Here is a 57,671-nt window from a genome sequence, read left to right as displayed (position 1 = left end):
GATGCCCGACCAGATACGCGACAGCCTCACCGACGACAACCACGCCTGGCTGGACGCCCGCATCGACCGCGTCGCCAACGCCGGCACGGTGCAAGCCGCCGCCCACGCCCAGGACGACGTCGCCGCGTTCGCCGCCACCTTCGACAGGGCACTCACCACCATGCTCGGCGACCCCAACGAACCTAACCTGTCCGTAGCGATCTTCCTTCGATGCGACGACCCCGACTGGCGCGCGAGCCTGTTCAATGCCGCACGCCAAGCCGTCCACAACACGGTCCGAGCCACCCCGGACCCCACAGCCGGGACGGCCACGGCCAGCCCCCGCCCCGACCGATCCGGCCCGAGCGAAGCACCCCGGGTCCTGCTCACCGACGACGAGATCCGCACCCGGGTACCAGCGCTCGCGGCGGCGCTCACCCGCGACGAACGGATCTGGCTCAACCAGGCCACCACCCGCCTCTGCACGAAACCCGACCTCAGCGCCGCCGCTCAAGCCGGACACGGATCGCTTTACACAGACCTTCAGCCCGGCCATCACCGCACAGCTGGCCGACGCCCCCGCCCGGCTGGCCGAGCTGGCCGCCGCCGGTGACCACCTGGTCGACGACCTGCGCGCCGTCATCCAGCACTACGTCTACACCAGAGCTCGGGCCGAACCTGAGCTGGCCGACTCCACGCCAACCCGCGATGCGGCGACCGCCGCGACAGTGACGGCCATCGCGTTCCCGTCCACCACCGCCGCGTCGACGTCGGGTGCAGCGCGGCCCACAGCGCCAGCAGCCCGCCGAACCTCACCGGCAGTTGAGCCTGAGTCCGCCCGGTAGGCATGTCCGAAGTTTCAAGACCAAAACAACGCTAAGCACCGGGTCGCCGTGGCGTGACCTTGCCCGACCGGTATACGGGTCATGGGAAGACCGTGCAACGGAGGGCTCGGGTTGGACTGCTGCCCGGCGCACAAGCCGGGCAACTTCGCCACGTGAGGTGGCCCCGGATGGACACCAGGCGGAACCTTGGCTCGGGGTCTGCCCGGCGTTGACGTCTCTCCAGCGACCCTACCCTTGATCTGCCGTCGACAAAGCTGCCCTGATCTGGGGCGACGGCCTGCAACTGGTACGGCATGAGCAAGGCGACTGAGAGTTGGCTGTGTGGTCCTACCCCCAGGCGACCATGCCATCATCCTATCGAACAATTGTTCTATAGATCTTTCACGCGGCTGCGTCAACGGCCCATCACCTTGGGGGTGGGTGGCTCCGGGGCAAGGGCCTCTTGGCTGAGAAGACGCAGGTCCGGCCGCTAGCGAGACATCCTCGACAAGGACGATGACGGGTTTCCCGGACACCCCACCGGCCAGGTCAGGCGGGGCTTTGACTGTCTCCTGAGCCTGTCTCCCGAACTAAGAGACACGCGGCGTCGTCAATCCGTCCTGTTCGGCCGATACAGTCTCTGCACGGAGCGACTCAGACAGGTTTTCCAGGTCAAGGCGGCGGGTCCCCCGGGCTGCAATCCCGGGGGCCGCCTTGAACGGTCGCGTCCACCACATGTCCGAGGCAAGGACCAACTACAGGAGGAACGACAACACGTGACCACGGTAACGAGAGGAGCCGGGCGGCACCAGCCCGGCGAGAGCGGCGGCACGGAAAACGCCCTGATCGGGGCGCTTGTGCTGGTCGTGGTGCTGTCCATCGGGGCGCTCGCCTACATCGTCAAGCTCAGCGGCGACGACGTGGGGAGTGTGGCACCCGTGGCGATACCGACCATTGGCGCGGTCGGGGGCGCAGCGATCAGCGGCATCGTCGTGGCGCTGCGGAGGAGGCCCGCCAGGAGACGCAGCTAGCACGGTGCCGGGGCCGGAGATAACCTCCGGCCCCAGCAACTTCGCCAACGCCATCATCAACAACCCGCCGTTCGGCCTCTTCTGGCCGCGGAGCCGGGGAGCCAGGCGAAGATGCCCGCTGGCCTGGGGACTACGCGCGGAGGCGTTGCGGACGCCACCCCCACCTCTCCCATGACTTCGTCTCGCGTCCTGGTCGCGATAGAGCACGTCATGACGGGACCAGGTCAGATGTGCCCTTCGCCGCCCGGCGCCTCAAGGATCGAGAACGCCACCTCCGTCTGGGCGGTCGACCTCACCGGCTCCAGCTGCGGCCTGTAGCCTCCCACCTTCGCGGCCCACGCATCTCCGTCAGGTGTACGTTGCGGATTGTGATCGATGATCATCGGCCAGCCGGCCCTCGCCGCCACTTCCATCGCTTGGCGGTACATGCCTTCTGCGATTCCCCTGCCCCTCCAGTCCTCCGCTGTCCAAACCGTTCTGATCTCGCCAACGGCGATCTGCTCACCAGAGTCGGCGTCGCGCCGTCCATCCGGCTTGTTTATGGTCCACGTCAGGTGTCCGGCGGTGCAGAGCGTGAAGGCGTGCAGAGCGATCACGGTGGCAATGTCCAAGCGATGCACCACGGCGTAGAGGACGACCGTGCTTCTCTTCCTCCCGCTGGTGCTGCTGGGCTTCGCGCTCAGCGCGACGACGGGCGTCGCATCGTCGTCAGCCATCAATCCGCGTCCCTGCGACGTCGCCGCGACGGCTTCTCGTCCTTCTCCGGCTCTTCGAGCTTGTCGACCCGCAGGCCGGCGTCACGGCCCCGCATCCTCATCTTCACGTCGTAGGTGACCAGCCGGATCGGCCGACCAGCGAGGGTTTGGATGTCGACGGCGCGGGCGACGATCTCGTCATCGTTGTTCGGCAGCCGGGCGTGCCCAGGTGGGTCGAGCACAACCTCGACGGTGACCTTTCCCCGAGGGTGCCCCTCGCTGGACAAGTGCCCGCGACGGATCCTGCCGCCAGCTTGCGCGATCTTGTCGATATACGAAACGGCGTACGCGGCGCGGTACCCCCTGTCTCCGCCGGCCCGCTTACCCTTGTCGAGTTCGTCGATCACAACCAAAGGGACGAGGATGTGGATGTCGGCATTGCTGAGGTGCAGCTCGCCCGCGAGGTCGATGTCCTCAAGCTTCTGCGGGTGGTGCATGTAGATGTTGGTGTCGAGCACGACGAGTTCAGCATCTCGCTGCTGCTGCTGAAAGCGTTGGATCTGCTTCTCCAGGTCGCTGAGCGCGGCGTCGAACGCTTCGCCCCGCTCCTCCAGCTGCATCGCGACCAAGCCGTTGAGTACCCCTTCGCTGGCGGGGTAAGTGGAGGCGGCGCGCGCGGCGATTGCCGCTAGCACGACTTCGTAATACTGGCTCGGGAGTAGATACTCCAGTTCAGCGGGCCGGATCTGCCTACGGAGGAGCCGGCGGGCTTCGTGGACCCATTCCAGGTAGCGGCACGCCCGCTCGGCTGCCGCCTCTGGACCGGAGGGCTGCACCTTCGTAAGGATATTACGGACATGCGTCAGGGTTGACCTGAGTGTTTCGGCCTTGACGCCGGGGACGGGGGTGATCAGCACCTGGCGATCCTCCCCCATGGCCAGTTCAACAACAACAGGACTGCACTATTCGATCGTGAGTCCGGCGCTTATCATGATTCCCTTGGCATAGCCGGCAAAGGCGTCTGAGGGCACCGTTGGCGGTACCGCCGATAACGTCGAGCGTCCGGCGCATCAGGCTCTTGATGGTGTGTAGGTCGGGTTCGGATTCTCGCGCCGGCCAGTCGCCTGTCCTCCGGCACAGCGTGGCCAGCGGAGGCAGCAGACCCTACCGGCTGCCGGGCGAGTCGAGCCCCGCCACCCCGGCCGTCACCGCTGGGGCCTGCCCAGCTACGCCACTGCTGGCCTGCGGGGCAGCCACCGCGTCGCGGGTAGAGGCGGGAAACGCCCGAGCGGCCGTCACCACCGGGTCACTTCAGTTAGCGGGTTCTCGGCGAGTTGACAGGCTTCCCGATGAGTGTGCGTGTACTTGGTCTCGACCGATAGTCAGCTGTGTGCCGATCGGGCACTACGGCGCGGCGGCTGTTGCGGCAATGGCCGCGTACTTGCGGTCCGGGCGGTCCGGGGACTGCTGCTGCAAGCGCTGAAGTTCGGTGAAACCAGCCTTTGCCAGGCGGGCAGAGAATGTGTCTACGGGCCAGCGGTATGCCGTGTGGACCTTGTGGTCGAACGCGGCCACATCGTCGTCGCTGTCGAAGAAGCCGATCACCAGGTTCCCGGAAGGAGGCAGCATCCGGCGGAACTCGGCGAGTACCGCATCCAGCTCCGATGGCGGTAGGTGGATGGTCGAGTACCAGGAGAGGATGCCGGCCACAGAGTGGTCGGGAAGGTCCAGGTCCGTCATTGATCCGAGCTGGAACGTCGGCCCGGGAAAGTGGGTCCGGGCGTAGCCGATGAACTCAGGTACCAAGTCGACGCCGGTCACGTTGGCGCCGAGCGAATGCAGGTAGGCGCTCCAATGCCCGGGGCCGCAACCGAGATCGAGCACGGCGCCGTCCAAGCCGACGAGGTGGTCTCGGACAAGGGCCGTGTCATCCACGTGGGCCTGCCAGTCACCATCGAACAGGGCGATGTACTGCTCGGACATGTGCGAGTAGGCGTCGCGGACCGGCTGGTTGCTCACGGCGCCACTCTAAAGTCTGCCCGCGTTCCGCCCCGAACCCAGTACGCGTCCGGGTTGAGGTGGCACGTCCGGTACGGTTGCCGGGTCTGCGCGTGAGGTCCGGCATATTGCCCTGACGAGGTCGAGGCGTAAATCGGCCGCTACTGACGCGAACCCGAAGCGAATGTCCAGTTAGGGGGTTTTTCGCGATTTGGTACGCGTGGCTGCGCTGGTCGCGTGTGGGGTTCAGTCCGTTCCCCCTCCGCCTCCGCCTCCGGTGTCGAAGTTCGCAGCGTCTCCATACGCGGTGTTCTCCGCGATGGCGGCGGAGTGCCGGTCGGGGACGCCCCGGCCTCGGTGGAAGGTGTCACGATCAGGGCGCGGCGAGTCGCGGCGTATCGATCGCATGGCGGCCCGCGCGGCCGCCGCCTTCTCCGCTGGGCTCGGCGGCCGACGACGTCGGCGCTTGAAGGTCAGGACCGCGATTCCCGCCGCAAGCGCAATGCCAGCGGGTAATAGATACCAGCACATGTCACCACGGTAGAAGCAGCTCGCACCTGGTCGCAGAACGCTCCCACCTTGTCGCGTCCGCGTTCGACTTGGCCGGCAACCCGCGCGTCGTCGGCACTTCGTGGAGGTCGGTCGGCACCAAGCCAAACCGCGTCGCTGGCCGCGTGGCCCGCAGCCGCTGGTCGATCGGGAACGAGTGTCCCCCGGTTCCGCGACGGCACCTGCGACGAAGATCGATCCCGGGCCGGCACCGGCACCGGCACCGGAGCATGAGTCAGGGCTGCCCTGCGTGACGCCGCCCTGCCCTTCACCAGCGTCAGCGGCATCGCCGCCGCCAAACCGACATCACCCCCGCGGCAGCACCCTCCCACTCGCCCTGCTCGGCATCAGCTATGACTTTGCCGGGGCACTGAGGCCCACCCCCTCACCTACTGGTCGTGGCGAGCCTTGATCGCAGCCGTACGCAGCGTATCGATCGCGCCCATGTTCAGCTCGGCCCAGCGTTTGAGCTCGCGTAGCGGACCGACGAGCGTGTCGCCGAGCGCTGTCAACGAGTAGTGCACGGCGGGCGGACTCGTGGGTTCCACCCGGCGGTGGGCGAGGCCGTCGTCTTCGAGTTGACGCAGGGTGTGGGTGAGCATCTTCTGGGACACACCCGGCATGCGGCGGCGCAGCGCACCGAACCGCAGCTCCTCTCCGTCGGCGAGCAGCAACACGATCATGACGGTCCACTTCGATCCCACCCGGTCGAGCAGCAGCCGCGTCGGGCAGTTGGCGTCGAAGAGGTCACCGTGCCGTTCGGTGGTTACCTCAGGGTGACCAAGCGTGCCTGACGTGCCTTCTTTCGTGCTCACCCAAGCTCTCCTATCGTTCTCAGGTAACCAATGGTAACTAGGAGTCGTGATGAGTCGTGCCGCCCGGGTCCACCGTTCGACGATCGAAATGATCCAGCTCGACGATCTCCGAGTGAGCGTGCGCCGAGCCGGTGCCGGAAGCCCCGTCCTGTTGCTCCATGGGTTTCCACACACCAAGGAGATCTGGCGGGAGGTGGAGCCGCTGCTGGTCGCCGCAGGCCATGAAGTGCTCATGCCCGACCTACGTGGCACCGGCGACACCGAGCGGACGGCAAGCGGCTACGACGCCGCGAGCCTCGCGACGGACCAGGTCCGCCTCCTCGACGCGCTCTCCCTACAATCGGCGCACATCGTCGGCTTCGACGTCGGCGCCGCGCCCGCATTCGCGCTCGCCGCCGCCCACCCGGATCGGGTACTCAGCCTCACCATCGTCGAGGCGGTCATCAGCGGACTCACCGGCGCGGAGGCGTTCCTCGGCTCCGGCGGACCATGGTGGTTCGGGTTCCACCAGACACCGGGCGGCCTCGCCGAGAACGTCCTGAGCGGCGACGAGGACCGCTACGTCCGCTTCTTCCTCACCATCGGGTCCCGCAGCGGGGTCCCGGAGGACCTCGCACGGCACTTCGTCCGCGCCTACACGGGACGAGACAGCCTGCACGCGGCCTTCGCGCACTACCGCGCGATGCCCACCAACGCCCAGTGGAACCGTTCCTGGGCCGAGCACGGCCGACTGACCATGCCCGTGACAGCCGTCGGCGCCTCAACGGTGGGAGACGCCACCGCGCGCCAACTCACGCTGATCGCAGACCACCTCGACCAGCACCTGCTCCCGCACAGCGGACACATCGTCCCCGTCGACGCCCCCGACGACCTCGCCTCGATCGTGGCGGCGACCGCGGCCCGGGCGACATCGGCTCGCACCTGACCGCGGCCGAGGCGAGCAACCCCGCCCAGAGATGGTTGCCGGACTGAAACAAGGCCGGTGTGGGGCAACGACTGCACGAGGTGCTGCCGGTTGCCGATCAGCTGGACACGTGCCGGGTGATGGTCGACGGCTCGCATATTCGGGCGCTCAGGGGCAACCCGGAACCGTTACGAGCCCGGTTGACCGCCACCAGCCAGGCTCACAACACCGCCTCATCACCGACGCGCCGGATCAGAGGCACTCGTGGTCGACTCCGGCAACGGGCCGAACGCCTCTACGCCGGCACCGGACGGTCGGCGTCGTCGGGTCCCCCTTCGGCGAGCATCGGCAGTCGGCAGCAGGTGGCCGGGGCGCGCAGGGACCTCGGCGTCGGTGGGCCGTGTGTCGTGCCGAGCAGCGAACCTGTCATGGGCTCACAGGTCCTGTCGCGGTCTGACAAACCGCGTCCGGTGTCAGGTCCTGCTGACCCAATCGGTGGTCTCGGTCCCCGCAGTCAGCGAGGGGCCACCTGTCGAGGGGCATCTGCATGACTGCGACCGTCCGTTCCCGTGGCGCCGTGACGGCGCTGACCACCGCCGAGTCGGCGTTCGCGTTGTTGACCTGTGAGCCCGCACCGTTGGTGTTCGATGCCCGTCCGGTGCCGGGCCTGCCGGATGTGCTGCTGCCGCTGACCGAGTTGCGGGTGTTGCTACGGTGCGAGCGTTTCGACAGCGACACCACCGACGGGTTGTGGCGGCAACTGGCGCAGCATGCCCGCGAGTGGGGTCCGGCGTGGGTGGTGGGAGCGATCGGTGTCGCATTGCCTGCGTTGACGCATCTCGCGGCGAAGATCAGTCGTGGTCGGGCCCGGCATGCCGACGATGTGGACTCCGAGGTCCTGGCCGGTTTCCTGCAGGCGCTGCGTACGGCGGACCTTGCCGCGCCCCGGTTGTGGCTACGGCTGTGCTGGGCGGCGTGGCGGGCGGGTGCCGCAGTCGTCAGGGCCGATGACGGTGAGGAGTTGCCGGCGGATGTGCCTACCGGGTCGCGGTTGCCGCGGATGCCGTACGGGCATCCGGATCTGCTGCTCGGTCGGGCAGCCGCCGCCGGTCTGATCAGCGGGGAGGCCGCCGAGTTGATCAGCGTGACCCGGTTCGGTGACGCGTTGATCGAGGAGTTGGCGGTGGAGCGGGGTGTGACAGCGGCGGCGCTGCGTATGCGTAGGCGGCGAGCGGAACGGGTGGTGGCCGCTGCCGTCATCCGAGGCGACCTGTCCAGCGGGGTCTGCATGTCCGGTCGTCGTGCAGCCGTCGCGGTCTGACCGCAGCGCGTGGTCGGTGCCCCGGCAAATGTGCTGGGCAGCGGCCGCAATGCTGCAGTGATGACCAGATCATCTGGCGTGGCGGAGAGAAGGACGGCGATGGGCGTCGAGTTCCGGCTGGTCCTGGCTGGTGATCCTGCCGTCGGCGAGGTCGCCGCCCTCACCGCCGCGACCCGCGACGAGACCCCGCAGCCGACGTCGAACCCGCGCCTGTTCACCGCCCGCCTGTACGACCAACGGGGCTACGCCGTCACCGTCCGCCCCGGCACCCACGGCTACTACGAAGCCGAAGCCGACGACGACGCGCGTTGGGAGTGGGAACCCGCCATCTACGTCAACGTCACCTTCTCGATGCGCGCCGACGACCTGGCCGACAAGGGCATCCCGAACATGCTGTCAGCGGTGGCCAGGGTACTGGCCGCTCGGTTCGAGGACGCCGCCCTGATCCAGGACGGCACCTATCTGCTGCTGACCCGCGCCGACGGAGTCGTCGGCCTCCACCGCAGCACCTGGTGGGACCACTACCATCTCCGTCACCTCTTCACCGCCTGAACCGGGCTTCCCGGCCACCGCCGCCCCTGCGCACCGGTCTCATCCGCATGCGGCGAAGTAGGTCCGCAGGTGAGTGGAGACATCACCGAATAGGCATCGACAACCCTCGGGTCTGTTCGGTGTGCCGGGCCCGGGCCCCTGTTGATCGGTTCGGTCAGGGCGTGACAGGTCTGCGGTGGGTTCGATCGGCCTGACAGTCGAGATCTGGGTGGTGCATGTCATCCACGGCATGCCCGCCCGGTGGGGACCACCTTCGGGGCGGCGAGGTCCACGGTCCGGCACGGTCGGCGCGGCGTACTGACACCGCTGTCCCCCCTTTCACTGGTATGGGAGGAGCGCCCCCACCGGAGCACCGGCCTCGTCTTCCGGTCCCCACCTGGCGGCCCCGCAGACCCGTTGTGGAGCGCCGCCATGCACCTCACGTTCTTCGTGTTGTCCGACCTCGCTGCGTCGCCGCCGTTGGCGGTGAACAGCATCAACCAGGTCATCGCGAACATCACCGGTTGGATCATGGGCATCATCGCGATGGTCGCGACGATGTTCCTGGTCATTGGTGGCCTGCGCTACATGTCCGCCGGTGGCGATCCGGCGCAGATCGAACAGGCCAAGGCCAACTTCAAGTCTGCTCTGGTCGGCTACGCCCTGGCGGTGTTGTCGCCGGTGATCCTGCAGGTGCTGCAGGGCATCCTCGGCGGCTGAGGCCCGCGGTCATGGCCACGTGGCTGATGGACGACATGGTCGGTTGGCTCGCCGGGAAGGTCGTCGACCTTCTCGGTGCTCTGCTGGCGTTCCTGACGTCGTCGTTGTTCGTCTCGCCGGACGTCACCGTCCTGCCGCAGGTCCAGTCGATCGCCGACCGCAGCGCACTGGTCGTGAGCGCCTGTTTCGTCCTGGCGATCATCGCCGCGGGCGTCACGGTGATGGTCGGTGACGCGGTGGAGACCCGCTACCAGGTGAAGCAGCTGTTGCCGCGGCTGGTGGTCGGGTTCGTTCTGTCGGCGTTCGCGGTCCCGGCGACGGGGGCGCTCATCGATGTGGCGAATGCGCTGACGGTGTCGATGGTCGGGGTGTCCGCACCGACCACCGAGGCGGTGACGTTCGTGCGGGCGCGGCTCACGTCGGCGATGACCGATCAGAGTGCCGCCCTGCTGACGGTGGTGATCGGGCTGCTGATCGTCGGGTTGCTGTTCACACTGGTGGTCAGCTGGCTGGTGCGGATCGGGGTGCTGGTCATCCTGGTCGGGATCGCCCCGGTGGCGTTGGCCTGCTACGCCACCCCCTGGACGCAGGGTGCAGCCGAGTTGTGGTGGCGCAGTTTCCTGGGCTGCCTGGCCACGCCCACCCTGCAGGCGGTCGCGTTCTCCACCGGCATCCACCTGTTGACCGATCCGGAGTCGAACCTACCGATGCTGCTCGGCCTGCCCGGCTCCGACGCCCTCAACCTGCTGCTCGTGATCGTCGTGCTCTGGACCACGGTGAAGATCCCCGGGCTGATGGGGCGTTTCGTCACCCGACCCGGTCGCAGCCCGAACATCGTCGGGCTGGTCCTGCGCACCGTCACCCTCCAGGGGATGACCCGTGGCCTGGGTCGCCTCGCCCCGGTCCGCCGCCCGAGATAACCCACCGCCCCGCCCGCCTGGTCGGGCCGTATGCCTGGGAGAGGCACATGAACAACTCTGATGAAGGCAGCCCGCACGCTGTGGTTCCGGCGAACATCAACGAACCCGACCGGATCGCGTTCGGGTTGACGTTTCGGCAGCTCGGCATCATCGGCGGCACCGGCCTGGCCGGATTCGCCGCCTACCGCACCTACGGTCCGCTGCTACCGCCGGTGGTGTGGATCATCGCCGGGATCGTCGGGTTCGCCGCCGCGACCGTGGTGGCGTTGGGTCGCCGCGACGGCCTACCCCTGGACGTGTGGCTACGCCACGGCGTGATGCTGCGCCGCAGCCCGCGCATCCTGACCCCGGGGGCGGCCCGGGCCAGCACGGTCGCGGTGGTGGCCGGCACACCGCCGGTGCCGGCCCCACTGCGGTCCCCGGTCACCGCGGTCAGCCCGAGCGGTGTCCTCACCTGTGAGGGCAGCGACAAGGTGCTGATCGCCTGCGGCACCACGAACATTCACCTACGTACCGGCGGTGAGCAGAGCGCACTGCTGGACGGGTTCGGTCGGTTCCTCAACGGGCTGACCGGGCCGGCGCAGATCGTGGTCGCCGCACAACGGCACGACCTGACCGACTACGCGCAGGCGACCGTCGAGCATGCGCCGCGGCTGCCGCATCCGTCGTTGCGGGCGGCCGCCGCCGACTACGCCGATTTCCTGGTCGACCTGGACAACACGCGGGATCCGCTGCGCCGGCAGGTCCTCGCCGTCGTCACCGGCGCACACGCCGACACGGCTGTGCGCGCGTTGTCCGGGCTCGGTGTTGACGCCACCGCCCTGGACGGGCCGGCCGTCGCTGCCGCGCTCGCGGGCGCGGTGGATCCGTTCGCTGCCCCACCGTCGGGCCCCCGCGCGGTGCCCGGCGTCCCGATCACCCTACGGAGCACACCATGAAACGACCCACGATCACGATGAGGAACACCGCGGGTGGGGACCCGATGCCCTCCCCCGCCGCCATATCGGTCAGCCCGGGACATGTGCAGGTCGGTGACGGTTATGCCGCCACCTATGTGCTCTGCGGCTACCCCGCCGAGGTTGGTCCGGCGTGGTTGGATCCGCTGCTGTCCTATCCCGGGCGGGTCGACGTCGCGGTGCACCTGGACCCGGTGGTGCCGCAGCTGGCCGCGCCGATGCTCAAGCGGCAACGCGCCCGCCTGGAGTCGTCCCGTCGTCTCGACGCCGACCGTGGACGTCTCGACGACCCGATGGTCGAGGCGGCAGCCGCTGATGCGGCCGGTCTCGCCGACCGGGTCGCCCGCGGCGCGGCGAAGCTGTTCGACGTCGGTATCTACGTCACCCTCCACGCCCGTACCCTCGACGAACTCGCCACCGTCACCGCCGGTGTGAAGGCCGCTGCCGCGGGGGTGCTGCTGGAACTGCAACCGGCGACGTTCCGCCACCGGCAGGGCTGGATCGCCACCCTTCCGGTCGGGGTGGACCCGCTGCGGATGCGCCGCATCCTGGACACCACCGCCCTCGCCGCCGCGTTCCCCCTCGCCTCACCGGACCTCGCCGCCCCGGCCCCCGGCACCGTCACCCCACCCGACGGGGTGCTGTACGGGGTGAACACCACCAGCAACGGGGTGCTGATCTGGAACCGGTGGGCGCAGGACAACCACAACTCCGTCGTCCTGGCCCGCTCCGGAGCCGGCAAAAGCTACTTCGTCAAACTGGATGTCCTGCGCAACCTGTACCGGGGCACAACCGTCAGCGTCATCGACCCCGAAGACGAGTACGCGGCCCTGGCCGACCACGTCGGCGGCACCGTCATCGCCCTGGGCCGGCCCGGCGTCCGCCTCAACCCCCTCGACCTGCCCGCCGACACCCGCCCCGACACCCTGACCCGCCGCGGCCTCTACCTGCACACCGTCATCGCCGTCCTCCTCGGCACGCCACCACCACCGGCCGAACGCGCCGCCCTCGACCGGGCCATCACCGCCACCTACCACCGCGCCGGCATCACCGGCGACCCGACCACCTGGACCCGACCCGCGCCGCTGCTACGCGACCTGGCCGACACCCTGACCGCCGACGACGACCCGGCCGCCCGGCAGCTCGCCACCCGGCTGGCCCCGTGGACGGTGGGGAACTTCGCCGGCCTGTTCGACGGGCCGACCACCACCACACCGGGCGGGCACCTCGTCGTGTGGTCGCTGCGGCGCCTACCCGACGAACTGCGCACCGTGGGGACCCTGCTGGCGTTGGATGCGATCTGGTCGGGCATCGACACCCCGGCGCCCGGGCCGCGCCGGCGGCGGCACCTTGTGGTGGTCGACGAGGCGTGGCTGCTGATGCGCGACGGGGAGGGCAGCCGGTTCCTGTTCCGGATGGCCAAAGCCGCCCGGAAACGCTCCGCCGGGCTCGCCGTCATCACCCAGGACGCCGCCGACGTGCTGTCCACCGACCTCGGACTCGCCGTGGTGTCCAACGCCGCCACCCAGGTGCTGATGCGCCAGTCCACCCAGTCGATCGACGCGGTCAGCGAGGCGTTCGGTCTGACCGCGGGGGAGTCGCGGCTGCTGCTGTCCGCGTCGCGGGGTGAGGGCCTGCTCATTGCCGGCGGCAGCCGCATCCCGTTCCGCAGCGTCGGATCGGCCGCCGAACACACCCTCGCCGTCACCGGTATCGGGGAGGCCGCATGACGACCACATCGTGGCCGGCGGACCTTGCACAGTGGGTCCTTGCCCGGCCGTGGCTCGGTGTCGTCGCCGCTACCGCGATAGTCGCTGCGGTGCTCAGCTACGACCAGGTGCTCGCCTGGCGGCATCGCCGGTTGACCTCCGGGGCACGCTGGTTGACCATCGCCGCGCCCCCGGAGGTCACCGCAGAGTCCGCTGCCGTGTTCTGGACCCTGATGGTCGGTGCCCTGACCCCACCGGCGTGGCGGCGACGGGTGTTCGGCTACCCGCACGTCGGCTGGGAGTACACCTGGACCGGCCGGTCTCTGACCATCCGGGTGTGGGTGCCGGCAACGGTGCCGCTGGGGGCGGTCGAGGCCGCCGTCCGCGCCGCGTGGCCCGCCGCCACCCTGACCGTCAGCGACACTGCCGCGCCGATTCCCACCGACGTCGGCGTGGAGGTGGGCGGGGCGTACTGGCCGCAGCGTGGCGACGGGGTGCCGCTGCGGACCGTGCACGACACCGACCCGCTGCGGGCGTTGCTCGCCGCCGGGGCCGAGGTCCGCCACCGGGAACACGCCTGCGTGCAGATCCTCGCCCGCCCGGCGTCGACGCGCCGGGTCCGCGCCGCCCGCCGCGCGGCGGCGACCGCCGCCACCCACCCCCACGGTCGACCGGACCCGGCCGCCCGGGCGGTGTCGCAGGTAGCCGGAATGGCGGTCGCCCCGGTCCTGTGGTTCCTCGACGTGTTCACCCCCGGGCCGTCCCGACCGCGCACCCCTGCATCGGGGGTGCGGGTGGCGGAGCGGGACCCGGTGGCCACAGCCGACGCCCGGACGGTCGTGGAGAAGGCGGTGCGGGTGCCGCACGTCGAGATCGCCGTACGGTTCGCCGTCGCCGCCGACGACAGCCCCACCGACACCGACCGCGCGGCGCAGCTACGGGCGCGTCTGATCGGGCTCGGGCACACGATCGCGACGGCCGCCGCCGCGTACACCGGCCCGAACCGGCTACGGCGGATGAAGATGCCGCAGCCGGTCGCGACACTCGCCGGCCGCCGGCTACGCCGCGGGTTCCTGGCGACCGTCCCGGAACTCGCGGCCCTCGCCGCGCTGCCGCAGGACCTCGCGGTGCCGGGCCTGGACCGGGCACGCGCCAAGGCCGTGCCGGCGCCGGTGCAGGTGCCCTCCGGTGGACGGGCAGTGAAGGTGCTGGGCCGCTCCCAGCTCGGCGGTCACAGCGTCGGGTTGACGGTGGCCGACGCCCGGCAGCACGTGCACGTGGTCGGCAAAACCGGCGTCGGTAAGTCCACGCTGCTGCTGAACATGATCCTCGCCGACATCAGAGCCGGCCGGGGAACGGTCGTGGTCGACCCGCGTGGGGACCTGGTCACCGACATCCTCGACCGGCTACCCGCCTCCCACGCCGACAAGATCGTCATCATCGACCCCGACCAGGAGAACCCGGGCTGCTTCAACCCCCTCGACGACCAGGGTGACCCGCACCTGGCAGTGGACAACCTCGTCGGGATCTTCGCCAAGATCTTCGCCGGGCAGTGGGGGCCACGCATGGACGACACGATGCGGGTCGCGTGCCTGACGCTGATGCGGCACGCGAAACCCACCCTGAGTCTCGTGCCGTCGCTGCTGCAGGACCGCCAGTTCCGGGGCCGGTTCACCCACGGCCTGGACGACCCGGACGGCCTCGGCGGATTCTGGCTCTGGTACGACGGCATCAACGACCAGTTCCGCGGACAGGTCATCGCCCCCGTCCTCGCCCGACTCCGGGCGTTCCTGCTGCGGGACTTCGTCAAAAGCGTCATCGGCAACGCCCACTCCTCATTCGACATGGGCCGGGTCCTCAACGGCGGTGTGCTGCTGTGCCGCCTCCCCAAAGGTGTTCTCGGTGAGGAAACCAGCCGCATCCTCGGATCGCTGATCGTGGCCCGGGTATGGCAGGCCGCCATCGCCCGCGCCAGCATCGCCGAGGACCGCCGCCGCGACGCCGTCCTCTACATCGACGAATGCCAGAACTTCCTGACGCTGCCCGGCAGCATCGGCGACATGCTCGCCGAAGCACGTGGCTTCCGCCTCGGCCTGGTCCTGGCACACCAGGACCTCGCCCAACTCCCCCGGGACGTGGCGGCGGCGGTGTCGGCCAACGCCCGGTCGAAGCTGTTCTTCACCGTCGACCCGGCCGATGCCCGGGAACTGTCCCGCCACACGAAGCCCGAACTCGACGAACACGACCTCGCCCACCTCGACGTGTACACCGCTGCCGCCCGGCTGCTCGTCAACAACCGGGAGCTACCCGCGTTCACCTTCACCACCCACCCGCCGACGCCGGTGATCGGTGCGGCGACCGCGATCCGGCAGGCCTGTGCCACCGCCCACACCCGCGCCGACGGCGAACCGCCGATGCAGCAGCTCGCCCGCACCGCGATGAAGCGACGGATGACCTCCCGCGACCGCTGACCGCCCGAGGGCCTGCGCGTTCGGGGGCTCGACCGGGTACGGCATCGGGGGCTCGTTTGGGGGTGTCCACGACACGAGCCCCCAACCGAGCCCTCACCACCGGACCTGTCAGGTGCCCCACCTGCGCACACCGTGGCGTCAGCCCACACGACAGCACGATCAACTCATCCAGACTCCCTACGGGATTCTCTCTCCACGGGGTGACCCCTTCATGCCCACACCACGTTCTCCCGGCCTGCTGTCCCTCTACCCGCACATCACCGCCCGCGACCGGACCCTGCTGCACCTCCTCGACGACCACCAGGTCCTCACCACCGACCAGATCCACCGCCTGCTATTCCGAGCCCGCCGCACCTGCCAGATCCGCCTCGGTGAACTCGCCAACCTCGGACTGCTGGACCGGTTCCGGTTCGCCCGCACCGGCGGCGGCAGCCAACCCTGGCACTGGACCCTCGGCCACCAGGGACACCGCTTCCAGGCCGCCGCCCACCGACGCCCGGAACCCACCCTGCGGGCAACCCGCCAGGCCGTACACCGCCTGTCGGCCAACCCGCACCTGACCCACCTGCTCACCGTCAACGAGTTCTTCGTCCGGCTCACCACCCACACCCACCACCATCCGGAAACCCACCTGGACCGGTGGTGGTCCGAGGCACTGACCACCCGCCAGTTCCGCACCATTACCGCCGACGGGCACGGACTGTGGCGCGTCAACGACACCACCGTCGGGTTCTTCCTGGAAGCCGACACCGGCACCGAACCCCTCACCCGGGTCATCACCAAACTCGACCGATACGCGCAGCTGACCCGCCGCGGCGGCCCCCGCTACCCGGTGCTGTTCTGGCTCGGCAGCGAACGCCGCGAGGAGCATCTGCACCGGCACCTGACCGACGAGGTGCCATGCGCGACCGCCACCCACACCACCGACCCCGCCGCGGCGGTGTGGCTTCCTCCCGGCGCAACCGCCCGGATCCCTCTCACCATGCTGCCGAGCGACCATGGGCATCCGGTGGCGGACAACCCGAACTTCGACGACGACGGACTCTTCGTCGTCTGACAACCCCTGACAGCCACCCCACGTTGCTGTCGGCGCAGCTCAACGCATGATCGTGCTTCCTGACAAGGCTGGTGCTGTCAGGTCACCGCGCTACGGTGCAGCTTCTTCTTTCTGCTCGCACCACCGCCCGTCTGTCCCCTTTCCGGACCTGCCCCGCGCCACGGGATCACCCCAGCCCACCCTCCCGGTCGGCCCGTGATCCCCACCCGCACCCCCAGGCAGCACCCCGCCGCAGACGCCGCACCCCGGTGACCCCACCCCGCACACCACCTCACCCTGCCCTGTCGCGAAGGGAGCACTCCGCCATGCCCACCCCCACTGCCCCCACCGGCCACGTGATCACCGTCTGCTTCACCCCCGGCGTAGACGCCGACTGGTTCGCCGCCTCGGAGAAGGTCCACGACCTGCTCCACATCAACGGCACCCCCACCCGCCGCTACCAGGTCCGCCACCGCCCACTGATCGGCTGGCTGACCCGATTCTTCGGCTACTGGCTGCTCGACGCCGCCCGACGGTGCGGCGCGGTCACCCTCGCCGCCGGAGGCCGCAAAAGCCGCCTCGACCTGACCGGCACCGCCGCCCGCGCCGCCCACGACGCCGCCCTGCGTTGGCGGGCCTGGAACACCCACATCGGCGCCACCACCACACCGGCCCGCCCCTTCGAGGACTTCCTCGCCCAACACCACATCGCTCCGAGCACCGTCACCCTCTACGAGGCCCGCCGACGCTTCGAGCTGCAACCCCGCGTCCTGGCGATGCTCGCCCACACCTTCGACCCCTACGAACTGTCCCTCTACCAAGCAGGGGAAGCGACCTACGCCGGACTGCACTGGCGCACCGCACTCATCGGCGACGCCCTGATCACCACCGACGGCCGCCTGCTCACCCCCGCCACCGACTCCGTCGCCGACCAGTTCCGCTTCCTCAACGAAGCCTGCGCCTACCTACGCGCCCTACGCCCCGACGCCCGGCTGTGCGCCATCGCCACCGCCTGAACCCCCACACGCCCCCGAAGGCCGGTCACCGCCCCACGCGATGACCGGCCTTCGCCATCCCCCTTGTAAAGGAGACCCCGATGTTCCTGACCGACCCCGCACTGCGACGTATCGCCGCCGACACCAACGACGTCCTACCCGAACACCTGTGGCGACACGACACCGCCACCCTCGACCCACTCGGCGACCTCGCCCGCCTCCTACACCGCACCGCCCGCGACTTCACCGACAGCACCACCACCCTCGACCACACCCTCACCCGGCTCGGTGCGCTCGCCGACACCACCCGACACCAACTCACCTCCCCCACCGACAGACCCCTGACCGGCTCCCCACACACCCTCACCGACGTCCTCACCGCCCACGAACGCCACCGCCTCCTCGGCACACTGCTCACCGCCTGCTACCGCGCCTGGCGCAGCCACCGGCCGATCAGCGCCACCGACGAACGGCACCTGCTGCTGCAGCACAGCGACCCCTCGTGGGGCGTGGCCACGCTGCGCCGCCACCCCGACGACACCTGGCTGGTAATACCCGACGCCGAAGCCGCCACCGCCTTCGACATCCCGTACGCCGACCGCATCGTCGGGGAGATCACCGACACCGACCAGGGGTGGACACCAACCGCATACACCGACCCCCGACACCGCAACGGCCCGATGGCGTACCCGCTGCCCGACTGCGACGAACTGTCCACCGCCTGCCGGACGCTGCTGCGCTGGTGGCAGCTGCGCCACTCCGACGCATGGCGCAACCGCACCCCCGCACAGCTCACCCCCACCGAACTCGCCCACCTCACCAGCTGACCCGGGGACACCTGATGCCGCACCTCGACCCGGTCAGCCACTGGCTCACCCTCACCACCGGCCGCACCCTCGACCAACACGCCACCGACCCGGTCCCCGCCGCCGCGCACCTCCCCGACGCCGCCGCACCCTGCGGCACCTACGCACCGAACCGCACCTCGCCGCCGATGACCTCCGTACCCGGCTCATCAACACCGACGACCTGACCGGTCCCACCGCCACGGTCACCGGCGTCGTGCAGACCATCACCGACCTGGGCCGCGAGTACCGGCAGGCCCGCGACCGCGTCGACACCCTCATCGCCGACACCACACGGACCCTCTATGCGCAGACCCACGGGGGCCGGGTGGTGCAGCGACGCTATGTCAACCCCGGCGACACCGTCCTGGTCGTCCTGCCCCACACCGACCCCTGCCGCCGACTGCACCTCGCCGGCCACACCACCCACGTCACCGTCGGCAGCTGCGACGCCCGGCTGCGACCGTCCGGCAGCGTCCACCCGCTGCGACTCACCCACCCCGACGCCGGCATCTACCGCGACCCGACCACCGGACGCCTCTACATCCTGCGCACCACCACCGGCCACTGACGCCGCCGACGAGCCCCACGCCACCCGTCGGGTCGAGCACCACGGCACGGCAGCCCGGGCCCGTGCCCGCCGCTGCCCACAACCCCGACACACCGCCGTCCGACACCGGGTCGGGCGGCTCTCACCCAGGAGGGAAACCCCGATGAACGACCTGTCCCTGACACCTGCCACGCAGGCCGTCCTCGACGCCCTGACCGAACTCGGCCAGGGCGACATCCACGAGTTGGCCGAGAAGGCCGGCAAGGCCCGCTCGACCACCGACAAGGCCGTCAAGACCCTGATCGACGCCGGGCTGATCATCGCGGTGGACGCCGACACCGACCAGGCCGAGGGCACCCCCACCCGGTGGACCCTCACCACCGCCGCCGGTGACACCGCGCCGCCGGACACCGAACCCGCCGACGCGCACACCACCGGGGCCGACACCACCATCGACCAGGACGGAGTCACCGGGGAACGGACCGATCAGCCGGCTGAGGAACCCGGCGAGTCGACCGATCACATCGAGAGCAACCCTGATGACACCAGCAGCGACCGCGACGGCACCGGGACAGGTGCCCCTCCGGCCGACCACGACGACAACGCGAACGGGCCGGACGTCCCCGACGACAATGCCCACACCAGCGGCGACGACGCCGAGCCGAACTCCGACACCGACATGCAGGCCGAGGCACAGCCGGCAGCCGCCGTACCGGCTGCCCGCCCGGGTGACCGCAAGGTCATGGCCATCAAGGCAGTCCTGGCCGACCACGGTGACATCGGCGCGACCCTGGACGTGATCGTCACCGAAAGCGGCATCGGGCATCCGACGGCCGCCCGGCTGCTGACCGCGATGGAGCAGGCCGACGCCGCCCGACGCCTACCCGGCCTGCCGCAACGGTGGATCCCGGGACCGACCAAGGCCAGCGAGGTCGACCCGAACCCGCAGCCGCCCCGCTGCCCGCTGTGCTCCCAGGTCATCCGAGGACTGGCCACCGCACCGACCGCCACGACGGCAGTACAGCCGCTGATCCACCCGGACGGCACCCTGCACATCGTCGCCCCCGACGGCGAGACCCACATCGTCGTCCTGCCCACCCGCACCGCCCTCCGCACGGCGAGCACCACGACCCGGGTCGGTGACGCCACCGTCAACGCCGACGGCAACCAGCCGTTCAGCCGAGGCGAACTGGAACGCCTGACCCTCGACTACCTCGCCGCCCACCCCGGCCGTCAGATGACCCCGCAGGACATCACCACCGCCCTCGCCGCGCACCTCAACCGGGCGGTCAGCAACGGGGCCGTCCGCAACAACCTCACGAAGGCCGCCGCTGCGGGCCGCATCCTCCTGGTCGCCGACAACCCGCTGACGTTCGTCCACCCGGCACCCGCCGACACCAGCACCGATGCGGGCGCCCCCGACCAGTCCTGACCATCACCCACCACCGCGGGGGCCGAGCCACACGCTCGGCCCCCGCACCCGTACCGAGAGGGAGAAACCCTGTGCCACACGAACTGGAGACGTTCGCCGACGGGACGACCGCCTTCGCCTCCGCCCGCATGTCCGCCTGGCACCAGCTGGGCACCGTCACCCAGGACACCATGAAAGCCGAAGAGATCATGGCCGCCGCCCGCCTCGGCGACTGGGGCGTCCGCACCATCCGCACCGTCGGCATCGACCTCGTCGACGGCGTCGAGGTGCAGGTCCCCGCCGACGACAAACGGATGACCGTCCGCCGTAACCCCGCTACCGGCGCCACCGAGTACCTGGGCATCGTCGGCACCGACTACACCGTGGTCCAGAACGAACAGTGCGCCGAGATGCTCGACCGCCTCGTCGACCAGGTCGGCGGCGCCCACTTCGAAACCGCCGGCAGCCTCCGCGGCGGCAAGAGCGTCTTCGTGACCATGAAACTCCCCGACGCGATGCACATCGCCGGCGTCGACCGTCTCGACCTCTACCTGATCGGCACCACCTCCCACGACGGCACCGCCGCCCTGCGCGTCGACGCCAGCCCCATCCGGGTGGTCTGCGCCAACACCCAACGCGCCGCCTTCCAACACACCGTCGGGCACTACACCTTCCGGCACACCTCGAACGTCACCTCACAGATCAGCCAGGCCCGCGAGGCCATCGGCCTGATGTGGACCTACATGGAGACCTTCGAGAGGGCCGCCGAGCGGATGCTCCAAGCCGACCTGACCATGCGCGAGTTCGAACAGATCGTCGGCCGGGTGTGGCCCGTCAAGGACAACGCCTCCGAGCAGACCCGCAACAACGCCAAGCAGCGCCTCGGCACCCTCAAGTACTTGATTCGCGAAGCCGACACCCAGAAAGCCATCACCGGCACCCGGTGGGCCGGATACCAGGCCATCACCGAATACCTCGACCACTACCAGCCCGCCAAGAACGACACCGCCCGCGCCAACCGGGTCCTCACCGGCAACGTCGGCGACCTCAAGATCACCGCTTTCGACCTGCTCACAGTCTGACCACCACACAACCCGGGGCAGTGGCCATCGGTGCCGCTGCCCCGGGCCCCGACCTCCGATGGCGCCGACCACACAGGCGCACACCGCCCCACGCTCAGGAGCACCGCCGTGGCCTACACGCCGTCATGGCAGCGACTCTGCGACTGCCGCTGCATCATCCATCACCAGCTACCACGTACCACCTACCGCGAGTCGGACTGCGCCTGCACCATCACCTGCGCCACCCAACCACTGGCCCTCCTCGCGGAGCCTCGGAGCCGCGCCTGGTTCCTCGACCGGTACGACACCGTCCGGCACGTCCCTGCCATGGCCAACGGCACCTGGGACTGGGCGTACGCCGCAACCATCGGCACCCGCTCCGACCACCCCCACACCAGCCGCGCCATCGAAGACCTACTCCGCCGAGCCGGCCATTTGTTCACCCACCTTCCACCGCGCCCCTGACCGCCACGGTGGGCCGCCCCTTCCGGGCGGCCCACGATCCTTCTCGTGCGTCACCACCCGACACGGACGAGCTACGCGGCCACGAGAGCGACTTCGGTGCTGCTGTCCGTCAGCCCCGATCGCCCCCATCTGACCACCAACATCCGTTCGCACACGACGCAAAGGACGTGCCGTCACGATGACCAAAGTCATCATCGGAGTTGTCACCGTGGTCGTCGTAGCCTGCCTCGGCCTCCCCGCGGCCCTCATGTCGGCCACCACCCGCTCCGGCACCTGTGACACCGCCTCCGCAGCCCATCCACCCTCCGGCCAGCCGCCCGACACCGGCACGTGGGATACCGAGCAGCTCGACGTCGCCACCACGATCATCGACGTTGGACGGGCCAGGGGCGTGCCCCGCCGAGGCTGGATCATCGCCGTCGCCACCGCACTGCAGGAATCCGGACTACGGAACCTGCCCCACCTCGGCCACCGCAACGACCACGATTCCATCGGTGTGTTCCAGCAACGCCCCAGCCAGGGCTGGGGCAGCACAGCCCAGCTGGCCGACCCCGCCTACCAGGCCAACGCCTTCTACAACAAACTGCTCGCCGTTCCCGGCTGGGAAGAGATACCACTGACCCAGGCCACACAAGCAGTACAGGTCTCCGCCTTTCCTGACGCCTACACCAAGTGGGCTGACGACGCCTCCCACCTGGTTCAACGCCTCACCGCCACACTGACCGACTGCGCCGCCACACCTGCTGCCCTACCGGACGGCTTCAAGGTGCCGGCCGACACTCCCCCGGCCGTCGCGACCGCCATAACCTGGGCCATCGGCCAACTCGGCACCCCGTACCACTTCGGCGGTTCCTGTACCGCCCCGCACTCCGGCGACCCCGCCAGGCAGTGCGACTGCTCATCCCTCATGCAGGTCGCGTACCGGACGGCCGGCATCACCATCCCCCGCACCACCCACGACCAGATCCACGCCGGCACCCCCGTCACCGACCCGACGCAGCTCCACCCCGGCGACCTGATCCTCATCCCCGGCAGCCAAGGCACCCGAACCACACCCCGCCACATCGGCATGTACCTCGGCAGCGGACTCATCATCCACGCCCCGAAAAGCGGTGATGTCGTCAAGCTCGCGACACTGGGCGGCTGGGCCAGCCAGATCGCAGCGATCCGCCGCATCCTGCCGCGCTAAGCGTCAAGCATCTGCAGCACGCCAACCCGCCCCCATCACCGTGTCCACGTCCGGATCTACCGGGTGGAGTGCGGTGCAAGGTTGGGACTGGATCAATGCCCGCTGCCGGGTGCGGTGGTCACTCAAATGCCGCGCTGACCGACGGCGGCCGTTCGATGCCGAGTCGGAAGCGCGCCAGGCAGTGGGACGGCCCTGGCGACAGGGGCGATTTACGCCTGGCTGAGGTCGAGAATGCTCCAGCCGGCGGGCAGCACGGCGCTGGCCGGCTTGGGATCGGCGGTGGCCAGGTGCGCCCGGTGGGCGATGGCAGCGCGGGCGGCGTGCCCGAGGGCGATGTCGCCGCCTGCGGCGCGAGCGAGGACGCCGGCCTGGCGGGCGTCGTCGACGCCGGGCTCGGCACCGAGGAACAGCACGGTGATGGCAGGTGTGGTGGTCGGGAGGGTGAGCAGGGCCGTGCCGACGTCGCTGCTGGTGGCCGCGTAGGCGGCGGCGAGGCAGGCAGCCGGCACGCCCACCGTTCGTTCTTCGTCGGCGACCTCGGCGATCAGTTCGCCGACGGCGAGCTGCCCGTCGACGTACGCGGCGAGGACGGTGGCGTCCAGGACCACGGCGACCTGGTTGTCGCTCACGCGCCCTCGTCGAGCATCCGCTGCCCCTCGGCGAGGGCGTCGTCGGGGATCGGCGCGGCCAGGCGGTCGCGCCAGCGGGCCTTGCCGGCGTCGGTGACCTCGATGCCGGCACGGCGCAGCACCTCGTCGACCTGGGTGCCGGCCATCTGGGCGCGGACGGCGGCGGTGATGGCGGCGCTGACGTTGGGCTGGCCGTCAAGCCATTCGGCGACGTCGTCGGGCACGCTGATGGAGCGTCCTGGCCGGCGGCAACGCAGGGGCACCGAACCACCAGAGTCACCTACGCCGAGTGCAGTAGCGGATTCGTCGAGTCCCCCACTTGGGCGAACTCGATACCGATAGATCAGCCCTCACGGGCCCCGCCGGCAGCGTGGAAGCTGCCGGCGGGGCATGAATTAGTCGCACATGTGCTGGTGGTCGGACCGGTTGAGGCCGGGCGCCAGCCGTTCCCATGCCTTCTTCTTGCTGATGTCGTCGCGGCTGGTTGCGCAAGCTCTCCGGTGAGCGTCGTTGAGGTCGAGGTTCCAGATGAGCACGCTGCGGTCGTCGCTGCCGCTGTACAACTCGTTTGTCCCCGGCCGGAACACCACGGTGTTGACCTTGTCGGTGTGCCCGATAAGGTCGGCATAGAACTCTGGCGCCTCGCCGGCTGCGACGGACCAGAGCCGGATAGTGTGGTCATGGCTGGCACTGACGAGGGTTCGGCCGTTCTCGCTGACGGTGAGGCTGGCGACTGGGCCGCTGTGGCCGGTCGCGTCGCCGCCGATCTGCTTGCCGGATTTGGTGTTCCACCGGCGGATGACGCCATTGGCGTCGCCGGTGAAGAAGGTCGCTTGGCCCGGGGCGAAGGTGATGCTGTGGACCGCGGCGGTGCTGGCATTGATCGGATTCAAAAGCAGATCGCCGGTTGCGGTGTCCCAGAGCCGGACGGTGCCGTCAGTAAAGGTCGCCGCGAGGACGGAGCGGTCCTCGCTGACTGCCATGCTGAATACGGCGAACCTTCCGCTGATGGCATCGCCGGTGTTCAGCTCGCCGCTGAAATCCGCCTTGGTCAGGCCGCGCTCCTCGTTGACTGTCCACCGTTTCACGTGCCCCGCGCTGTCGCCGGTGTAGAGGGTACCGTCGGTGCCGAAAACGACCCGGTTGATGTCGACAGCTTCGTCGGAGGAGGCTGGGAACTGCGGGGCGGCGGGCAGGTACGGCTGGTTGTACGCGGAGCTGGAGACGTACACGCGGTGGTCGTCACCGGCGGCCGCCCAGCGTTTGCTGTTGGGCCCGTAGGCGACACTGACGTAGTTGCGAGCACGGGTTTGAGTGCGGAGGCTGGCTGACTCGCTGCCGTCCTTCGGCCTCAGGTTGATGTGTCCGCCACCGTCGACGATCGTCATCCCAGCCTTGGCGTCCGGCGTCGGGTCGAATGCAAGGTCGTTGACTGCGCCTTCGACGGTGATCCGGCCGACGTCCCACTGCACCAACGAGCCATCGTCGTAGGTGGTGAGCAGCGTGCCGGCCCTGTCCGCGAACGCTGCGCTCGTCGGCACCTGGCCCTGCGATTCGAGCCTGAACAGCAACTGCAGCGCAGTCACGCCTGGGGCGTCGCGCCGGATGTTCCACACACGCACGGCGTCGTAGCCGACCGTCGCTAGTACGCAGGCGGTGCCGGACGTCGACATTTCTGACGTCGACCTGTTCGACGGCGGTGGGAGGCACCCCGGGCCGGGTGCAAAAACTAGGTGCGGGATCGGCTGGTTGTGCGCGTCGATGCTGCCGATCTCGCTGTTCTGGCTTACTGACCAAAGGTGGATGCGCTGGTCGGCGCTGGCGACCGCGAGGCTGTCCCCGTCCGGACTGAACGCAAGGTTGTAGATGGGCATCCCCTGCTCGCGCGGCGCGAGCTGCTTCCGACGAAGGGCGCCACTATCGGCGTAACGCAGCTGCACGGTGCCGTCGTTGACGCCGAACGCGACGAGGCACTCGTTCTCGTCCCAGTCGCCGTCGCATCGCTGGGCGGCGACCGACGTCAGCCGGATAGGAGTCGGGATCGCAGGGCCTGCCGGTTTGCCGTCTGTGCGCCACCGCTCGATCACGCCGTTGGTGTTCGAGGTGTACAGCGTGGAGCGGTCCTTGCCGGCGAACGCGAGACCAGAGACATACGCGGCGTCGTTGGACACCACCTGGCCAGCCGGCTTATGCCAAGGGTCGGTCCAGATTTGAACTCCACGCTGACCAGACGCGGCCAGGGTCGTGTTCGCACCGAACGCGATCCGTCGTACCTCTCCTACACGGCTCGGGAGTTCTTGCCACGGTTGATCTTCTCCGTTCCGTAGCATCAGTCGCCCGTCGGCCGCTACGGCGGCGTCGACGGTGCCATCGTCACTCGACGCGATGGACACGAATGTGTTCGTGCGGCCTGAGTCGACGACCGCCAGGGGATGGTTCTGCAGGCTGAGAACCGCCCCGCGCGACTGCGGCGTCTTATGGGTGTCCCAGGCGGCGAGGGCAAGGAGCGCTGAGGCGCGGGGATTCGCCGCCGCTACCCCGTGGGCTTGCGCCGCGAGCTGCTGCGAGACGATGCTGAGGTTCTGCTCGTCGAGGCGGAAGTTCTGCACGACCGCCACGGCTGCGATCAACACGATGGTGGCGATCACAACCTGACGAAACCACCGGCGACGGCGCGCGTACCGCCTGCTGCTGTCGAGAAAGTCCAGGGTAAGGCGGGGCAGTTCACGCCGATGGTGTCGTGCCCAGTCCTGGGCGGCCTCCAGCCGTGTCGCCTGGTACAGGTCCGAGCTGTTTCGGCCGTCGCGGTCCCAGGCGGTGGCGGCCTCGTTGAGGTTGCGCGCGACAACCAGCCCCGGCCGGTCAGCGTCCAACCATTTGCCCAGCGTGGGCCAGGCGCTCAGCAGGGCGTCGTGGCTGATCTCGACCATGTCGGCGTGCACAGTGACGAGACGATCCCTGACGAACGGGACGAGCACCGCCTCCAGATCGTCCCGCTGGGCGCCGTCGCCGTGATCGGCGAAGAGCTCAGCGGTGCTGACACGCCGGCGGGTGTCCGCGGTCTCGGCGCCGATGTGGACCAGGTTCAGGAAGAGTCGGCGCGCCAGATCCTGCTGCGTCGTCGTCTTGAGCTCTTTGTCGTATATCTTGTCGGCACTGTCGGCGACAGCCTTGTAGATCCCGCCGACGGCCTGATAATCGGCGATTGTCAGCTGCCGGCCGTGGCCGTGCTTCAACGTTTCCTGCAACGCGTGCGACAGCAGCGGCAGCACCCCCGCGTCGTGCGCTCGTTGCGGGTCACGCTTGCTGCCGCGCGGCCGAACCTCTTGCAGAAGCAGCTCGACAAGCCCTGCCTCATAGTGGATCTTCGCCTTGCAGGCCGGTTGCACGATCGCTTCCCGCAGCTCGGCCTCACTCATCGGCCCAACGGTGAACTGCCCGCCCTGGACCGCGGCCAGCAGCTGCGGGTGGCGTAGCGCCTGGGCGTAGAAGTCGGCACGTAGCCCGATGACCACAACCGCGCCGAGCGGACCGGCCGCCGCCGCGCGCAGCGCCGCGATGAAGTCGCGCCGCTCGTCCTCCTTGTCGCAGGTGGTGAACGCCTCCTCGAACTGGTCAACGATGATTGCCAGCCCGTTCCCGGAGGCGAAGCCGTCACTGTCGTTCACGGCTTGCTCGTTCGCGGTCTGGTCCCGATCTTTCATGGCCAGCCGCACGTACTCTGCACAGCGTTCCGGATCTTCCCGAAGCGCTTCGGCGACCTCCTCGGCCTTTACGCTGCCCGCCAACTTCGCCAGCCGTTTGGCCAGTTCGTCCACCGGCCGCGCCTGCGGGGTGAAGCACACCACTTGCCAGGACCGGCCGAGGTCGTCACCCCCACCGACGCGCAGGGCAGGGATCACACCTGCGCGCAGTAGCGAGGACTTGCCCGCCCCGGAGGCGCCAACCACCATCCGGATCCCCCCACCGGCGGCGTCCGTCTGGACAATCAACTCCACCAGTTTGCGGGTCAATGCGTCGCGGCCGAAGAACCAGTCGGCGTGCTCGGTGTCGAAGCTGAACAGTCCCCGGTACGGCTCCACACCTGCCGGGCGAGGCCCCGGTGTCAGCCGTAGCCGTCGGCAGACGGCCACCCATTGGTCAATTTCGGCCTGATCTTTGATTCCGCATGCGCGCAACAAGTCGACCAGAGTGTTCTCAAGCCTGGCGGAGGGAACACTCCGGCCGGCGAACCAGTCCCCTAGGGTGCCGCGACTCGCTCCCTCTTTAAACTTATTCCCGTTCTGAATCTTGTCCACTACCAGCTGAATTGAGAGACCTGCCCGATTGCGGATTTCCGTCAGTTCTCGGCCGAAATCCTTCGGAGTGTTTACCGGACCCGGTCCGGACGCGGCCGTATTCGCTACCACTGATTTCGTCATTCGCCAACCCTTCTAGCACCGACACGACCCGGATGCGCCAGCGACACTACGCACCGTCGACCGTCCGGTGGGGTTCGGCGACTGTCGGGAGTTGTACGGACAATTCCGCGCCCCTTTTGACCCAGTTGGTCGCCGTCGATGATCGACCCATTCGGCTCACCCCCGCACGAATGAGCGACGGAGGACCAACTATGAGCACCAGCCAGATCGCCCAAGTACTCGCCATCGTCAGCGACGCCGCTCAACTGATCACCGCAGCCATCGCGGCCATCTCCGTCGCGTTGACCGCCCGCCGCCGGCGCCGCGCCAGGAACGACGCTGCGAACCACAGCGAGAGGGGTGCAACAACCGGCCACAGTCGCGAAGCGAACCCCCGCAGTGCGACCTGTTCGGAGTGCGCCGACGGTGGCTGCGAAGAATGAGCCGAACCCGGCCGTGCGCGACCCACTGAAATTCCGTACAAGTTGGAATAAATCTTGAGAAATCGGATCGCCATATCGTTTCGGCCACCATCCCGAACCATGTACTCATCGCCCATTCCGGAGGCGCGCCGGTACATCCGGGAGAGCTTGCCGTTCTCTTTGCTGGAAGCATGGGTTGGGCCTCGGGTCTATTCGTCGTCGTCAGCGTCGGGGTCACGTAGGGCGCGGCGGCCGTTGCCGAGGTCGGGTAGGTGGAATGAGTAGTGGCCGTGGACGTTGATGTGCCGGCGCATGTACGGCGAGAGCCGGGCCACGTCGGCGTCGAGCGCCGGGTAGCCCTCGGCCCGTAGCCGGCCGAGGGCGGCGTCGAGGTAGACGGTGTTCCACAGGGTGACGCAGTTGAGCACCAGGCCGAGCGCGCCGAGCTGGTCTTCCATCCCCTCGTGGTAGGGCTGGCGCGGCTCGCCGCGGCGGCCGTGGAAGACGTGCCGGGCCAGGTCGTGGCGGCCTTCCTGGAGGTTGCGCATCGCTTTGATCTGGCGCCGGTACGGCTCGTCGTCGACGAAGGTCAGCACGTGCAGGGTCTTGAAGATCCGCCCGAAGTGGGCGAGGGCCTCGCCGAGTTGGGTCGCCGCGCCGCCGGGGGACAGCATTCGCAGGACGTGGTAGGCCGACACCGCGCCGGTGTGGATCGAGCCGACCAGGCGTAGCAGGTCGGCCCAGTGCTGCCGGACGCGGCTGAGGTCGATCTTTCCGCCGGCGGCCGGGTTGAGTGGGCCGTAGTCGGCGGTCGGTTGATCCGCCACAGCTTATGGGTCACCGCGACGTCCCGGTCCAACGTCCAAACCACCTACGCCGACGCGGCCTGGAGTTCGGGCAGCGCGGTGTAGAGGGTGCTGCGGGAGACGCCGAGCAGTTTCGCGATCGAGATCATCGTCCGGTCGGGCTCGGCGAGCAGTTGCAGCGCGTACGCGACCTTCTCCGGGGTCATCGCCGGTGGGCGGCCGAGGCGCTGGCCGGCGGCGCGGGCGGCGGCCAGGCCCTCATTGGTGTTGGCCACGATGATCGTGCGAATGAACTCGGCCAGGGCGGCGAAGACGTGGAAGACGAACATCCCGCCGGGCGTGGTGGTGTCGAGCTTCTCGTGCAGGGATTGGAAGCCGACGCCGAGGCGCTTGAGCTGGCCGACGATGGTGATCAGGTCTTCCAGGGAGCGGCCGAGCCGGTCGAGGGAGACGACGGTGAGCGCGTCGCCGGGCCGGATGTACTCGAACACCTTGGTCAGTTCGGGCCGGTCGGCGTTTTTGCCGCTGGCTTTGTCGAAGAAGCACTTCGCGCAGCCGGCCGCGGTGAGCGCGGCTTGCTGGCGGGCGAGGTTCTGCTCGCGGGTGGAGACGCGGCCGTAGCCGACGAGCACGCCGGCGAGCGGGGTGGGTAGCAGCAGATCGCCCTCGGCGGGCGCGGGGGTGGCGGTCACGCGGTCTAGGGTGTCCGAGAAACCCGTGATCGCCTTGTTGGACACGCCGACTTTCCGGACGGGTTTCTCGGACACGTTTGACCGGCCCGGTCGGCGCTTTTTGATCTTGTCCGGGAAACGATCGATTCTCGGACAGTACCCCCGGACTCACCTCCGCTAGATCAACTCCTCAGCGCTGCTTTTGGGCGGAAGCTAAAGACGGACCTTCTCTTGGACACACGCCGCACGCCGCCGACGCCAGAGCCCAACCACGCCCCCTACCCGGAACTGGAACCCTCCATGGCAGCCCGCAAGTTGCCATAGACGACCCGGGTCTGCGGGTGGTCGTCGCCGAGCACCCGCCGGCAGTCGGCGAGGGCCTGCTCGAACAGCGAGATCGCCTGCCCCACGTCCCCCGCCGACCTGTAGGCGTAGGCAAGGTTGTTCACCGAGGCCAGCGTCTGCGGGTGGTCGTCGCCGAGCACCCGCCGCCGATCGGTGAGGGCCTGCTTGTACAGCGGGATCGCCTGCCCCAAGTCCCCCGCCGACCTGTAGGCGCCAGCGAGGTTGTTGACCGAGGCCAGCGTCTGCGGGTGGTCGTTGCCGAGCACCCGCCGGAAGTCGGTGAGGGCCTGCTCGAGCAGTGGGATCGCCTGCCCGACGTCCCCCGCCGCCTGGTAGGTGTAGGCGAGGTTGTTGACCGAGGCCAGCGTCTGCGGGTGGTCGTTGCCGAGCACCCGCCGCCGATCGGTGAGGGCCTGCTCGAACAGCGGGATCGCCTGCCCGACGTCCCCCGCCGCCTGGTAGGTGTAGGCGAGGTTGTTGACCGAGGCCAGCGTCTGCGGGTGGTCGTTGCCGAGCACCCGCCGGCAGTCGGTGAGGGCCTGCTCGAGCAGTGGGATCGCCTGCCCCAAGTCCCCCGCCGCCTGGTAGGCGCCGGCGAGGTTGTTGACCGAGGTCAGCGTGTCGGGGTGGTCGTTGCCGAGCACCCGCCGCCGATCGGTGAGAGCCTGCTCGAGCAGTGGGATCGCCTGCCCCACGTCCCCCGCCGACTCGTAGGCGCCGGCGAGGTTGTTGACCGAGGTCAGCGTATCGGGGTGGTCGTTGCCGAGCACCCGCCGCCGATCGGTGAGAGCCTGCTCGAGCAGTGGGATCGCCTGCCCCAAGTCCCCCGCCGACTCGTAGGCGCCGGCGAGGTTGTTGACCGAGGCCAGCGTCTGCGGGTGGTCGTTGCCGAGCACCCGCCGGCAGTCGGTGAGGGCCTGCTCGAACAGCGGGATCGCCTGCCCCAAGTCCCCCACCGACTCGTAGGCGTAGGCGAGATTGTTGACCGAGGCCAGCGTGTCGGGGTGATCGTTGCCGAGCACCCGCCACCGATCAGTGAGGGCCTGCTCGAACAGCGAGATCGCCTGCCCCAAGTCCCCCACCGACTCGTAGGCGTAGGCGAGATTGTTGACCGAGGCCAGCGTCTGCGGGTGGTCGTTGCCGAGCACCCGCCGGCAGTCGGTGAGGGCCTGCTCGAACAGCGGGATCGCCTGCCCCAAGTCCCCCGCCGACCTGTAGGCGCCAGCGAGGTTGTTGACCGAGGCCAGCGTCTGCGGGTGGTCGTTGCCGAGCACCCGCCGGCAGTCGGTGAGGGCCTGCTCGAAAAGCGGGATCGCCTGCCCCACGTCCCCCGCCGACTCGTAGGCGTAGGCGAGGTTGTTGACCGAGGCCAGCGTCTGCGGGTGGTCGTTGCCGAGCACCCGCCGGAAGTCGGTGAGGGCCTGCTTGAGGTAGGCGATGGCGTGAGGGGGGTTTCCCTGGTCGAGCAGGAACAGGCTGGTCGCGTTGAGGAGGTAGGCCAGGGTGACGCGGTCGCTGTCGGTGGCGTGTGCTCTGGTCTGGGAGACGAGCGCGTCGATGTGGGGCACCAGTGTGCGCCACGTCGGCCAGGTGGTGGGGTCGCGCCAGTCGTCAGGTCGTGCGGTGGTCAGGGCGTTGGTGGCGGTGGTGCGGGCGGTGGTGATGTCGTCGGGTTGGCGGTGCGGGTCGTCGGGGTCGGGTGTGCGGGCGACGGCCTGGACGAGTCGGTGCACGGTGACGGCCCGGGTGGCGGGATCGATGCTGAGCATGTTGTACGCGGCCAGCCGGCCGATCGCCCGCGTCACCGCTGGTTCCCCCGCGCCGTCGCCGAGGTGGTGCCACAGGCTGCGGGGGATGGCTTCCGGCGCGTACCAGGCCAGGGCCCGCAGCAGCCGTCCGGGCAGGGAATCGTCGGCGAGGGCGTCGAGGGTGACCTGCCAGACCCGGGCGATCGTCCGTTCGGCGGCCCTGCCTTCCTCACCGTCGCGGTACATGTCGGCGGGATGCTCGGCGAGCAGCCGCAGGTAGTCACCGACGGTGGTCCGGGTCTGGGCCAGGTAGGCGCCGGCTTGTTCCACCGCCAGCGGTAGATGGCCCAACTCGGCGCACAGGGCGGCAGCGCCTGCGGGGTCGATGACACCGCCGCCCTGGGACACGATCGCGGTGAGCAGGGCGACCGCCTGGCCGGGTTCGAGGACGTCCAGGCGCAGCGGGGTCACGATGTCGGGCCAGCCGGTCGCGCGGCGGCTGGTCACCAGGATCCGACCCTTGGGCAGCCGGCCCACCAGATCGGCGATGTGGGCGGGATCAGTGACGTTGTCCAGGATGAGCAGCCACCCGTCGTGGCAGGCCAGCCAGCGTACGGCCCATTCCCGCAGGGACGGTGACGGCAGAGCCGCGAGGGCTGGTTGCAGCGCGACGGTCAGGGCGACCAGGCCGGCGTCGAGAGCGGCGGGACTGTCCGCGGTGATCCACCAGATCGGGCGGTGCTGGTCGCGGTGGGTTGCCGCCCACCGTGCGACCAGGGTGCTCTTACCGATACCGCCGAGCCCGTGGACCGCCTGCACGACCACCACACCCGGATCCTGAGCCGCTGCGTCCAGCCAGCCCAGCGCATCCTCACGACCCACGAACAGCCGCAGCCGCACCGGCAGGTTCACCAGCCCGGCCGGTGCAGGCACATCTTCCGGAGCGACCAACGCCTCCGCCGGCAGCACCGTGACGTGCTGGGTATTGGTCGCATGGGGGCCCGTGGAGGCGATACCGGGAACGCTGCCCGCCGTGATCGAGCCCGACCCGCTCAGCACGGTGGGATCACCCACCGGCGTCGGCGGCTCGGGATCAGCGGGCAAAGGGACAACCCGGCCGCGTCGAAACCACCTCACCGGTACTGGGTGTTCGTCGCGTTGTCGCCCGTCGAGGCGATCCCCGTGAGATCACCCTGCACGGTGACCGACCCCGGCCCCGCCGCCGGCGGTGTCACCGCAGCGGGCGGCGTCGGGGCCGCAGCCGGGTTTCCCGGCCGAGCAAGCACGAGGGCGGCCACCGCGACCACGAAGCTCGCGGCCCCGGCCAGCCAACTGGCCACCTCCACCCCCTGCAAACCGAACACCACCGCCGCCACCACCAACCCGGCAGCGACCACCCCACCCACCCCGATGACCACCCAACGTCGCGAACCCATGACCACATCATCAGCCACCATCACCACCCAAACCACATCGGACAGTCCCGAGTCCGAAGGCAGACATCACACACCAGGCACTGTCGGTCCAGCGGACTGTGCCGCACTGCCAGGCGTACGAGTGCCACGACCCGCGCGGCGCCGCACGCCGGACGCCGGACACGATCCGGGTCCGGCATTTCATGCATCGATAAGATCAGTTATGGAGGCATGAACAGGTGATCTTGAGGCCGGAGCGATTCTGCGGAATCACTCCGGCCGGTCCGCGTGGGTGCGCGCCGGGCCGGCGGCACCCTCGCGCGCTACATGCCCGTGATGGCGTAGGTGATGATCGCGTGGGTGGCCACGCTGACCGCACCCCAGGGCAGCAGCACCCGCAGCACCTTGTAGGCGGCGTCGCGGCGGGGCGCGGTCTCGCTGAACACGCTGGACAAGGCCATCAGGACCACCATGCCGACGTAGGTCAGCACGAGCGTGACGGGAACCCACTCAGGCACGTGACCGCTCTCCTCCCAGACGCAACCCGACCGCCAGCCTCGGCGCGCTGAACAGCAGGATCCCGAGGATGTACCCGGCGCGTCTCCACCACGGCGCGCCCTCGGCACGCAGGTCGTACAACTCCCCGGCCCACTCCTCGCGGTAGCGGCACACCGCCCACCCCGGCAACAAACCCGCCGCGCCGCGCAACAACACCGTGCCGCCGGAACCAGGCCGGGCTCCTGCATTAAGCTCGTCGGCCACGTTGAGAACGGCGACGAAGGCGGCAAGGCCGCCGACGGCGGCGACGGTGACGGCGGCGAAGGCGGTGACGGCGGCGACGTCGGCGAAGGCGGTGACGGCGGCGACGACGGCGACGGCGACGAAGGCGGCGACGGCGACGGCGACGGCGACGGCGGCGTTAGGGCCGTCAGCGACCTGGGGAGTGTCGTCGACAGGAGTCTTGAGTTCGTCGCCTTCGCGGTTGCTGCTGGATGCCATCTCGGTGTCCGTTCTCATCAGCAGCCCGGCCGCGGGTGCAGCCGACCCAACGCGAGGGTGCGAGTGGCGGACTGGCCGGCTTCGGCGAGCGCGAGACGCGCGGTCTCGGCTCCGTCGGGGGTGAACCGGTAGTAGCGGCGGCGGGGCCGGCCGGCGTCCTCGTGCTCGGCCGGGTCCTCCCAGTAGCTCTCCACCCATCCGGCCCGCTCCAGGCGGGCCAGGATCGGGTGCAGGCTGCCGGACTTCAGTCCCGTCTCGGCGGCGATGTCGCGCCCCCACCGGGCCTTCGTCGGCTCAGTCAGCAGCGCGCGTACCACCGCCACCGTCTGCGCGGTAAGGCGTGGTCCCATAGTCATGGGCAAAACTCTACCTAGGCAGCCCGCCGATGTCTACTTAGGTTGAGTTGAGTCAGGAGGGAACCTGCCGGCTCTGCTCCCCGGTCAGGGTCGACTGGCCGAGGCGTGGGCGTAGGCGCGCAGCCGCGCTGCCAGTTCCCGCGCCTGGGCCCGGGTGTGGCGGGCAGTGTAGGGCTGCCAGTAGTCACTGTCCGGGTCATCGTCGCTCTCCACCCCGGTGACCGCGACCCCGGTCGTGTCGTCGTGGTCGACCAGGTCCAGCCACAGCGTCCCGGTGTCCCCCCATGCCTGGCCGACGGCCATCGTGGCGACGTACCGGCCGGCTGTCGGGCCGATGTTGGGCTGCACGTTGTGCGGCAACGCGATCGCCACTTGGTGGGCTTCGATGGGCAGAAGCGGCGAAGTTGCCAGCTCGTCCACGTGCCGGGCTGCGGCCTCGGCTGGGGCCAGGTGCGATGCTGCGTAACCGCCCGGCCGTTGGCAGCCGTCTGCGGTGTCGGAGATCGCGGCGTTGGTGACGGGGGTTCCACCGACCGTACGAGGTGGCCACCGCTCTCGGTAGCGATTCCGCGTCCCCAGCAAACCTTCGTTGGTCGGTCAGCAACGCGCCCCACCACCGCCACCGTCTGCGCGTTTAGGCATGGCTTTTCGTCGGTCGTGCTGTCCACCACCGTACGGACGTGGCGCGGCTACTATCGGGCAGACGACGGTCCTCGACGAGCATCGTGGCTGGGAACTGCTCCACAGAGCCTGGGGCAAGCCGCAGATGAGCCGGTTGCTTGACCGGTACCGCAGCCCCATCGCGCCCTGAAGAGCCCTGTTTGTACAGCTCTGAGTTTACTTGCTCAGGCTGGTGCGCAGCTGGGTGGCCAGGGTGATGGTGTCGTCGTGGGGTTGGGTGTCGAGGTCGGTGAGGGCTTTGGTGAGGGCGCGTAGGAGGGTGCGGATGCCGTCGGCGTCGCCGAGGGCGTGGCGGGCGTGCATGGCTTTGACGTAGAGGGCTTCGTTGTAGTGGTCGAGGGTGATGGCTTTGTCGAGCAGGTCGGATGCAGCCTGTGGGTCATGATCGATCAGGTCGTCGGCGAGGAGAAGGTGGGCTTCGGTGCCCCAGCGTCGGATGGTTTCGCGGTGTGGGGGCAGCCATTCGTAGTCCTGGCCTTCGGCCAGTGGTGCGGCGCAGAGGTCGCAGGCGGTGGTGAGGAGTTCGCGGCGGCGGGGTCCGGTGGCGATGGTGGCGTTGCGCATCAGGTCGCGCAGGGTCCACACGTCGACGTCGACTGTTGTCGGGTCGAGTCGGTACCGGCCGGCGGTTTTGATGACGTAGGCGTTCTTGGTGTCTGCGGTGCCGGCGCGGCCGAGTACGTGTCGCAGGTTCGACACGTTGGTGTGTACGCGTTGGTCGGCTTGGCTGAGGCGGGCGTCGGGTTCGAGGTACTCGCCGATTTCGCGGGTGGCGGCCCCGTCGGGGTGCACGGCGAGGTACACCGCCAGTTCGAGGGCTTTGGCGCGCAGCGGCCGTCCCGGCCCGGTGATGCCCTCGATGCGCGGTGGACCCAGCACCCGCAGCCGAGCGCGCCCCGTAGGGACGTCGTCGGAGGGCTTTGCGGTGGCCGGCGGTGGTGCGGTGTCGGCGGATGGCGTGTCAGCGCGGCTGGTGTGCAGGGGCACGGGCACGGCGGGTGCAGCGGCGGGTGGTGTGCCGGTGTGCGCCTCGCGGAGGGTTTGCAGGATCTCCATCGCCGTGGCGGCTTCCAGCACCGGCAGTTGTGGCGGCACCGGTTCGGCGGGCTGCTCGGCCACGGGGTGGGTGTGTCCGTCGGTGGTGACGTCGACGGTGGTGCCGGGTGTCCATTCGCCCAGCAGGAGCGCGGACACGTGCAGGTCCGCGCCCAGGGTGAGGGCGGTCCTGGTCCGCATCCGGGCAGTGGGGGGTGGTGCTTCGGTGATCAGGACGACCGGTGGCAGAGCTCCCGCGTCGGGGGTGTCCGGGTGTGGGGTGGTGTCGAGGTCGGTCAGGGTGTGTTCGTCGAGGATGCGGCTACGGTGCAGCAGATGGGTTTCGATTGTGGTGAGTGCGTCGGTGAGGGTGTCGACGAGGTGCAGCCGTGGCCACGGAGTGAGGGTGGTGGCGTCGGGGCCGAGGAGGGTCGTCAGGGTGGCGGCGTCGATGATGATCTCGCCGCGGCCGTCGGGGTGGTGGGGGTCGCCTGCGGCGAGGACGGCGACGAGGGTGGCGCGGGCAGCGGCGTGCGCGCCGTCGCCGACGACGCCGATCCCACCACCGGGCAGCGACGTGAGTACAGGGTGCAGGCTCGGTGGCTGCTCGTCGCTGCCCGGCTCAAATGGGTGGGCGGTGACGGCGCGGCGGACCTGGACGACCGGTGCCGGCAGCGCGGTGAGGGGTTCGCTGTCGGGTTCACCGGTGTAGCGGCGGCGACGTTGCAGCCAGACCATCGTGGCGGCGGCGCTGATCGCGGCGGCCAGCGACCAGGGCAGCCACTCGGTGACCGACAGCCGCACCCCGTGGTCGTCGATGGTCGTGGTGGGTTCGGTCGGGGCGACGGCGGTGGGTTGTTGCGGGGTGGGGGTCGGCGCGGTGGGTGAAGGCGCTGACGGCGTCCCGCTGATGGTCGGGGTTCCCGGCGTGCTGTTCGGGCTGGTTGGCGGCGTTTCGGTGGTGGTGGCGGACGGTTGGGTGGTGGGTCCTGGGGGTTGCGGGTCGGCGCTGGCGGAGGTCGGTGGTGGCACCGGATCGTGCGGGGCCTGCGGTGGTGGGGTGGTCGGGGTCGCTGGTGTCGCGGCGTGTGGTGGGCGGGCGTCGGCGGGTAGGCGCAGTTCCCAGCCGGGGTAGATGAGGTTGCAGTCGCGCAGGGTGCCGCCGGTGCCGGGGAAGTGGCGGTGTTTGTTCAGCTGGCAGATCTGCGGCCACCGGTTCGCGTCGCCGAGCCATTCCCTGGCGACCTTGGACAAGGTGTCGTGGCGTTCGACGGTGTAGAGGTACCGCTGGTCGGCGACCTGGATGATCGCCGGGCCGAAGGCAGGGGCCTGGCGGGGAACATCGACATGCTCGGCAGCAGCGGCGGGGGTCGACGGCCGGTCAGGTGTTGCCGCCGCGTCGACGGAGCCTGCGGAGGTGACGGCGAGCGCGGCGGTGCCGGCCAAACCAAACACCAGGCGGTGCAGGGGTGCCGGCAGGGTGAGCGCCGGGACGCGCCACCGGGTAAGCGCGGTGACGAGTTCGGCGACGAGAAGCAGCGCGAACACCGCCCACAGCAGCCACATCACCCAGAACGCGGCACCGATGAGGACGTCGGGGGTGAACCGTCCGCTGGTGCGTTCGAACCAGGCGGGGATCTGCGACCACTGCGGTAGCCGCCGCAGTGGGTTCCCGCCGGCGAGCCACAGCACGGCCGGCACGACCACCAGGAGAATGCCGGCGGCGATGACGACCCGGGCACCGGTGGCGACGGTGCGGGAGAGAGGTACTCGACGGTGAGGGCTGTCGTGGGGCGGGTGGACCGTGGCCCGTGTGCCGTACTCGGCGAGCCTGTCGCCTCTGTCCGAGGACACCTTCGGCACCCGTCCCTCCCTGCGACTCATCGGTGAAGCTCTCCGCTTACAGGAGAATGCACGTCGCTGGCTATTGCGTCGAGAAGGATTCTCACCATCCGCGCACAGAGGATCACGCGGACAATCAGGGTTGACGTCGCCACACCCCCACGGGCCAGACTGCCCCCCATGCCACACGGGGACACCACGGCAGCGATCGATCTCAGCTCCGCCACCATCGCCGCCACCGTCAGCCGCGACGGCGCACGCGTCCCGATCCTCATCGACGGCCGCCTCGTCATGCCCCCCGGTGTCGTCATCGGCCCCACCGGACACCTCTACGTCGGCGTCGACGCAGCGACGTCCATCCCAGCGGACCACCGCTTCGTCCACGACCCCACCGCCCTGCTCGGCAAGACCGCCCCCACCGACGCCACCGACGCCGCACCCACCGACCCCGTGGACCTCCTCGCGGCAGTACTACGGCATGTCGGCCAACACGCTGCCCACCAAATCGGTCAGCCGATCACCGCCCTCACCATGACCATCCCACCGAGCTGGGGGCCACGCCGCCGCCACCAGGTCACCGACGCGGCACAGCGCGCCGGACTACCGTCCCCCGCCCTGGTCACCGCACCCGCCGCGCTCGCCGCCCACGCCACGACCCTCGGCCACCCCACCCCCGCCGGCTCCTGCGTCCTGGTCTGCCAGGCCGACCGGCACCCGGCAACCCTCACCGTCCTGCACACCACCGACGGCGGCTACACCGAACTGGCCACCCGAAGCCTCGACGACACCCCCGACCTCGACCACCTCATCACCGACCACGTCATCCACACCGCCACCGGCGACGACGATCCCCTCCGCACCACCGACGACGATCCCGCCGCCGCAAACGACCACCGCGCCCTCACCGACGCCGTCCGCACCGCCCGGCAACTCCTCGTCACCCAGGAACGCGCCCCCGTCCTACTCCCCGCACCCCGCCAACCCGCGATCATCACCCGTGAGGACGTCACCCGCGCCGCGCGACCCGTCCTCGACCAGGTCCCCCGCGCCGTCGCCGATCTCCTCGACGCCGCGGACATCGACGCCGGCCACCTCACCGCCGTCATCCTGCGCCCAGACCCCGGCCTGCCCGCCGTCGCCGAGCATCTCGCCCACGCCACCGGCATCACCCCCGTCCTCGTCGACCACCCCCACGCCCTCACCGACGGCGCCCTGACCCTCACCGCCCACCACCAACCCGCACCCCGCGCCGCCGCCGCCCGACTACCCCGCGTTCGGCTGCGCATCAGCGACCTCACCGGCACCCTCCTCATCGGCGCCTGCTCCCTCGCCCTGCTCCTGCAAGCCGTCCTCACCGCCGACATCACCATCCACAACACCCGGGTCATCGGCGCCCGCACCTCCCTACCGCAACTCGGCACCGCCGGTGCCCTCGCCATACTCACCGCCATCGCGATCGCCCACCTCGCTCCCACCACCTGGCTCACCGGCACACCCACCACCCACACAGAGGAACCCACCACCGGCAGCCTCATCCGCCGCAGCTACCTCGCCGCAGCCGTCGGCGGCACCATCACCGCCACCCTCTTCGGCCTCGCCACCGGCACCGCCTTCTCTTTCGACTACACCTCCTACCTGAAATGGACCCTTGGCAGCGCACTCCCCCTCGCCGCCTGCGCCACCCTCATCGCCGCCACCGCACCCCGCATCCCCGCCCACGCCCTCCCCCACTGGCTCACCCTCACCCGCCCCGCCATCACCCACGCCGCCACCGCCGCCGCCGGCATCTGGCTCATCCGCGCCGCCTACACCCTGTCCACACCCATCGACCTCACCGGCATGCCCGGCCTCGCCAGCACCATCGGCGCTGCACTCCTCGGCACCGCCACCGCCCTGACCGTCAGCCGCACCCGCACCATCCGCCTCATCACCGCACCCGGCCTCACCCTCGGCTACGCCCTCGTCATCAGCTACAACACCCACAGCGCCCTGATCATCGGCTACCTCGTCGCCCTCACCTGGTGGGGCCTCCGCCTCACCGCCGACACCCTGCGACTCGCCTTCCCCCACACCGGAAACGCCCTCCACCGCCTCATCGACCGCCCCGGCAACTGACGACCCGATGAAGCGCAGACCAGCGCCGTACGCTGACAGCCCGACGAACCCGCATGCTCGATAGGGAGACGTTGACCGTCATCAGCTGGCTCACGGATGTATGGGCGCGAACACACGTCGTGCGGATCCTCGACGGCGGTGAGGACGCAGGTCCCCTGGCCGACCGGGCGATCCTGGCCGAACTACGGAATCCCTCCACGATCGAAGCGGCGCGAAAGCTGACCACGACCGGCCGCTTCACCGAGAACATCTGCCGATGCCCCGGCGACACCACCATCGCGCTCCACGATGACTCCGATGAACTTGTCACCGCTGCCAGCCTCCACGGCTACGGCAACATCAGCTGGGAACGGGACACCTGCACAACGACCTACACGTCGCAGATCCCGCCGCACTGCACCTGCTCCTGGCCGCCCAGGGCGTCCCTGATCAGATCCCGCTGTTCCTGGCACCACTGACCGATCTGCTGAACCTGCACGAAGGACACCCACAGTTCCGACCGGCCCTGTCTCACGTTCGGTGGTGACGGAGCATGCGTGCTGCTATCGAGGAGGAAACGGCGGCGGAACAGGGTGAATCCTGCCGTCCGTGCAATTGGCGGGCGATTCGTTTGGTCTTGGTGTCGGCGCCTTCGGTGGGGCCGTTGCCGTAGGGAGGCGTGAGTGCCGCGTTCACGGCGTCGCGGTCCTGTTGCATGCCTCGGGTGGAGGCGTGCAACTGCGGTAGGCCGACCATGCGGACCTGAACGATCCAGTGCGAGAGCCGGTCGGCGCTTCCCGGCTGAGGCACCGTCCGGCGATGAGTCGACCGCGGGGACGATGCCGAGGAAATCACCCACAGCGCGCAGAACGTGCTCGGCAAAGTCGTTACTCTCGCGCCGTGGTCAGGCCGAGTGGTCGGCGTGGTGCAGCACCTCCGTGACGAGGCGCCGGGTGGCCTCCCCCTGCAGCGTGTAGGTCACCTGTCGGCCACGACGCGTGCGCCGGATCAACCGGGCGTCCTTGAGGTACCGCAGATGGCGGGCGATGACTGTCTTGTCCACGCACAGGGCCTCCGCCAGTGAGGCCGGTGTCTCGTCGCCGTCCTGCAGCAGCACGAGGATGCGTATCCGGTGCTCGTACGCCATGGCGCGCAGCACGACGACCGCGCGGTCCAGCGTACGCCTCCTCCCGTCGGGGTCTGCGGCGCTCATGCCGAGGCTGCCCGCAGGTGGACGGGCACCGTGGGCCTGGTTCTGACCAGCCGGGACAGCACCGTCGACAGCGCCAGTACCGCCGTGGCGGTCAGGGTGATGCTCGCGCCGGCGGCGACGTCCCAGCGGCTCGACGCGTACAGACCGCCGAGACCGCTGAGGGCGCCGAGGGTGACCGCCAGGGCGGTGATGACGCTCAACCGATGCGACCACTGACGCGCCGCCGCCGCCGGCGCCACGATGAGGGCGAGGGCGAGGATCGTGCCGACGGCCGGGACGATCGTCACGACCGCCACCTCGATGACGAGTAGCAGCACGACGTCCCAGCCACCGGTGGCGAAGCCGGCCGCCCGCGCGCCGGCGGGGTCGAAGCCGCTGTAGCGCAGTGGACGGGCGCAGGTCAGCAGTACGGCCGCGACGACGACGAGCGCCACCGCGGTGGCCATGAGGTCCTGCGGGCTGACGGTGAGGATCGATCCGACGAGGAACGATGTCAGGTCTCGACTGAAGCCGTTTTGGCTGGCGACGAGCCCGGCGCCGAGCGCGAAGCCCCCGGAGAGCATGACGCCGGTGGCAGCGGCGGTGTTCTGGCTTCGACGGCGGCTGAGCGCGGCGACGCCCACCGCGACGATCGCGCCCGCGACCGCGCCGCCGACGATGATGTTGACGCCGATGATGGAGGCGGCCACCACCCCGGGGAACGTGGCGTGGGTCAGTGCCATCGTGAAGAACGACAGCCGGCGGAGCACGACGTGTACGCCGACGAGTCCGGCGAGCGCGCCGGCAAGCAGCACCTCGGCGGTGGCGCGGTGCAACGCGTCATCCCACCAGTTCATGCGGGGACCTCCGGGCGTGGGGGGCGGTCCGCCCGTGGTTGCGCCTCGACCGCAGCGCACCCAGAGGGAGCAGCAGCAGGTAGGCGAGCACGAGCAGCAGGACGACGGCGGAGGCCGAGGTCAGGGCGATGCCGTAGTCGACCGATGCGGTCCAGCTGGCCAGCAGGCCGCCGTATGCGGCGAGGATGATGAGGCCGGTGCCGACCAGTGCCATCTGTGACAGGCGTGTGGTGAGCATGCGGGCGGCTGCGGCCGGCACGATGAGCAACGCGACCACGAGGATCGTGCCGACGGCGCGCACCGCGGCGACGACGACGAGCGCGACGATGATGTTGAGCAACAGGTCGAGCCCGGCGATCCGGAAGCCGGCGGCGGCGGCCCCGGCGGGGTCGAAGGTCCGAAAGACCAGAGCGCGGGCGCCGACCAGCAGCAACCCGAGGATGAGGACCGCCAGCACGGCGGTCTCCACGATCTGGCGCGGCGTCACCGTCAGGATGCGTCCGAAGAGGAACGACGTCAGATCCGAGGTGTACGAGGAGCGCCGCGACACGAGCACCACACCGATCGAGAACATGGCGGTGAGCACCACGGCGGTGGCCGCGTCGTCGGACAGCGCCCCGGCACGGCCGAGCAGGGTCAACACCACTGCGGTCGCGATGCCGGCGACCAGCGCCCCGACGACGATGCCCTCGATGCCACCGGCGAGGAACCCGATGACGACGCCGGGAAAGACGGTGTGCGTCACCGCGTCGGAGACGAACGCCAGGCGGCGGGCGAAGACGAAGACGCTGACCGGTCCGCAGACGAGGGCGAGTAGGACGAGCTCGGCCAGGGCGCGCCCCATGAACGGTACGGTGAACGGCTCGATCACGGCTCCACCAGCACTGTTCGGCCGTCTCTCAGCTCGATGGCGTGGCCACCGTACGCGCGGCGCAGCGTGTCCGCAGTCAGCGTGGCACCGGGCGGGCCGAGCGCCCACTGCCGACCGTTGAGTACGCAGACGGTGTCGGCGAACTCATGCGCGAGCGTCAGGTCGTGGGTGCTCAGCACCAGGGTGGTTCCGGCCGCGCCGAGTTCGCGGAGGACTGACAGGATGGCGTCCTGGCTCACCAGGTCGACGCCGTTGAACGGCTCGTCGAGGAGGAGCAGCCGTGGCTCGGCGGCGATGGCTCGGGCGAGCAGTACCCGTTGGCGTTGGCCACCGGAGAGAACGCCGAAGTGGGTCCTCGCGTGGTCGGCCAGGCCCAGTCGGTCGAGCGCCTCCTGAACGGCGCGGCGGTCGACGCCGCGGGTGGGGCGCCACCAACCGATTCGCCGGTAGCGGCCCATCATGACGACCTGGCCTGCGGTCACGGGGAAGTCGGCGTCGAGGGAGTCGGTCTGCGGCACGTACCCGATGAGGGTCCGGGCATGCGACGGCGTGCGTCCGAGCACGGTGCACGTGCCGGCGAGGACCGGCACCAGGCCGAGTATCGACTTGATCAGGGTCGACTTTCCGGCGCCGTTCGGCCCGATCAGGGCCAGGCGCTGTCCGGGGACCAGGTCGAGGGTGACGTTCGTGAGCACGGGCGTGCCGTGGTAGCCGACGCTCACCTCGGTACAGCGAAGGGCGGCGTCGGCCGCCGCGGCATCGTTCATGTCAGCCGCCCAGAGCCGTGACGATGACCTGGGTGTTGTGCCGCTCGGCGCCGAGGTAGGTGCCCTCGGGCGTGCCTTCGGGCCCGATGCTGTCGCCGTAGAGGGCGTCTTCACCGCCGATGACCTTGACGCCGGCCTGCTTGGCGATCGCTTCGGCGCTCTTGGGCGGCAGTGAGGTCTCCGCGAAGATGGCCTTCGTACCGGTCGCCTTGATCTTTGCGACGAGGTCGTTGAGCTGCTTCGCGCTCAGCTCGGCCGAGGTGTCGAGGCTGGGGATGACCGAGCCGACGAACTCCAGCCTGTACCGGTCGACGTAGTAGCCGAAGGCGTCGTGGTTGGTCACCAGCTTGCGTTGGTCGGCTGGGATCCGGGCGAAGGCGGCCTCGTTGTCGGCGTCGAGCTTGTCGAGTTCAGCCGTGTAGGTCTTCAGATTGTCGGCGAAGGCCGCAGCGTGTGCGGGGTCGGCCGTGGCGAGGCCCTTCTCGATGTTGGCGACCATCGTCTTGGCGTTGAGCGGGTTATGCCAGATGTGCGGGTCGTGCTCCTCGCCCTCGTGGGCACTCTCCTCCTCGTGGCCCTCGTCCTCCTCGTGGCCGCCCTCCCGCAGGGTCACGCCCTGGCTGGAGTCGACGACGGTGCCCTTGAAGCCTGCCGACTCGATGGTCTGGTCCAGCCACTCCTCGAGCCCGACGCCGTTCTTGACCACGACGGCGGCTTTGCCGATCGCCTGGATGTCGGCCGGGGTGGGCTCGTAGTCGTGCGGGTCAACGTTCGGCTTGATGATCTGTGTGACGGTGACATCGTCACCACCGACGGCGCGGACGAAGTCGGCGACCTCGGGGGTCGTGGCGACCACGGCCAGCCTGGTGGCACCCGGAGCGCTGCTGCCGCCCGGAGCATCGTCGTCACCCGAGCCGCAACCACCGAGAAGAACGAGCGCGGCGGCTGCCGCCGCCGCGACGAACATGCGTTGTGTGTACTTCACGAAAACACTCCATTCCTCAGAATCGGAACGGTAATCGTTTTCGCTAAGTATCGTCTAATAGTGAGATGACCACACGTGCATGTGTCGCTGCGCCGCCCCAGCGGACCGGGCGGCCGATCCTCAGTCCCGGGCCGCCAGCGCCGCATGCCTGCCACAACGCCAGAAGATCCCGGCCTCGCCGAATCCGGCGTCACGGGCGGCGGCGGCGTGCCAGCCACCCGGAGCGGTGAACTCGGCCGGCAGGCGGTTGTCGAAGATCGCCGCTCGCTGCCCGAGCAGTGGGCGCAACTGCTCCGCCTGCCCGACGTCGTTCCACCACTGCGCCCAGGCCAGCTCCGCCGCGGCCTCGTCCGGCGCGGGGTCCAGGGCACCCATCAGGGATGGGAGGCTCTCGTCAGGCATGAGATCCGCGACAATCAGCAGCCCTCCGGGCGCCAGGCAACGACGGACGTCGGCATAGAACGCACGCGCCTGGACCGGTGGCAGGTAGTGCAGGGTCATCACCACCGTGACAAGGTCATAGCCGCCCCCCGCGCGGTCCACCCAGCCCGACGTCGACAGGTCACCGTGCAGCACCCGCACCTCGTCCGCCAGCGCGCCACTGGCCAGTGCGAGCAGCACGGGGTCGATGTCCATGAGAGTGGCGGCGACGTCGGCCCAGCGCCGCGCCATCCGCTCCACGAGCAGTCCGGGGCCACCGCCGAGATCGAGCACCCGCCGGGGCGCACGGCCGTGCGCGGCCTCGGCGATACGGCACAGCGTCTCCTCAAGGCTGGCGAGGTGCGGTACAAACCCCTCCATGACCTGGAACCACGCCTCGCGCCAGTGGACGATCTGCGCCGAGTCGAGCACAGCACCGGGCGCGCCGGTAGTCGTTGCCATGGGTGCACTCCGGGATGACACGCGGACGGAAAGGCCACACGATAACGGAAGCCATTTCCGACAGAGTAGCCGACCCGGAGGAGGAAACGGTCATATCGGGGCGCGTGTCGGTCAATCGCTGTCGAGCGCGGCCAGGACCGACAGGAGTCGGTCCACCTCCTCGGCCGTGTTGTAGACGTGCAGGCTCACCCGTACGGATGCCGTCCTTTCGCCCTGGTCGGCCTGGCAGTGCCCGTCCGCACGCACCAGGAGTCCGTGCGCGGCCAGGATGAACCCGAGGTCGTTGGAGCCGATCAGGCGGTGACGGAAGGCCACGATGCCGTGTCGCTGCTGCACCAGGGTGTCGGTGGCCAGGCTGTTCTGACAGCCCAGCACCTCGATGTCGGGCATCGTCCGCAACCCGTCGGTGAGTCGTGCACCCAGCGCGGTGTTCCACCGGGCGACGCGATCCAGGCCGGCGGCGTCGAGCCAGTCCAGCGCGGCGACCAGGCTGATGATGCCACTGGTGTTGGGCGAGCCGTTCCAGCCGGCCGGCGTGTAGGTGGGGCCACGCTGGTTGCGCGCCCAGATCGCGCCGGTGCCCGGCAGCGCCATCGTCTTGTGCCCGGAGAAGACCACGAAGTCGACATCGGTCGCGGTGGTGGACAGCGGCAGGTGCCCTACGCCCTGCGCCGCGTCCAGGCAGATCGGAATGGTCGGTCCCGCCGCCGAACGCAGCCTGTGCACATTCATGTCGTTGCCGTAGACGTGGTGTACGTGGGTCGCGGCGATCAGGCGCGTCCTGCTGTTGATCATCGTCGCGAGCCTGTCGGTGTCGTAGTCGTGGGCGGCATCGTAGGGCATCGGGCGGACGCCGATCGACAAGCCGCGGTGGCGCAGCAGCTCCGCGACCTCCAGCCAGGGTGCGTTGTTGGCGGCGTGATCGGCGAACGGCACGATGATCTCGTCGCCATCGCGCAGCTGCGGGGCGAGCCAGTCGCGGGCGACGGCACGCAGTCCCTCGGTGGTGCCGCTGACGAAGTGCACTCCGGACCGCTGCGGCGCCGGATCGTCGAGGAAGCGGCGCAGGCGGTCGCGGGCCTGCTCGATACGGGTGGTGGTCCGGTTCGCCCACGGGTACGTGCCCCGCGCGGCGTTGGCGTTGCCCGTCGTCAGGTAGGTCAGGACCGCGTCAAGGACCACCTGCGGCTTCTGCGAGGTGGCAGCGCTGTCCAGGTACGCCACGTCCGGGTTCGCGGTGATCAGCGGAAATTGGCCACGCAGCTTCTCCTGCCACGTGTGCAGCTCGTCGAGAGCACTCATCTCAGTCGCGTACGAGCTCGGCGCCGGCGTCGCGCCACGCGATGATCCCACCGTCGAGCGACCGCACGTCAGGGTGGCCCATCCGGGTCAGCAGAGCGGCGTAACGGGCTGACTTCTCCCCCACCGGGCAGACCAGTAGCACCGGCTGGCGACGACCGAACGGCAGCCCACCATGCAGCAACTCGGCGAAGATCTCGTCGACGATGTTGACCGAACCGTCGATGTGCAGCGCCTGATACGCGAACGGACTGCGCAGGTCGACCACCAGGCCGCGGCGCTCGGCGATCCACCGCTCGGCCTCCGCGACGTCCACCACCGCCGCCTGCCTCACCTCCGCGTCGGTCACCGTGCGCAGAGAGTTCCGTCGCGGTGGCCGGCCGAACAGCTCGGGGCGCCGCTCCCGCAGGTAACTCATGTAGCTCTCAACACGGTCGCAGACGATGAAGACCGCCGTGCGGCGTTCGGTGAGCTGTGCGTCGATGGCGCGCAGGTGGCGTACGGCACCCTGGTAGGCGCCACCACCGGTCGGCCCGGCGAGCGTGCCGCACCGGCGAACGAGTGTCAGCAGACCGTCGATGGCGTCGTCGGCGGTGATCGTCTCCACCTCGTCGTAGACATCGGGGTCGAAGAGGCCGACCTCGTGCACCTCGTCGATGGTGCGGATCCCCGGGATGAAGTCGGACTTGTGCGCCACCAGTCCGACGACCCGTACCTCGGGGTTGTGCTGGCGCAGCGCGGCCGCCACCCCCGTGGACGACCCGGCCGTTCCGACGCAGGCGATGAAGTAGTCCGGGGCCCGGCCGTCGAGATCCTTCACGATCTCGGGGCCGGTGCCGTTGAGGTGTGCGTCGACGTTGAGCTCGTTGAAGTACTGGTCGGTGTGCAGGTAGCCGCCGTCCGATTCGGCGAGCCGGTGGTACATCCTGGTCAGCGGGTCGTCGGTGTCGCTGGGGTCGAGGCATTCGGCCTGGCCGGGCAACTCGTCGATCTCCGCGCCGAGCAGCAGGAGCAGGTCCTTGATCTCGGTGACCTTCATGCGGTTGGTGACGCTCTTGAAGGTGAGCCCGTGCATGCCCGCGATGACGGCGAGGGCCTTGGCCGTGTTGCCGCTGGACAGCTCCACGACGGTGTCGCCGCGTTCGACGGCCTGGGCCAGCAGCGGCCGGGCCATGTTCCACGCGGCGCGGTCCTTCAGGGAGCCGAAGGGGTTGAGCAGCTCCATCTTGGCGTACAGGTCGATGTTGCGTAGACCGTGCACGGCGGCGTCGATGCGCACCAGGGGCGTGTTGCCGATGGCGTCCGTCATGTTCTCGAACCTCATGCTGCCTCCACGCGACGGTGAACGGGCCAGTACTGCTCGTCGAGGCACCATCGCCACGCGCCGCCGTCGCGATAGAGCGCGACCTTGCGGCCGATCGGCTGGCGCAGCGCCTGCGTGGCGCTGAAGTCCATGAGATAGCCGGCGGTGTTGACGAAGGCCAGCAGGTCACCGGTGCGGGGTCGCGACGGCAGGAAGACCTTGCGCCGGGTGATGAGATCAGCTTCGAGACAGAGGTTGCCGAACAGGTACACCCCCACGGGTCCCGCAGCGGCCGTGGTCGTCCGGTGCACGACGACCGGGTCCATCAGGACGCCGTGTTCCTCAAGACTGACATCTCGTGCGTTGCAGTCCAGGCGCACGATCGTGTCGCCGTTGGCCTCGTCACGTACCTCAAGGACGCGGGTCAGAACCAGGCCGCACTGGTCGAGCAGGGCCCGGCCCGGCTCGACGTGCAGGTCGTACATGTTGTCCAACAGCAGTGTCCCGAGTGGGCGGCGCTGCTCGGGCGCGGTTGTTCGTAGCAGCCGATCGAGGTACGCGGGTCCGGAGACGGGCCGGTGAGCCGGGTACAGATTCAGAGCACCCCGAACATGGCCGCCCTCGGCGCGCAACCCGTAACCGTGCCCGGCCCAGGTCAGCGGGGCCCGCCTGCCGAGCACCGCCTCGGTCAACGCAGTGGTGTAACGCTCCCACTGCGTGCCGTCGGCGAGGTAGTCCACGCCGAACCCGCCGCCGATGTCCACCGACCAGGGCCGCAGGCCGCGCCGGCGGCACTCGTCCAACGCACCGAGGCAACCCTCCAGCGCCACAGCCTTCTCCGGCAACCCGATCGTGTCGAGGTGGAACGCCATTCCGACCAGGTCCAGGGCGCCGGCGTGTTTCTCGATCAGGTCGAGAACCTCGCTCACCGCCGCGGCCGACATCCCGAACCGGCTGCGGCGGCTGGTGAACCGCACGCCCGTCGAGCTGAAGCCCGACAGGCGTGCCATCACCCGTACGCGTGGCAACGACCAGTTCGTGACCAGTGTGGCGAGCGCCGCCAACTCGCCGACCGAGTCGGCGCTGACGGTGACCCCGGTAACGGCGCACAGCCAGAGGAACTCCTCGTTCTTCGGCCCGGTCGCCATGATCCGCTGTGGTCCGAAACCGGCACCGAGCGCGTGCTGCAGCTCGGCGAGCGACGCCACGTCGATACCCGCGTCGGTGGCGGCGAGTTCCCGCACCAGGGCGCTGGATCGGTTGGCCTTGTGCGCATAATAGATCTGGCCGGCGAGACGGTGGGCAGAAAAGATCGAACGGAATGCGGCGACATTGTCCGCCACCTGTTGTGGCAGAATCACTCCGAGCGGAGATCCCAGCGCATCGGATAATTGCGCCATCAGGGCGGTTTCATCGAGTGCCGACTGCAGTGTCGGACCGATTCGCGGAGACAGGTAGAGGGGCAATGCGACTCCTCAGGTGAGTCGTGGCGCCACGGACGCCGCCACCCCTCTCGCCGAGAATCCCTTCGTGACGACGGCCTGCTTCAACGTAACCGATGTTCCGACGCCCGCCAAGAGGTGGCAGCCCAGCGGATGCATCCCGACCGCCACATATACGAGTGCGCATATATGGCAGTAGTCCTCAATACAGGGTCGATCATCAACTGACCCGGAGTCCACGACGCGAAGTCGCCGTCTCCACCCGGGCGAGAATGCTCGCTCCCCGACGGGGCGATACCTGAGTCGCAGTTCAGCCTTTGGCGCAGGTTGCGCAGGTGCCGAAGATTTCCATGGTGTGGTTGACGTCGGTGAAGCCGTGGTGGGCGGCCGTCTGGTGCGCCCACTCGTCGACGCTCGGGCCGGCTACCTCGACAGTCCGGGCGCAGAGACGACACACCAGGTGGTGGTGTTGGGTGTGGGTGCTGCACCGGCGGAACAACTGCTCACCGTTGGGCAGCCGCATACTGTCGATCTCGCCGCTGTCGACCAGCGCCTGCAGGGTGCGGTAGACGGTGGTCAGGCCGACCGCCACGTCACGGGCGCGCAGGTCCGCATACAGTCGCTGCGCGCTGCGGAACTGGTCGGACTCCTCCAGCAGGGCCCGCACCTCGGCCCGCTGCCGGGTGTTACGGCTGGCGCCGGGCGATATGCCGCTCATGGCTACGTCCCTCAGGTCCGTGTCACTTGCTGTGGCGGCGTGGCGGCCTCGTCACCGAGGCCGCCACGCCGCCACTGGTCCGTCCACCGGAGGTGGCACACCTCAGCAGACCCATGAAATGGTAATCACTTCGGTTTGGCGGAGGAATCTGCGCCCCCGTCGGGCCCACCATGGCCCCCACCAGGGGCGGGCACCGACAGCGGGGGCGGCGCTCACGTTCGACGCATCGGGTCAGGCAAGGACCTCGAAGGTGAAGGTCCGGGCACCGGAGCTGATGGTGGCACCACTGGCGGCCAGCTTACCGGTGACTTCGAAGGTGACGGTGTAGGTGCCTGCGGCGTCGAAGCCCCAGTTGGCGTGGGCGTGGGTGTTGCGGTTGACGTTGAGGCTGTCCGGGAGGCCGTTCCCGCTGTCGAAGAGCACGGTGGGGGTGCCGCCGGAGACCGTGTAGACACTGAAACCCGCGGGACCGGAGACACCGGTGAGCTTGAAGGTGACCCGGTTGTTCTGGAAGATACCGCTGGGCACCTCGGTGGTGTTCCACCCGGCCCAGAGCAGTCCGCCGGTGCTGGACTGCGGCAGGACCCACGCCTGACCGCCGGTGCCGAGGAAGGACCAGGCCGCTGTGCCGGGCACGGCGATCTTGGCGGTGTTCGGCACTCGGAACAGCACGTCGGCGGGGTCGCGTTCGACGTCGGCTGCGCCGGTGCCGTCCAGGACGTTGATGGTGAGCGCACCAGCGGCGTAGTCGACGTCGATCACGTCGACGTGGCCGCTGGAGAGCACGACCGGTGCCGCGGCGACAGGCGTGGCGGTCCCGGCGAGCAGTGCGGTGGTCAGGAGCAGACCGGAGAGGAAACGGTTTCGGAAACCCATGGTTGTCACGACTTGACCGTGAAGCGGAGCGTGGTGGGCTCGGAGCTGACCCGCTGGCCGGTGGCGACCAGGGTGCCGGTGGCACGAACAGTCACCTTGTAGCTGCCGGCCCGGTCGAACGCCCAGTTGGCGTGCGTGTGGTCACCGGCGGTCACCGTGACGGCGTCCGGAAGGCCGTCACCGCTGTCCGCCAGGATGGTCGGCTGACCGACGGCGTTCTCGGTGTAGATCGCGAGCTGACCGGGGCCGGAAACCGACTGCACGGACAGCGTCAGTGCGTCGCCGGCGAAGACTCCGGCCCCGATCTCCTCGGCGGCGATGCCCGGCCAGATCAGGTTGGAGTCCTGGATCTGCGGCAGGATCCACACCTTGGACACTCCCGGGGTGCCGAGGAAGGCGAATGCAGGGTCGGCGGGGACAGTGACCCTGGTCTGGCGCTTGACGATCAGCTTGACCTCGTCGGCGCCGTACTCGACGTCGTTGTCCTCGTCGTGGACGCCGACCCCCAGCGCGCCGTCCTCGTAGGCCACGTCCACGAGGTCGAGATGGCCGGAGTTGAACACCACGGCGGACGTGGTGGCGGCCTGGGCGGGCAGGGCCGTGGCGACCAACGCCACACCCAGGACACCCGACACCAGCAGATGACGCATGGTGCTACGCACGAAGAGACTCCTCTCCCGCGAAGGTCCCGAGTGGACCAACGCTTAATGGAAATGGTAGTCGTTTTAGGTTGTTGGCGATAGGGCCGGACAGGGGCTCGAATTCGCGTCATCGCCGGCTCCCGGCACGCCCGGGCGTCCCCACCGCCGGGTCAGCAGGCCGTGCCGCGGGGCGAACAGCCACGCGGCGAGGAAGACCACGGTGGCGACCAGGACGATGGTGCCGCCGACCGGCGTGTCGTAGCTCCAGGACAGGTACAGCCCGACGACCGCCGACGCACCACCGATCAGCGGGGCGAGCAGCATCATGAGGCCGAGCCGGTCGGTGAGCAGGCGGGCCGCCGCGGCGGGGGTGATCAGCAGCGCCAGGACGAGGATGTTGCCGATGGTCTGCAGGGAGATCACCACGGCCAGTGTCACCAGGACGTAGAGCACGATGTCGAGCCAGAAGACCGACAGACCCATGGCCCGCGACATCTCCCGGTCCAGGCAGACCGCGACGAATTCCTTGTGCAGGGCGAGAACCAGACCGAGGATGACCAGGCCGGCCCCCCCGACGACGTACAGGTCCCGGTCCGGGATACCGGTGATCGAACCGAAGAGGAACTGCTGCAGCGACCCGGCGTAACCCGGGGCCTGCGAGATGATCACGATACCGAGGGCGAACGCCCCGACCAGGAAGACGCCGATGATCGAGTCCTCCTTGACCCGCCGGTTCTGCGAGAAGACCGCGATCAGCAGGGCGGTGGCGACACCGGCGACAGCCCCACCGAGCACCAGGCTGCCCTGCAGGACGAAGGCGACCGCAACGCCCGGGAAGACCGCGTGCGCCACGGCGTCGCCGATGAACGCCATGCCGCGCAGGACGACGTAGCAGCCGACGACACCGCAGACGATGCTGGACATCACCGCAATCGCCAGCGCCTTGGGCAGGAACGCAAGGTCGGGGTTGAGCAGGTCGGTGAGGAAATCGGTGATCGACATCAGGTCGCCCTCACGAGCTTCAGGAGCGGGGAGGTGTGACTCACCCCGAAGGTCTTCGTCCACGGCTCGGCGTCCTGCAGGTCCACCGGCCGACCGTCGGCGATGATCCGGCCGTTGAGCAGGACCAGGCGGGTGCAGGAGTCCACTGCCGCGACGAGATCGTGCGTGGTCATCAGCACCGCGCGGTCCTCCGCCGCGAGACTGGTGAACAGGTCGCCCAGCAGTTCCTGCGTCGGCATGTCGAGTCCGGTGAACGGCTCGTCCAGCAGGAGTGTGCGCGGCGCGAGCGCGAGCGCCCGCGCGACCAGGACACGTTGCCGTTGTCCGCCGGACAGCTCACCGACGGGCCGGTGCCGCAATCCGGTCAGCTGCACGCGGTCCAGTGCGTCGCCGACCGCCCGCCAGTCGGCGACGCCGGGTCGGCGCAGCAGGCCGATACGGCCGGTGCGGCCGCTCATCACGGCCTGGTCGACCGAGATGGGGAAGTCCCAGGTGAACTCGTGGCGCTGGGGCACGTAACCGATCTCGGAGCGGCCGGGACGCACCGGCTTGCCCTCCACGGTCACGGTGCCACCACGGGTGCGGGTCAGTGCCAGGATGGCGCGGAGCAGGGTGGTCTTGCCGGCACCGTTGGGTCCGAGGAGCCCGACCAGTTCGCCCCGGTCGAGGTGCAGCCGGATGTCCCGCAGGACCGGCCGGCCGCCGAGGTCCACGTCCAACCCTTCGACGTCCAGTGCTCTCACCGCTGGCCCCCCGACGGTGCGGCGGCGCGTTCCTGTTCGGCCCGGCGCTTCACGCCGCGTCCCCGCAGCAGCAGGAGGACCAGTCCGACAGCGAGCAGGACGGCTGCGCCTCCCAGCGTGATGAGCAGCAGCGTCGTGGACGGGCCGGTCGGCCCGTCATCCGTGGCCCGCTGCTCGCCGGCGGGTGCCTGCCCTGCCGCCGTGGGGAGGTCCGCAGTGGCGGCGAACGCCTCGTCGGCGCGGGTGGTGTCACCCACGGCGAAGCGCAGCGTACGGGTCGCCGAAACCGTCTCGCCGTTGATCAGGGCGGCCGACGCCTGCACCGCGACCAGGTAGACACCGGGTGCGGTGAACACCCAGTTGGCGTGGGTGTGGGTGTTGACCTCGGCCCAGAACGGCTGTGCGGTGGCATCGGCGGAGCGCCAGAGTGGCTGGGGCGCGGCGAAGTTGCCCGACTGCAGGTACGTCGTGAGGCTTCCCGGGCCGCGTACGCCGAGCAGGGTCAGGGTGACGCCCCGGTCGATGGTCTGCATCACCCGGGGGTCCTGGGTGTTCCAGCCGAGCCAGACGACGCTCTGGTTCTGGGTCTGCGGCACCACGTAGACCCGCTTGCCGGCGTCGACATTCAGGAAGGCGTACGCCGGGTCGTCGGGAACGGTCTGCAGGGCGGCATCGGAAACCCGGAGCAGGACCTCGTCGGGGTCGCGCCACACCGGGCGCGCCTGCGAGCCGTCGTGGATCAGCAGTGTCCACTGCTTGTCGACGTAGCGGGGGCCGAGGTCGACGTGTCCGGCGGCGAGTTCCGCCCGGCCGGTGGCCAGGGGCTGGTCGGCGGCGATCGTCTGGCGCAGGCCCGGCGTGGGCTCCTCGGCCCGGACCTGGGTCTGCGTCGTGGTCAGCACGATCACCGTGGCCGCGACACATCGCAGGATGGCACCGATCGTACGGGGGCGGCGGCGCGCCCGTCCTGCCGTCACTGGCTCCTCCATCACTTGTCCGTGGTCAGACAGTCGTGCAGCGATTCGGCGTTGAACCGCATCATCTCCGCGTAGGTGGTGACGTCCCGGTCGAACGTGTCGCCGTAGATCGCGCAGATCCGCAGCCCCTCCTCGCGGGCGACCTCGGTCAAGGTGGTGGACCGGGCTGCCAGATTGGGTTCCAGGAAGACGGCGGGAATCCTCAGGTTGCGGATCGTCTCGGTGAGCCGGCGGCGATCGGCGAGACTCGGCTCGGTGGCGGGGTTCGGGGTGACGAAACCGGATATCTGCACCCCGTACGCCTGTCCGAGGTAGCCGAAGGCGTCGTGGGTGCTGACCAGGTGCCGGCGCGACGGCGGGATGCTGGCGATGGTGTCCCGTACCTGGGTGTCGAGCGTCTCCAGTTCCCGCACGTAGGTCGAGGCGTTCGTGCGGTAGTCCGCCGCGCCCTGCGGGTCGACACCGACGAGGGTGTCTCGGATCAGCTCCACGTAGGAGATGGCGTTGCGCACGTTCTGCCACAGGTGCGGGTCGATCTCGCCGTGCACGTGCTTGCCGAGGACCGCCTGCGGAAGTTGGTAGACCTGGGTACCGGGCCGGCCGAGGAACCGGAAACGGCGGTCACCGGGCACCTCCAGCAACGCCTTGTTCGGCACCTCGATCACGGTGCTGGCCGGGTCGTACACCCGCTGGTTGGCCTCGCCGCTGCCCTCCGGGTCGGCGAACAGGTAGAGCCGCCGCTCGTCGAGGTCGACGGTGACGTCGGCGTGGCCGGAGTTCAGCACCGCCGCGCCCGCCATCCCCGGCACCGAGTGCGGGTCCACCCCGACGGCGAAGGTGAACACCTGCTCCCCCAGTGGGACGGGCGCCGCCTCGGGGGTCAACGCCAGGTTCGCCCGCATGGTCAGCCGGTAGACCCCGGGTTTGGTGAACGCCCAGCTCATGTGTGTGTGCGCGTCGGGAGGCAGCGTGGCGGTGTCGTCGCGGTACCCGTTGGCGGCGTCGAACCCGTCGCCCGAGTCGACGGAGAACGACGGGTTGCCGAACGACTCGGTCAGGTACGCGAGCACCCGGCCCGGCCCCGCTGCGGCGGTCGCGCTGAGCAGCACGTCGGAGGAACGGTTCGCGCCCTCCGCCGCGCCGGTGCCGCGTACCCGCATGCCCAGCCAGATGGTGTCCAGCGACACGTCCTCGACCAGGGGAATGATCTCCGCGGCGTACCTCACCGCACCCTCGGCCAACGAGACGTTCGGCACGCCGTCGCGCAGGTTCGCATCCAGCGCCTTGATGACGGCCTGCTCCTCCAGAAGCAGGTAGTTGCTGAACGCCACGTCGGCGTAGACCACATCCCGGACATCCCGCAGCGACGGCTCGTAGCTGTGCGGGTCGGCGTTGTCGGGCACCAGGGAGGTGACGGCCACCCGGTCACCGCCGACGTTGCTCACCAGATCCCGCAGGATGCCGGTGGTCGTGATGACCTGGACCCGGTCGTCGGTGGCGGTCAACGCCACCCCCGACCGACAGCCGGCGATCAGCCCCACGACCAGCAGCGGCACGATCACCTGCCGAAGCCGTGCCACGATCAGCGGGTTCACGCGTCTGCCGCCGGGCGCCCGCCACTGCGGCGACGGCCCCACACCACCAGCAGCACCCCGGTCGCCACGAGAACGATGCCGACCGCGCCGGCCGTCAGCACCCAGCCGGCGCCGGTACGCGGCAGAGGCCCGTCACCAACCTGAGCCGCACCGCCGTCCTTGTCGCCGTCAGCTCCGCTGCCGGAACCGAAACCGCTGTTCGGATCGGTGCTGTCGCCGACGGCGAGGGTGAGCGTCTTCGTGTCGGTGACCGCCCTGCCGGCGCTGGTGGTGCCGTTCATCTGCACGGCGAGGCGGTACAGGCCGGGCCTGCTGAACGCCCAGTTGCCGTGCGCGTGGGTGTTCAGGGGAACGCTCAGTTGCTGGGGGAACGCCTTGGTCGAGTCGAACAGCACGTCGGCCTTGCCGAACGAGCCGGTCAGGAAGAGGGCGAACCGGCCCGGCCCGTCGACGCCCTTCAGCGTCCAGGTGACGTTGCCCTTGACCCCCGACACGACGGACTCGTGCTGGGTGTTCCAGCCGGGCCAGACGATGCCCGCCTGCTGCGACTGCGGCAGCAGCCACACGGTGTCGCCCTGCTCGCCGAGGAAGTCGGCGCCAGCCGGCACCGTGATCTTCGCGTTGTCCTTCACCTTCAGGACCACGTCGGAGGTTTCCCGCCAGACCGGAGGGCTGGTCCGGTCGTCCTTGATCCGGATCGTCCAGTTGTCTCCGGACAGTTGGGGACCCATGTCGACGTGCCCGTCGGCGATGACCTGGCGGGCACCCGCGGCGGTAGTGGCCGCCGCCTTCGCGGCCGCTGCCGGTGGGGCCGCCGCGGGTTCCGGCGCAGCCGTGGGCTCCGGCGCAGCCGTGGCTGCGGCGAGAGCGCGGGCTGCCGACTGCCGGTCGGGGCGCGTCGCCGGCTGGGCCACAGCCGGTGGCGGCGCCTGCTCGGCCGGGCTGATCGCGGGGACCCGAATCCGGTACGTCGCCTCGGCGCTGACCTTCCGACCGGTGCGGACAGTGGCCGAGCCGGTCAGGGTCAGCCGGTAGTCACCGGCCGCGTCGAAAGCCCAGACCACTCCGGCGGTACGCGTCGCCACCGGTAGTTGCGCCGTCCG

Annotated in this window: 55 protein-coding genes and 1 pseudogene (2 of these 56 only partly in view); 22 read left to right on the top strand and 34 right to left on the bottom strand. The window is 69.5% G+C overall.

The genetic code is table 11. The annotated features are described in order from the left end of the window. Both JQN83_RS11345 and JQN83_RS11340 read left to right on the top strand, forming a co-directional pair. Positions 1–592, top strand: the 3' portion of a protein-coding gene (locus JQN83_RS11345; protein WP_208567053.1) for a hypothetical protein. It extends 524 nt beyond the left edge of the window; the window shows 592 of its 1,116 coding nt (coding positions 525–1,116); the start codon falls outside the window, past its left edge; it ends in the stop codon at positions 590–592. Positions 593–1,579: 987 nt separating this feature from the next. Next, a complete protein-coding gene (locus JQN83_RS11340; RefSeq protein WP_208567052.1) occupies positions 1,580–1,834 on the top strand; it encodes a hypothetical protein in 255 nt (84 codons plus the stop codon). A 224-nt stretch (positions 1,835–2,058) separates the two neighbouring features. Here JQN83_RS11340 and JQN83_RS11335 read toward each other — a convergent pair whose 3' ends face one another. From JQN83_RS11335 to JQN83_RS11320, 4 genes are all read right to left on the bottom strand, one after another. Then, positions 2,059–2,550, bottom strand: a complete 492-nt coding sequence (locus JQN83_RS11335) for a GNAT family N-acetyltransferase (RefSeq protein WP_208567051.1) — start codon at positions 2,548–2,550, stop codon at positions 2,059–2,061. Beyond that, positions 2,550–3,446: a PIN domain-containing protein gene (locus JQN83_RS11330; protein ID WP_208567050.1), complete on the bottom strand. Its 897-nt coding sequence runs from the start codon at positions 3,444–3,446 to the stop codon at positions 2,550–2,552. Before JQN83_RS11330 ends, JQN83_RS11335 begins: the two co-directional genes overlap by 1 nt. Before the next feature lie 487 nt (positions 3,447–3,933). After that, positions 3,934–4,512, bottom strand: coding sequence for a class I SAM-dependent methyltransferase (locus JQN83_RS11325; RefSeq protein WP_244252268.1), 579 nt, complete (start codon positions 4,510–4,512; stop codon positions 3,934–3,936). A 953-nt stretch (positions 4,513–5,465) separates the two neighbouring features. After that, positions 5,466–5,891: a winged helix-turn-helix transcriptional regulator gene (locus tag JQN83_RS11320; protein ID WP_208567048.1), complete on the bottom strand. Its 426-nt coding sequence runs from the start codon at positions 5,889–5,891 to the stop codon at positions 5,466–5,468. Positions 5,892–6,003: 112 nt separating this feature from the next. On the opposite strand from JQN83_RS11320, the gene JQN83_RS11315 reads away from it, so the two are divergent. From JQN83_RS11315 to JQN83_RS11240, 17 genes are all read left to right on the top strand, one after another. Continuing rightward, positions 6,004–6,816, top strand: coding sequence for an alpha/beta fold hydrolase (locus tag JQN83_RS11315; protein WP_307799176.1), 813 nt, complete (start codon positions 6,004–6,006; stop codon positions 6,814–6,816). 526 nt (positions 6,817–7,342) lie between these two features. Beyond that, positions 7,343–8,116: a hypothetical protein gene (locus JQN83_RS11310; protein WP_208567047.1), complete on the top strand. Its 774-nt coding sequence runs from the start codon at positions 7,343–7,345 to the stop codon at positions 8,114–8,116. Between the two features lie 99 nt (positions 8,117–8,215). Further along, positions 8,216–8,668, top strand: coding sequence for a SitI3 family protein (locus JQN83_RS11305; RefSeq protein WP_208567159.1), 453 nt, complete (start codon positions 8,216–8,218; stop codon positions 8,666–8,668). Between the two features lie 411 nt (positions 8,669–9,079). Continuing rightward, the gene (locus tag JQN83_RS11300; RefSeq protein ID WP_208567046.1) at positions 9,080–9,367 is read left to right on the top strand and encodes a pilin; all 288 of its coding nucleotides are present in this window, start codon (positions 9,080–9,082) and stop codon (positions 9,365–9,367) included. A gap of 11 nt (positions 9,368–9,378) precedes the next feature. After that, positions 9,379–10,287 (top strand): conjugal transfer protein TrbL family protein, encoded by a 909-nt coding sequence (locus tag JQN83_RS11295; RefSeq protein WP_208567045.1) that lies wholly within the window; start codon positions 9,379–9,381, stop codon positions 10,285–10,287. A gap of 47 nt (positions 10,288–10,334) precedes the next feature. Then, positions 10,335–11,225: a PrgI family protein gene (locus tag JQN83_RS11290; protein WP_208567044.1), complete on the top strand. Its 891-nt coding sequence runs from the start codon at positions 10,335–10,337 to the stop codon at positions 11,223–11,225. Continuing rightward, positions 11,222–12,973, top strand: coding sequence for a VirB4 family type IV secretion system protein (locus tag JQN83_RS11285; protein ID WP_244252206.1), 1,752 nt, complete (start codon positions 11,222–11,224; stop codon positions 12,971–12,973). The genes JQN83_RS11290 and JQN83_RS11285 overlap by 4 nt, the downstream gene beginning before the upstream one ends. After that, complete coding sequence (locus JQN83_RS11280; protein WP_208567043.1) at positions 12,970–15,423, top strand: type IV secretion system DNA-binding domain-containing protein; 2,454 nt, start codon at positions 12,970–12,972, stop codon at positions 15,421–15,423. The genes JQN83_RS11285 and JQN83_RS11280 overlap by 4 nt, the downstream gene beginning before the upstream one ends. Before the next feature lie 211 nt (positions 15,424–15,634). Then, positions 15,635–16,480 carry a replication-relaxation family protein gene (locus tag JQN83_RS11275; protein ID WP_208567042.1) on the top strand — a complete coding sequence of 282 codons (846 nt, stop codon included), beginning with the start codon at positions 15,635–15,637 and terminating at the stop codon, positions 16,478–16,480. 305 nt (positions 16,481–16,785) lie between these two features. Next, positions 16,786–17,475 carry a hypothetical protein gene (locus JQN83_RS11270; protein WP_208567041.1) on the top strand — a complete coding sequence of 230 codons (690 nt, stop codon included), beginning with the start codon at positions 16,786–16,788 and terminating at the stop codon, positions 17,473–17,475. Between the two features lie 80 nt (positions 17,476–17,555). Next, the gene (locus JQN83_RS11265; RefSeq protein ID WP_208567040.1) at positions 17,556–18,281 is read left to right on the top strand and encodes a hypothetical protein; all 726 of its coding nucleotides are present in this window, start codon (positions 17,556–17,558) and stop codon (positions 18,279–18,281) included. A gap of 14 nt (positions 18,282–18,295) precedes the next feature. Further along, entirely contained in the window at positions 18,296–18,487 is a 192-nt protein-coding gene (locus tag JQN83_RS32980; protein ID WP_244252205.1) for a hypothetical protein, read from the top strand. Between the two features lie 29 nt (positions 18,488–18,516). Next, a complete protein-coding gene (locus tag JQN83_RS32975; RefSeq protein WP_244252204.1) occupies positions 18,517–18,870 on the top strand; it encodes a hypothetical protein in 354 nt (117 codons plus the stop codon). A 142-nt stretch (positions 18,871–19,012) separates the two neighbouring features. Beyond that, positions 19,013–20,281 (top strand): MarR family winged helix-turn-helix transcriptional regulator, encoded by a 1,269-nt coding sequence (locus JQN83_RS11255; protein ID WP_208567039.1) that lies wholly within the window; start codon positions 19,013–19,015, stop codon positions 20,279–20,281. A 71-nt stretch (positions 20,282–20,352) separates the two neighbouring features. Then, positions 20,353–21,342 carry a DUF932 domain-containing protein gene (locus JQN83_RS11250; protein ID WP_208567038.1) on the top strand — a complete coding sequence of 330 codons (990 nt, stop codon included), beginning with the start codon at positions 20,353–20,355 and terminating at the stop codon, positions 21,340–21,342. Between the two features lie 108 nt (positions 21,343–21,450). Then, a complete protein-coding gene (locus JQN83_RS11245; RefSeq protein WP_208567037.1) occupies positions 21,451–21,786 on the top strand; it encodes a hypothetical protein in 336 nt (111 codons plus the stop codon). A gap of 247 nt (positions 21,787–22,033) precedes the next feature. Continuing rightward, positions 22,034–22,975: an NlpC/P60 family protein gene (locus JQN83_RS11240; protein ID WP_244252203.1), complete on the top strand. Its 942-nt coding sequence runs from the start codon at positions 22,034–22,036 to the stop codon at positions 22,973–22,975. Between the two features lie 209 nt (positions 22,976–23,184). Here JQN83_RS11240 and JQN83_RS11235 read toward each other — a convergent pair whose 3' ends face one another. The 3 genes from JQN83_RS11235 to JQN83_RS11225 form a co-directional block, all read right to left on the bottom strand. Continuing rightward, a complete protein-coding gene (locus JQN83_RS11235) occupies positions 23,185–23,604 on the bottom strand; it encodes a hypothetical protein (protein WP_208567035.1) in 420 nt (139 codons plus the stop codon). Then, positions 23,601–23,828, bottom strand: a complete 228-nt coding sequence (locus JQN83_RS11230) for a hypothetical protein (RefSeq protein WP_307799173.1) — start codon at positions 23,826–23,828, stop codon at positions 23,601–23,603. Before JQN83_RS11230 ends, JQN83_RS11235 begins: the two co-directional genes overlap by 4 nt. A gap of 171 nt (positions 23,829–23,999) precedes the next feature. Beyond that, positions 24,000–28,025 (bottom strand): nSTAND1 domain-containing NTPase, encoded by a 4,026-nt coding sequence (locus JQN83_RS11225; protein ID WP_208567034.1) that lies wholly within the window; start codon positions 28,023–28,025, stop codon positions 24,000–24,002. Positions 28,026–28,216: 191 nt separating this feature from the next. On the opposite strand from JQN83_RS11225, the gene JQN83_RS11220 reads away from it, so the two are divergent. Continuing rightward, the gene (locus JQN83_RS11220; RefSeq protein ID WP_208567033.1) at positions 28,217–28,447 is read left to right on the top strand and encodes a hypothetical protein; all 231 of its coding nucleotides are present in this window, start codon (positions 28,217–28,219) and stop codon (positions 28,445–28,447) included. Positions 28,448–28,635: 188 nt separating this feature from the next. Here JQN83_RS11220 and JQN83_RS11215 read toward each other — a convergent pair whose 3' ends face one another. The 9 genes from JQN83_RS11215 to JQN83_RS11175 form a co-directional block, all read right to left on the bottom strand. Further along, positions 28,636–29,253, bottom strand: a complete 618-nt coding sequence (locus tag JQN83_RS11215; protein WP_208567032.1) for a Tn3 family transposase — start codon at positions 29,251–29,253, stop codon at positions 28,636–28,638. Positions 29,254–29,297: 44 nt separating this feature from the next. Continuing rightward, positions 29,298–29,924: a recombinase family protein gene (locus JQN83_RS11210; protein WP_443674013.1), complete on the bottom strand. Its 627-nt coding sequence runs from the start codon at positions 29,922–29,924 to the stop codon at positions 29,298–29,300. Positions 29,925–30,181: 257 nt separating this feature from the next. Then, complete coding sequence (gene fxsT / locus JQN83_RS11205; protein WP_208567031.1) at positions 30,182–32,908, bottom strand: FxSxx-COOH system tetratricopeptide repeat protein; 2,727 nt, start codon at positions 32,906–32,908, stop codon at positions 30,182–30,184. Positions 32,909–33,129: 221 nt separating this feature from the next. Next, entirely contained in the window at positions 33,130–33,432 is a 303-nt protein-coding gene (locus JQN83_RS11200) for a hypothetical protein (RefSeq protein ID WP_208567030.1), read from the bottom strand. A 302-nt stretch (positions 33,433–33,734) separates the two neighbouring features. Next, a complete protein-coding gene (locus JQN83_RS11195) occupies positions 33,735–33,929 on the bottom strand; it encodes a hypothetical protein (protein WP_208567029.1) in 195 nt (64 codons plus the stop codon). Beyond that, positions 33,922–34,410 (bottom strand): hypothetical protein, encoded by a 489-nt coding sequence (locus JQN83_RS11190; RefSeq protein ID WP_208567028.1) that lies wholly within the window; start codon positions 34,408–34,410, stop codon positions 33,922–33,924. The genes JQN83_RS11195 and JQN83_RS11190 overlap by 8 nt, the downstream gene beginning before the upstream one ends. Before the next feature lie 17 nt (positions 34,411–34,427). Beyond that, positions 34,428–34,766 carry a helix-turn-helix transcriptional regulator gene (locus JQN83_RS11185; protein ID WP_244252202.1) on the bottom strand — a complete coding sequence of 113 codons (339 nt, stop codon included), beginning with the start codon at positions 34,764–34,766 and terminating at the stop codon, positions 34,428–34,430. A gap of 84 nt (positions 34,767–34,850) precedes the next feature. Next, on the bottom strand, positions 34,851–35,138 hold the full coding sequence (locus tag JQN83_RS11180; RefSeq protein ID WP_208567027.1) for a hypothetical protein: 288 nt from the start codon (positions 35,136–35,138) through the stop codon (positions 34,851–34,853). Positions 35,139–35,603: 465 nt separating this feature from the next. Beyond that, positions 35,604–38,336, bottom strand: a complete 2,733-nt coding sequence (locus tag JQN83_RS11175) for a LysM peptidoglycan-binding domain-containing protein (RefSeq protein WP_307799172.1) — start codon at positions 38,334–38,336, stop codon at positions 35,604–35,606. Positions 38,337–38,504: 168 nt separating this feature from the next. Here JQN83_RS11175 and JQN83_RS33740 point away from each other — a divergent pair, with 168 nt between their 5' ends. Together JQN83_RS33740 and JQN83_RS11165 are read left to right on the top strand one after the other, a co-directional pair. Then, entirely contained in the window at positions 38,505–40,439 is a 1,935-nt protein-coding gene (locus JQN83_RS33740; protein ID WP_208567025.1) for an Hsp70 family protein, read from the top strand. A gap of 53 nt (positions 40,440–40,492) precedes the next feature. Further along, entirely contained in the window at positions 40,493–40,897 is a 405-nt protein-coding gene (locus JQN83_RS11165; RefSeq protein WP_208567168.1) for a hypothetical protein, read from the top strand. An 89-nt stretch (positions 40,898–40,986) separates the two neighbouring features. Here the strand turns inward: JQN83_RS11165 and JQN83_RS11160 are convergent. From JQN83_RS11160 to JQN83_RS11075, 18 genes and pseudogenes are all read right to left on the bottom strand, one after another. Next, positions 40,987–41,207, bottom strand: a pseudogene (locus tag JQN83_RS11160) (transposase); the annotation flags it as partial. A 115-nt stretch (positions 41,208–41,322) separates the two neighbouring features. Further along, positions 41,323–41,631, bottom strand: a complete 309-nt coding sequence (locus JQN83_RS11155) for an ArsR/SmtB family transcription factor (protein WP_208567024.1) — start codon at positions 41,629–41,631, stop codon at positions 41,323–41,325. Continuing rightward, positions 41,628–42,467 (bottom strand): metal ABC transporter permease, encoded by an 840-nt coding sequence (locus JQN83_RS11150; protein ID WP_208567023.1) that lies wholly within the window; start codon positions 42,465–42,467, stop codon positions 41,628–41,630. Before JQN83_RS11150 ends, JQN83_RS11155 begins: the two co-directional genes overlap by 4 nt. Then, positions 42,451–43,338, bottom strand: a complete 888-nt coding sequence (locus JQN83_RS11145) for a metal ABC transporter permease (RefSeq protein WP_208567022.1) — start codon at positions 43,336–43,338, stop codon at positions 42,451–42,453. Before JQN83_RS11145 ends, JQN83_RS11150 begins: the two co-directional genes overlap by 17 nt. Then, positions 43,335–44,105 (bottom strand): metal ABC transporter ATP-binding protein, encoded by a 771-nt coding sequence (locus JQN83_RS11140; RefSeq protein WP_208567021.1) that lies wholly within the window; start codon positions 44,103–44,105, stop codon positions 43,335–43,337. The genes JQN83_RS11145 and JQN83_RS11140 overlap by 4 nt, the downstream gene beginning before the upstream one ends. Before the next feature lies 1 nt (position 44,106). Next, positions 44,107–45,072, bottom strand: coding sequence for a metal ABC transporter substrate-binding protein (locus JQN83_RS11135; protein ID WP_208567020.1), 966 nt, complete (start codon positions 45,070–45,072; stop codon positions 44,107–44,109). 138 nt (positions 45,073–45,210) lie between these two features. Further along, the gene (locus JQN83_RS11130) at positions 45,211–45,972 is read right to left on the bottom strand and encodes a methyltransferase domain-containing protein (RefSeq protein WP_208567019.1); all 762 of its coding nucleotides are present in this window, start codon (positions 45,970–45,972) and stop codon (positions 45,211–45,213) included. A 111-nt stretch (positions 45,973–46,083) separates the two neighbouring features. Next, positions 46,084–47,274 carry an aminotransferase class V-fold PLP-dependent enzyme gene (locus JQN83_RS11125; protein ID WP_208567018.1) on the bottom strand — a complete coding sequence of 397 codons (1,191 nt, stop codon included), beginning with the start codon at positions 47,272–47,274 and terminating at the stop codon, positions 46,084–46,086. A 1-nt stretch (position 47,275) separates the two neighbouring features. Beyond that, entirely contained in the window at positions 47,276–48,595 is a 1,320-nt protein-coding gene (locus JQN83_RS11120) for a pyridoxal-phosphate dependent enzyme (RefSeq protein WP_208567017.1), read from the bottom strand. Further along, entirely contained in the window at positions 48,592–50,040 is a 1,449-nt protein-coding gene (locus JQN83_RS11115) for a Y4yA family PLP-dependent enzyme (RefSeq protein WP_244252200.1), read from the bottom strand. The genes JQN83_RS11120 and JQN83_RS11115 overlap by 4 nt, the downstream gene beginning before the upstream one ends. Positions 50,041–50,326: 286 nt before the next feature. Continuing rightward, on the bottom strand, positions 50,327–50,734 hold the full coding sequence (locus JQN83_RS11110; protein WP_208567016.1) for a Fur family transcriptional regulator: 408 nt from the start codon (positions 50,732–50,734) through the stop codon (positions 50,327–50,329). Positions 50,735–50,965: 231 nt separating this feature from the next. Then, on the bottom strand, positions 50,966–51,619 hold the full coding sequence (locus JQN83_RS11105) for a choice-of-anchor M domain-containing protein (RefSeq protein ID WP_208567015.1): 654 nt from the start codon (positions 51,617–51,619) through the stop codon (positions 50,966–50,968). Beyond that, positions 51,616–52,260, bottom strand: coding sequence for a choice-of-anchor M domain-containing protein (locus JQN83_RS11100; protein WP_244252260.1), 645 nt, complete (start codon positions 52,258–52,260; stop codon positions 51,616–51,618). The genes JQN83_RS11105 and JQN83_RS11100 overlap by 4 nt, the downstream gene beginning before the upstream one ends. Before the next feature lie 75 nt (positions 52,261–52,335). Further along, positions 52,336–53,253, bottom strand: a complete 918-nt coding sequence (locus tag JQN83_RS11095; protein WP_208567013.1) for an anchored repeat-type ABC transporter permease subunit — start codon at positions 53,251–53,253, stop codon at positions 52,336–52,338. After that, positions 53,253–53,966 (bottom strand): anchored repeat-type ABC transporter ATP-binding subunit, encoded by a 714-nt coding sequence (locus tag JQN83_RS11090; RefSeq protein ID WP_372444008.1) that lies wholly within the window; start codon positions 53,964–53,966, stop codon positions 53,253–53,255. Before JQN83_RS11090 ends, JQN83_RS11095 begins: the two co-directional genes overlap by 1 nt. Before the next feature lie 26 nt (positions 53,967–53,992). Continuing rightward, positions 53,993–54,973 (bottom strand): choice-of-anchor M domain-containing protein, encoded by a 981-nt coding sequence (locus tag JQN83_RS11085; RefSeq protein ID WP_372444004.1) that lies wholly within the window; start codon positions 54,971–54,973, stop codon positions 53,993–53,995. A gap of 11 nt (positions 54,974–54,984) precedes the next feature. Continuing rightward, positions 54,985–56,553, bottom strand: a complete 1,569-nt coding sequence (locus JQN83_RS11080) for an anchored repeat ABC transporter, substrate-binding protein (RefSeq protein ID WP_372444003.1) — start codon at positions 56,551–56,553, stop codon at positions 54,985–54,987. Positions 56,554–56,564: 11 nt separating this feature from the next. Next, positions 56,565–57,671: the 3' portion of a TIGR03773 family transporter-associated surface protein gene (locus JQN83_RS11075; protein ID WP_244252198.1), read on the bottom strand. The gene runs 492 nt beyond the window's last position; only the last 1,107 of its 1,599 coding nucleotides appear in the window; the start codon falls outside the window, past its right edge; it ends in the stop codon at positions 56,565–56,567.

It is taken from the genome of Micromonospora antibiotica, assembly GCF_017599305.1.
GTDB lineage: Bacteria > Actinomycetota > Actinomycetes > Mycobacteriales > Micromonosporaceae > Micromonospora > Micromonospora antibiotica.
This window is presented reverse-complemented; position numbering and strand designations above follow the sequence as displayed.

Coding starts and splice junctions, on each gene's coding strand:
- JQN83_RS11335 (WP_208567051.1), bottom strand. CDS start 2,550: ATGGCTGACGACGATGCGACGCCCGTCGTCGCGCTGAGCGCGAAGCCC.
- JQN83_RS11325 (WP_244252268.1), bottom strand. CDS start 4,512: ATGTCCGAGCAGTACATCGCCCTGTTCGATGGTGACTGGCAGGCCCAC.
- JQN83_RS11310 (WP_208567047.1), top strand. CDS start 7,343: ATGACTGCGACCGTCCGTTCCCGTGGCGCCGTGACGGCGCTGACCACC.
- JQN83_RS11305 (WP_208567159.1), top strand. CDS start 8,216: ATGGGCGTCGAGTTCCGGCTGGTCCTGGCTGGTGATCCTGCCGTCGGC.
- JQN83_RS11300 (WP_208567046.1), top strand. CDS start 9,080: ATGCACCTCACGTTCTTCGTGTTGTCCGACCTCGCTGCGTCGCCGCCG.
- JQN83_RS11295 (WP_208567045.1), top strand. CDS start 9,379: ATGGCCACGTGGCTGATGGACGACATGGTCGGTTGGCTCGCCGGGAAG.
- JQN83_RS11290 (WP_208567044.1), top strand. CDS start 10,335: ATGAACAACTCTGATGAAGGCAGCCCGCACGCTGTGGTTCCGGCGAAC.
- JQN83_RS11285 (WP_244252206.1), top strand. CDS start 11,222: ATGAAACGACCCACGATCACGATGAGGAACACCGCGGGTGGGGACCCG.
- JQN83_RS11280 (WP_208567043.1), top strand. CDS start 12,970: ATGACGACCACATCGTGGCCGGCGGACCTTGCACAGTGGGTCCTTGCC.
- JQN83_RS11275 (WP_208567042.1), top strand. CDS start 15,635: ATGCCCACACCACGTTCTCCCGGCCTGCTGTCCCTCTACCCGCACATC.
- JQN83_RS11270 (WP_208567041.1), top strand. CDS start 16,786: ATGCCCACCCCCACTGCCCCCACCGGCCACGTGATCACCGTCTGCTTC.
- JQN83_RS11265 (WP_208567040.1), top strand. CDS start 17,556: ATGTTCCTGACCGACCCCGCACTGCGACGTATCGCCGCCGACACCAAC.
- JQN83_RS32980 (WP_244252205.1), top strand. CDS start 18,296: ATGCCGCACCTCGACCCGGTCAGCCACTGGCTCACCCTCACCACCGGC.
- JQN83_RS11255 (WP_208567039.1), top strand. CDS start 19,013: ATGAACGACCTGTCCCTGACACCTGCCACGCAGGCCGTCCTCGACGCC.
- JQN83_RS11240 (WP_244252203.1), top strand. CDS start 22,034: ATGTCGGCCACCACCCGCTCCGGCACCTGTGACACCGCCTCCGCAGCC.
- JQN83_RS11225 (WP_208567034.1), bottom strand. CDS start 28,025: ATGACGAAATCAGTGGTAGCGAATACGGCCGCGTCCGGACCGGGTCCG.
- JQN83_RS11220 (WP_208567033.1), top strand. CDS start 28,217: ATGAGCACCAGCCAGATCGCCCAAGTACTCGCCATCGTCAGCGACGCC.
- JQN83_RS11200 (WP_208567030.1), bottom strand. CDS start 33,432: ATGGGTTCGCGACGTTGGGTGGTCATCGGGGTGGGTGGGGTGGTCGCT.
- JQN83_RS11190 (WP_208567028.1), bottom strand. CDS start 34,410: ATGGCATCCAGCAGCAACCGCGAAGGCGACGAACTCAAGACTCCTGTC.
- JQN83_RS11185 (WP_244252202.1), bottom strand. CDS start 34,766: ATGACTATGGGACCACGCCTTACCGCGCAGACGGTGGCGGTGGTACGC.
- JQN83_RS33740 (WP_208567025.1), top strand. CDS start 38,505: ATGCCACACGGGGACACCACGGCAGCGATCGATCTCAGCTCCGCCACC.
- JQN83_RS11165 (WP_208567168.1), top strand. CDS start 40,493: ATGCTCGATAGGGAGACGTTGACCGTCATCAGCTGGCTCACGGATGTA.
- JQN83_RS11155 (WP_208567024.1), bottom strand. CDS start 41,631: ATGAGCGCCGCAGACCCCGACGGGAGGAGGCGTACGCTGGACCGCGCG.
- JQN83_RS11150 (WP_208567023.1), bottom strand. CDS start 42,467: ATGAACTGGTGGGATGACGCGTTGCACCGCGCCACCGCCGAGGTGCTG.
- JQN83_RS11140 (WP_208567021.1), bottom strand. CDS start 44,105: ATGAACGATGCCGCGGCGGCCGACGCCGCCCTTCGCTGTACCGAGGTG.
- JQN83_RS11135 (WP_208567020.1), bottom strand. CDS start 45,072: ATGTTCGTCGCGGCGGCGGCAGCCGCCGCGCTCGTTCTTCTCGGTGGT.
- JQN83_RS11130 (WP_208567019.1), bottom strand. CDS start 45,972: ATGGCAACGACTACCGGCGCGCCCGGTGCTGTGCTCGACTCGGCGCAG.
- JQN83_RS11125 (WP_208567018.1), bottom strand. CDS start 47,274: ATGAGTGCTCTCGACGAGCTGCACACGTGGCAGGAGAAGCTGCGTGGC.
- JQN83_RS11120 (WP_208567017.1), bottom strand. CDS start 48,595: ATGAGGTTCGAGAACATGACGGACGCCATCGGCAACACGCCCCTGGTG.
- JQN83_RS11110 (WP_208567016.1), bottom strand. CDS start 50,734: ATGAGCGGCATATCGCCCGGCGCCAGCCGTAACACCCGGCAGCGGGCC.
- JQN83_RS11100 (WP_244252260.1), bottom strand. CDS start 52,260: ATGCGTCATCTGCTGGTGTCGGGTGTCCTGGGTGTGGCGTTGGTCGCC.
- JQN83_RS11095 (WP_208567013.1), bottom strand. CDS start 53,253: ATGTCGATCACCGATTTCCTCACCGACCTGCTCAACCCCGACCTTGCG.